We start from the raw sequence: 56,041 nt of genomic DNA, 5'->3' as shown, positions 1-56,041 counted from the left end.
AGCTGTGCTGCCTGACACCAGACGACCGGTGGCATCACGCGAAACAAACGGGATGCCCGGCACGCACAACCCTCAAGGGGGGAAGCGTGTCCAACTGGCGTGGCAGAGGTTCTCGATTTCTTCAGTACGGCACCCGGGGGTACGGCTCTACGGCCGCCCCGCAGGCCCGTCCGACCCCGCATGCCCGGTGTGCCCGGCGGCATGCCGGTGATCGCGCCCATGCCCGCAGCGCGGCCCGCCCGCATCCCGAACCAGCGCGACGACGCCGACGAAGCGGTGGCGGCCGGCACGACCGTCGACCACCTCACCGAGACCTACCGGGCCCACTACCGCTCGCTGCTCGGGCTCGCCGCCCTGCTCCTGGACGACACCGCCTCCTGCGAGGACGTCGTGCAGGAGGCCTTCATCCGGGTGCACTCGGCCCGCAAGCGTGTCCGTGACCCCGAGAAGACGCTCGCCTATCTGCGTCAGACGGTCGTCAATCTCTCCCGCTCCGCCCTGCGCCGCCGCATCCTCGGACTCAAGCTCCTGTCCAAGCCGATGCCCGACATGGCGAGCGCCGAGGAAGGCGCCTACGACCAGCTGGAGCGCGACTCCCTCATCAAGGCGATGAAGGGGCTGCAGCGCCGCCAGCGCGAGGTCCTGGTGCTGCGCTACTTCGCGGACATGACCGAGGCGCAGGTCGCCGACTCGCTGGGCATATCGCTCGGCTCGGTCAAGGCGTACGGCTCGCGCGGCATCGCGGCCCTCCGCATCGCGATGGAGGCGCCGGCATGAGCAAGGACGCCGGCACGAACAGGGACGCCGAAGGGTCGGATTCCCATGAACGTCACGAGCCCTACGCTTGGCACGAGCCGACGGCACCGCACGACCAGAACCACACGCAATCGCACGCTGGGAACGGAACTGTGAACCACGACGGCCCCGAGGACCCGAGCCCGGAAGGGCTGGACTCGGACGAGCTGACGCTGCGCACCCTGCTGCACCAGGCGGTGCAGACGGTCGAGCCGCGCGACGGCACGCTCGACCACCTGCGCAAGGCCGTTCCCGTCCGGCGGGCCCGCAAGCGACAGGCCGTCGTCGGCATGGCCGCCGCCGCCCTCTTCATCGGCACCGCCGTCCCCGCCCTGCTGCACGTCTCCAACTCCACCGGCTCCGGCGTCAACCCGTCCGCCGTGGGCCAGGCCTCACAGGCCCAGGGCGGGGCAGGCTCGGGAAAAGACGCAGACGGAAATGAGAGCACCGCCGGCGGCGCCTCGGGCAGGACCGAGGACAAGGGCCCCGGCGGCGCCAAGGGCGGCGACCAGGGCAAGGGCGCCGGGACGGCCCAGGGCGGCACCTCCGGCACCGGCCCCTCGGCGACCACCGCCGCCGCTCCTGTCTGTACGGCCGTCCAGCTCGGCAACGCCACCGGGACGTCGGCCGCCGCCGACGCCGCGGGCGCGGTCTACGGCACGTTCAGCGTCGTCAACCTCTCCACCGCCGCGTGCACCGTCGGCGGCCCCGGCACCGTGACCGCGCTCGCCCAGGGCGCGGCGGACCAGGGCAAGATCGGCACGGCCCGGCACCTGGCCGGTGACGCGGCGAGCGGCCTGCCCGACCCGTCCACCGAGACCACCGCACTGGTGCTCCAGCCCGGCTCCGCCTACGAGGTGAAGTTCGCCTGGGTGCCCTCGGAGACCTGCCCCACCACGGGGACGAGCGACGGCGGCAACACCGGCGAGCCCTCGCCCGACCCGAGCTCCACCGACTCCACGGGCACCTCCTCCGGCACCACGTCGGGCACCACCGACGGCACGACCTCCCAGCTCCTCACCGACGGCGGCACGGCCGACGGCAGTGTCGAGGTGTCGAACACGGCGGAGTCCGGGTCGCCGACGGTCTCGACGGTCGTGGGCAACGCGTGCGCGGGCACGGTGTTCTACACGGGAGTGCTGGCGCCCGGAGCGTGACAGCGGTTACGTGGCAGCGGCCGGGGGACAGCGGTCATACGGTGACGGGTTGCTCTTCCTCCGCCACCAACCCCATCTCGGCGTCCCGCACGAACTCCACCTCGCGGCGCAGCAGCCGGAACCACATGAACACCACGAACCCCGCGAAGACGAACCACTCCCCGGTGTAGCCCAGGTTCTGGAACGCCTTCAGGTCCAGGCCGGTGTTCTGCGGCGCGGTCGCCGGCACGGCCGTCATCCCCGAGTCGGCCTTGTCCAGCGTGACCCAGGCGTCGTACACCTTGTACGGCACGATGTTGATCAGGGACGCCGAGCTGATCGCCCCGGTCTGCCCGGCCGGCAGCCCGCCCTGGGCGCTCACCCCGTTGTCCCCCGGCGTCTCGGACGCCTGCAGCGCACCGGTGACGGTGACCTCACCGGTGGGCGCGGCGGGCGCCTCGGCCGCGTCGGCCTTCCCCGGCAGCCAGCCCCGCACCACCGGCAGCGCCTGGCCGCCGTCGGTGCGCAGCAGGGTCAGGACGTAGTAGCCGTCCTTGCCGTCCAGTTGGCGGTCCGGGACCAGCAACTGCTTGCCGTAGTGGCCGGTCACGGTGGCCTGCTCGCCGGACGTCGCCTGGTCCACGGGCAGCAGATCCCGCAGCGGGCGGGCCGTCCCGTGCGTGTCCGCCGCCTGCGCGTCCGCGATGCGGTGGCTGTCCACCCGGTCCTCGAAACGGCTCAGCTGCCAGGACCCCATGAAGATGCAGAAGGGGATGGCGAGCAGCACAAAGACGTTGATTCCCCACCAGCGGCGCGTCAGCAGAAACCGGTACACGCCTTCCACGGTACGGGGCTCCCGCGGAGGGCTTGGCTGCGGGGTTGGCGTACCTGTACGGGATGCGTGCCTGTACTGGACGTGTGCCTGTCCGGGGTCCGTACCGCTCAATAGCGCTCGCTGAGGTGTTCGCGGCCGGCCGGGGGCTCGTAGGGCTCGGGCCAGAACTCGGTTATGGACGTGATCCTGCCCTCTCCGGACTCTCCGGCTTCTCCGGTGAAGAACGTGATCGCGTACATCTCCTCCAGTCCCACCGTGAAGTGCGCCCAGGTGACCACCTGTCCGGGCTCGGCGACGATGCGCTCGGTCCGTAGGTGCCAGTCGCCCGGGTACTCCCGGTTGAACTCCACGTACCTCTCCCGCCCCGCGATGCGCTCGCGCGTCTGCGGCAGGGTGTAGACGACGTCCTCGGCGAGGGTCTCGGCGAACGCGGTCCAGTCCCGGGACTCGGCGGCGGCCCAGAACCTCTCGACTGTCTTGCGCAGATCGGTCATGTCGACGAGTCTGCACCCCGCCACTGACAATCGGTCCCGACCTGGGCATACGCCCTTTGCCGGGCGGCGCGGGACGCCGGAAGGGTAAGCGGCGGGTAGAAGTTATCCACAGCCTGCGGACCTGGCCAGTGAATTGTCTGTGAGGGCGGGCAGTATGGGGCCATGACTGAGAGCAACGGGTCCGCCTCGCCGGATCAGCAGGCACAGCGCGAGGTAATGCCGGACTGGGAGAAGCGCTTCCGGGCGCCGAGGGTGTCGCTGCCCGACTGGGCGGAGGACGCCCCGGACCGTTCCCTGTTCGTGTCGAACGCGACGGGGACGTACGAGCTGTACGCCTGGGACCGCGCGAGTGACGAGCAGCGCCAGGTCACCGACCGGCCGAACGGCACGACGGACGGCGTCCTGTCCCCGGACGGCGGCTGGATCTGGTGGTTCGACGACAAGGACGGCGACGAGTTCGGCGTCTGGCGCCGGCAGCCCTTCGGCGGCGGCGCGGACGACTTCGCCGCCCCGGGACTGGAGCCGTCGTACCCGGCGGGCCTGGCGCTGGGCCGGGACGGCCGCACGGCGGTGGTGGGCCGCTCGACCGACGAGGACGGTACGACGATCCATCTCGCGCGCGAGGGCGAGGCCCCCGTGCAGATCTACCTCCACCGTGAGTCGGCGGGCGTCGGCGACCTCTCCCACGACGGCACGCTGATCGCGATCGAGCACACCGAGCACGGCGACGCGATGCACTCCGCGCTGCGCGTCCTGCGCCCCGACGGCACGGCGGTCGCCGATCTCGACGACACCGAGGGGGGCACGAAGGAGCTGGGCCTGGAGGTCCTCGGCTTCGCGCCGGTGGACGGCGACACGCGCCTGCTCATCGGCCACCAGCGCCGGGGCCGTTGGGAGCCGCTGGTGTGGGACGTGGCGACGGGGGAGGAGACCGACCTCGCCCTTGACCTGCCCGGTGACGTGAGCGCCGAGTGGTACCCGGACGGCACGGGCCTGCTCGTCGCGCACAGCTTCGAGGCCCGCAGCGAGCTGTTCCGCTACGACCTGGCGACCCGTGAGCCGGAGCGGATCCCGACCCCGCCCGGCACGGTCTCCGGTGCGACGGCCCGCCCCGACGGCACGGTCGAGTACCTGTGGTCGTCGTCGGCCGAGCCGTCGGCGGTCCGCTCCACCAAGGGCGGGGTGGTCCTGGACCCGCCCGGCCTGAAGTCTCCCGGCTCGGTCCCGGTGGAGGACGTGTGGGTCGAGGGCCCGGGCGGCCGTATCCACGCCCTGGTCCAGAAGCCGGCCGGCACGACGGGCCCGCTCCCGACGGTCTTCGACATCCACGGCGGCCCCACCTGGCACGACAGCGACTCCTTCGCGGCCGGCCCCGCGGCCTGGGTCGACCACGGATACGCGGTGGTCCGGGTCAACTACCGCGGTTCCACGGGTTACGGCCGCGCCTGGACCGACGCCCTCAAGCACCGGGTCGGCCTGATCGAGCTGGAGGACATCGAGGCGGTCCGCGAGTGGGCGGTCACCTCCGGCCTCGCGGACCCCGCCCGCCTCATCCTCACCGGCGGTTCCTGGGGCGGCTACCTCACCCTCCTCGGCATCGGCGCCCAGCCGGACGCCTGGGCCCTGGGCATCGCGGCGGTCCCGGTCGCCGACTACGTCACGGCGTACCACGACGAGATGGAAGCCCTCAAGGCCATGGACCGCACGCTCCTGGGCGGCACCCCGGAGGAGGTCCCGGACCGCTTCGAGGCGTCCTCCCCCCTGACCTACGTCGACGAGGTCAAGGCCCCCGTCTACATCTCGGCAGGCGTCAACGACCCCCGCTGCCCCATCCGCCAGATCGAGAACTACGTGAAGCGCTTGGAGGCCCGAGAGGCCCCCCACGAGGTGTATCGCTATGACGCGGGCCACGGGTCATTGGTGGTGGACGAGCGAATCAAGCAGGTGAGGCTGGAGCTGGAGTTCGCGGAAAGGTACCTCCCCGCTTAACTGCGGGCAGTCGTGCAGGTGGGGCGGCGCCCGTCCCCAAGAGAGCGCCACCCCGCAAACGCGGGCGAGTGCACCCACCCGACCCCGCCCCGGCGCACGGCACCCATCAATCAAGCCCCGGTCCGCTCCCGCCGCCGACGCCCCAACAGCTCCGCCATGCCCCTCCGCGTGGCAGCCAGCACCACCCGATCCGAGTCCCGCAGGACATACGTGTCAGGGAGGTCCCACACCAACCCCGACCGCCGTGCGTCCTCATGCGCCCCACGAGCGGTGTCCAAGGCCAGCACCCGCCACGCCCCGGCGCGGAACGCCTCCGCGACCGTCCGCCCCGCCAACTGAGGATGCGATCCCACCTGCACGGCGGCGAACAGCAACACCCGCCGCTCAACAGGGATCGCCCCCAGAATCTGCCGCCCCATCATCGCCCCGGCAAAGGCGGGCGCGGCCAGATGGGAAACGCTCCGACTCCGAGTGGTCGCCAGAGGATGAGCGGCCCGCAGCGTCCGGTACACGGCCGTCGCGAAGTCGTCGTCGTACAACCGCAGCACCACCCGCAGCTCGGGCCGCACGGACCGGGCGTACAGCGCGGCCTCAAGATTCGTCGTGTCCGCGCTGGTCACCGAGAGCAGCGCGGTCGCGCGGTGGATCTTGGCGGCCTCCAGGACGCCCTCCTGGGTGACGTCGCCGAGCACCACCGGTACCCGCAGCCGGCGCGCGACCGCGAGCCCGCGGGCCTCGGGGTCGGACTCGACGCACACCACCGGGATGTGCAGTTCGCGCAACCGGATCAGCACGCGCGTGCCGATCTTGCCGAGCCCGAGCAGCACCACATGCCCGCCGAGCCCGCGCGGCGGCTTGCGCAGCCCGGACGTGGTGCGGAAGGTACCGAGCGCTTCTAGGACCGCGGCCAGCAGCACCGGCAGCAGCAGCAACCCGACGAGACCGGAGAGGAGTTGGAGGATCTGCCGTCCCAGGGAGGCACCGATCGCCGGATCGTCGATGGCGAAGAGATCGAGGAGCGTCAGATAGAACGCGCTCAGCGGATGCATCTGGGTCACCACCGACAGCGCGACCGCGAGCGCGACCACACACGCCACGAGCCCCGCCAGCGACCACCGCAGCCGCCGGGAGAACAGCGAGGCGAACGGCGGCACGACACTCCCGCGCGCGGGCGGCGACGAGGGCCCCGAGTACGCCACTTGTTCCAGCACGACGGTCCCGCGCCCGGTCGCGGCCCGTACCGTCGCCGCGTCCGGCAGCAGCCGCGGCCCCGAGTCCCCGTCGCGTTCGGAGCCGTCGGCGGGATCGCTGCCTGCCGTGGACAGCAGCGCCAGCGTGGCCAGCCCCGGATCGGCCTCCTGCCCGGGCTCCGGCGCCGGCCGCTCGACCGCGCGCAGCATCAGCCCGTCGGTCTGGACGACCTTGCTGGTGCCGGTCACGGCGGTGGCGGCCAGCGCCGGTGCGGCCGTATCGGCGTCGGACAGCACGGTCGTAGAGGCGTCGAAGCCGGAGCCGGTGCCGTCGGTCGTGCCGTCTCCGGCCGCCAACGCGGCTGCCTGGTCGAGGAGTTCCTCGATGTGCTGGCCCAACCGGCGGTTGTAGAGGCGCAGGACGAGGCGGAGGCGGGGGTTGAGGCGGCGGGCGGTGAGGGCGGCGCGGATGTTGGTCTCGTCGTCGTCGTACACGAGCGCCAGCGCGGCGGCCCGCTCCACGCCCGCCTCGGCGAGCGCGACCTCGGTCGCCTCGGCCGCTTCGACGACCCGTTCACCGCCGTTGACGGCGGTCGCGGCGGTCGCGCTCGAATCGGCGCCGCCCGCCGCCCGGTTGACGGTCGCGTTCACCACCCGGTCGAGCAGCGCCGCGGTCGTCGCCCGCGCCCTGCCGACCACCGGGGTCCGGACACCGCGCTCGGACGGTGGCACGATGAGCGTGACCTGCTCGCCGTACACCCCCCGGAGTTCGGCGGCCAGCCGGTGCGCCAGCCCGTCGTCGCCGCACACGACCATGTGTCCGGACAGGTCGCCTGTCACACCCTGCTGAGGAACGCTCGCCACGAGGGGAAAGACTGCCTTATGGGGAGGGGCGGTTCCAGAGTCAACTGAACGGCTGTTCCCTCTCCATCGTATGGATAGGGACGGAAACCAGCGCTTTCCGCACCACCGGAGGTACCTCGCCCGTGGCCATCACCAAACCAGCCCCCACTGGGGCGGACAGCCATGAGCCGGTACGGGGTGCTCCGGAGCCGGTACCGGGTACACCGGAGCCGGAGGCGCCGCCTGCTGCCCAGCAGTCCCGGTCCTCCCTGATCCTCATCCTCCTGCTGCTCGTCCTGGTGCTGCTGCAGGACCCCATCCGCGGTGCGCTGTCCGCGCCCGTGATGCAGAGCTGGATGACGGTGTTCGTCGCCGTGCTCGTCCAGGCGCTGCCCTTCCTGGTGCTCGGCGTGCTGCTCTCGGCGGCGATCGCGGTGTTCGTACCGCCGACGTTCTTCGCCCGCGCCCTGCCGAGCCGGCCCGCGCTCGCGGTGCCGGTGGCCGGGATGGCGGGCGCGGTGCTGCCGGGGTGCGAGTGCGCGTCCGTGCCGGTGGCGGGGGCGTTGGTGCGCCGGGGCGTCACCCCGGCCGCGGCGATCGCGTTCCTGCTCTCCGCGCCGGCGATCAACCCGATCGTGCTGACCGCGACCGCCGTGGCCTTCCCCCGCAACCCCGAGATGGTCCTCGCCCGCTTCGTCGGCAGCCTCCTCGTGGCCTGCTCGATGGGCTGGCTCTGGCAGCGACTTGGCCGCACGGACTGGCTGCGCATGCCGCACCGTTCGCACTACGAGGGGCAGAGCAAGGGCGCCGCGTTCTGGGGGTCGGTCCGGCACGACGTCATGCACGCGGGCGGCTTCCTGGTCGTCGGCGCGATGGCCGCGGCCACGCTGAAGGCGGTGGCACCGGCGAGCTGGCTGCGCACGGCCGCGGACAACCCGGTGGTCGCGATCCTCGCCCTGTCCCTGCTCGCCGTACTGCTGTCGATCTGCTCGGAGGCGGACGCGTTCGTGGCGGCCTCGCTGACCCAGTTCTCGCTCACCGCCAAGCTGGCGTTCCTGATCGTCGGCCCGATGATCGACCTGAAGCTGTTCGCGATGCAGGCGGGCACGTTCGGCCGGGGCTTCGCCCTGCGCTTCGGGCCCGCCACCTTCGCCGTGGCGATCGTGGGCGCGGTCCTGACCGGGGCGGTGCTGCTGTGAACCGGCAGGCACAGGCGGCGGTCCTCTTCCTCACCGGCGCGGCACTGCTGCACGCCGGGTTCACGGATCTGTATCTGCGGTACGTCAAGGCGGGGCTGCAGCCGCTGTTGCTGCTGGCCGGCGTGGTCCTGATCGCGGCGGCGCTGGCGACGGTCTGGTACGAGTGGCGGGGGCGGAAGCAGGGAGAACCGCAGGGCGCTGAGAAGGCGGACGGGGCCGCGCTTGCGGGGGACGGGCACGGGTCCGCCGACCTCGATGACGACGGTCACGACCACGTTCACCGCGAACCCCGTATCTCCTGGCTCCTGGTCCTCCCCCTCCTCGCCCTGATCCTGGTCGCCCCGCCCGCGCTCGGCTCGTACAGCGCGATGCGCACGGGGACGGCGCTCCAAAAGCCGTACGGCTACGACAACTTGCCCGCCGCCGGGCCGCTGCGCCTCTCCGTGGTCGACTACGCGAGCCGCGCGGTCTACCAGCACGGCCGCACCCTCGACGGCCGCCAGATCAAGGTCACCGGCTTCGTCGCACTGGACCACGCGGGTACGCCGTATCTGGTCCGGATGGCCCTCAACTGCTGTGCCGCGGACGCCCAGCCGGTGAAGATCGGCCTGACCGGCAAGGTCCCCCCGGTCCTGCAGCCCGACAAGTGGCTTGAGGTGACCGGGACTTACACCACCCGCGAGGTCAAGGACCCGGTGAACAACGGCCCCATCCCGTTCCTGCAGGTCAGCTCGGCGACACCGGTGGCGACGCCCGCGGATCCGTACGACGAGACGTGGAACAACTGAGGCGCGGTCTCTCCCCGGGGCGGCCGGCGGGGCCCGGAGTATCGTGAAAGGACCGAGGGTTCCTCGTGTGCCGGCTCTCACGCCCGTGCCGTTCTCGGCGATCGACGAGACCAGGTCGGCTGCGACGGCGCCCGGAACAGGTCCGCCTCATGACAGAGAACGCGCTCCGGCCGGCCTGGGAGTACCCCCGGGCGCGGGCCAGGCCCGGTCGGCAGTGCCCCTCACCCTGGGACGCCGAGCGGCTGCGCCCGCTGTCCCGGTTCCAGGTCATGGACCGGCTGCCGGAACTCGGCGAGATGTACGCCGCCAACTCCGGTGCCGAACCCTGGCAGTGGGACCGGCTGCGCCACACCTTCCTCAGCCGGCTGGCCGACGACATGCGCCGTCCCGGCTTCGCCCTGCTGGTCGCGGAGAACTCGACGATGACGGCGTTCGCCTACGGATTCCCGCTGCGCGCTGGGCTGTTCGCGATCCGCGAGATCGTCGTACGGCCCCAGGTGCGCCGGCAGTCCACGGACCGGGACTGGAATCTGGCCCGGCGGCTGCAGCGGCGCCTGCTCGGCGAGCACTCGGACGCCACCGGCGTCACCCTGGTCGCCCGCTTCGACGTACCGACGCTGGCCGCCCTGCGGGCCTGGGGCTGGCGGGACCTCCCGGCCGGCGAGCGCCGGACCCCGTCGGCCGATCCGCGCCGGGTCCTGCTGCTCGACCCGTGACCGTCACTCGTAGATCTCGGGGGGCTGGGCGTTCTCGGGGGCCGGGATGGTGGACGTGTCGACCGTGCCGTCGACGATCTGCCGGGCGAAGTCCGTCAGCCGCAGGTGATGGGCCCGGGCGTAGGCGCGGAACGCGGCGAAGGCCTCGTCGACCGAGGTGCCCCAGCGCTCGGCCAGCACCCCCTTGACCTGCTCCACCAGGATCCGGCTGGTCAGCGCGGAGTTCAACTGGGTGTTCTCCACATAGGACTTCTCAAGCGTGCGCTGCTGCAGGATCGTGATCGTGGCCACGTCCGCGAGCGCCTGGGCGAGGGCGATCTCGTCGTCGTCGAGCCGGTGCACGGAGGTCTGGAAGAGGTTCAGGGCGCCCACCACCCGGTCCCGCAGCCGCAGCGGGATGGCGTGCGTGGCGACGAACCCGAGCTCGCGCGCCTTCGGGGTGAAGCGGGGCCAGGCGGCGGCCGCCTCGGGGCGCCCTAGGTCGATGTTCGTACGGGCCGACCCGGTGCGGAAGCACTCCACGCAGGGCCCCTGGTCGTGCTGCCGGGCGAGCAGCTCCAGCAGCCGGGTGTGCTCGTCCGAGGCGGCGATGACCTGCAGCTCGCCACGGGGGTCGGCGAGCAGGATGCCGGCCGCCGAGACCTCCAGCAGCTCCACGCAGCGCGCGGAGAGCCGCTGGAGCAGGTCGAGGACGTCGAAGTCGTCGATGAGTGAGTCCGCGATCTCGACGAACACCTCCGCGAGGCGTTGTTCTCGAGTCATGCCGATCATCCCTCTCCACCGACGGGCACACGCGGCCCGCTTCCATCGTCGTCGAATCGCAGTCGTCGGGCCACGACGTCTTCCGCCACGTCGCCGATCAGGCGTTCACTGCCGTAGGCGAAGGCGCGCAGCCGCACCAGGGCCTCGGTCAGGGGGATGGCGAGCTGGACGCTGATCATGCCGGTCGCCTGGTGCACCACGGCCCGGTGCAGCCCGTCGGCCGGCCACGGCAGGCCGTCGTCGTCCTTGCGGTCGGCCGGTCGCCGTCCGTCCAGCAGGGTCACGGTCAGGGCGGCGGCCAGCGTGTTCGCGTCCGCGAGCTGCCGGCCGTCGAGACCGCCCCTGCCGTCGCACAGCAGGGTGAACATGCCCAGCCGGACGGCGCCCAGGCCGAGCGGGAAGCAGCAGACCCCGTCGACCCCGAGTTGCCGGACCGCCGGCAGCAGCACGGGCCAGCGGTCCGGGCGCACCCGGTCGAGATCCGGTTCCAGTACGGCGATTCCTACGCGGGCGGCATCGGGGCCGGGGCCCTCGCCGAGCGTGAACTGCAGTTCCTCGAAGCGCAGGCTCAGCTCGGGGTACCACCAGAGCGGTTCGGGTGCGCGAGTGCCGTTCGTGTCCGCGGACGGCATCGGGAAGACGGACACCGCGACGCCCGCGACGCCAAGCGCCCGTGCGCCGGTCTCCGCGGGATCGGCGCCGCTGCCGGGACGTAGCGACCGCAGCGCCTCGGCCATCCCGTCGCGGGTCACCGGTCTCCGTTCCGCCGGGGGCTCAGTGGCCCCATCGGTTCACCAGCCGAGCGTTTCCTGGTCGGTGGCCGGGGTCCGGGTCTGGGCGGGCTGGGGGGCGTCGTGGCAGACGAAGCCGAGCCGGGTCAGCGCACGGCGCATCTCGCCGGTGGTGAAGTCGCGGCGGTTCTGCCGGGTGATCACTTCGCCGACCTGCAGGACGGGGTAGACCTGCTGGCCGATGGTGACGGAGACACCGGTGACGGTTTCGGGCGTGATGCCGTCCATCGACTGCTCGACCTCGTTCTTGCGCAGGTCGAAGGGGAATCGGGCGATGACACAGCGCATGAATGCCTCCAACAGGAAGGGGAGTTGAACCGAGGGGAAGGCAGGGGAGCAGAGCGGGAGAAGCGATACCGAGGAGCGGTCAGGACGCGCGGGTGGGCGTCCTGACCGCGGGGAGCGAACCCCAGCGTCTTGACTAGCGCGGGTTCCTGGTCGGGGCACGGCGCACGCGGGAGCCACCGGCCCGTCCGCCCCGGCCGCGACCGGGGGCACCGGAACGCTCGCGTCGGTCCGCGGCCGGCGCGAGCGCCGTCACGACGACGGGTACGCCGGAGGGGGTGCGGGCACCGGTGATGCGCTGCAGCTCGGCCTCGCCGGGGCTGACCCGGGTGCTGCTGCTCGGGGTGATCCCGGCGTCCAGCATCAGCCGGTCCATCGAGCGCCGCTGGTGCGGCAGCACCAGGGTGACGACGGTGCCGGACTCGCCGGCGCGGGCGGTACGGCCGCCGCGGTGCAGGTAGTCCTTGTGGTCGCCCGGCGGGTCGACGTTCACGACCAGGTCGAGGTTGTCGACGTGGATTCCGCGCGCGGCGACGTTGGTGGCGACCAGGGCGGTGAGGTGGCCGTCCTTGAACTGGGCGAGCGTCCGGTTGCGCTGCGACTGGGACTTGCCGCCGTGCAGCGCCGAGGCCCGCACACCGACGGACAGCAGGTGCTTGGTCAGCTTGTCCACCGCGTGCTTGGTGTCCAGGAAGAGGATCACGCGCCCGTCGCGGGCGGCGATCTCGGTCGCCGTGGAGTGCTTCTCGGTGTCCCGCACGTGCAGCAGGTGGTGCTCCATGGTGGCGACACCGCCCGCGGTCGGGTCGACCGAGTGCACGACCGGGTCGTGCAGGTAGCGGCGGACCAGCAGGTCGATGTTGCGGTCCAGGGTCGCCGAGAACAGCAGCCGCTGACCGCCGGGTCGGACCTGGTCGAGCAGCGCGGTGACCTGGGGCATGAAGCCCATGTCGGCCATCTGGTCGGCCTCGTCCAGGACCGTGATGCCGACCTGGTCGAGCTTGCAGTCGCCCCGCTCGATGAGGTCCTTGAGGCGGCCGGGGGTGGCTACGACGACTTCGGCGCCGCCGCGCAGGCTGCTGGCCTGGCGGCCGATCGACATGCCGCCCACCACGGTGGTGGTCCGCAGCCGCAGGGCGCGGGCATAGGGGGCGAGCGCGTCGGTGACCTGCTGGGCCAGTTCCCGGGTGGGCACGAGGACAAGGGCGAGCGGCTGCCGGGGCTGAGCCCGCCGGCCGTTCAGCCGGGCCAGCAGGGCCAGCCCGAAGGCGAGCGTCTTGCCCGAACCGGTGCGCCCGCGGCCCAGGACGTCCCGGCCGGCCAGCGCGTTCGGCAGCGTGGCCGCCTGGATCGGGAAGGGCACGGTGACGCCCTCGACGCCGAGTGCGGCCAACAGGCCCTCGGGCATGTCGAGTTCGGCGAACGACTCGACAGCCGGGAGCGGTTCGGTGATCGTGGTGGGGAGCGCGAACTCCTGCTGCGGGCCGGCCGAGCGCGGGCCCTGGCCGCTCTTACCCGCGCCGGTCGGACGCGAGGTCCGACGGGGCTCGTGGGAACGGAAGCGGCTGCCGTATGCGGAGCCCGTTCCGCCCGTGGACTTCCTGTCCGTGCGGACGCGGCCCGAACTGGCGCTGCTGCTGCGACGGTCGCGGTTCATGATGGAACCCTCCTCGATACGGCACGTATCGAGGAATTCCGTCCAGCGGCGAATAGCCGCATGAGGATTCACAAGAATGAGCCGTGAAAATAGCGAAAAGCCGCGCCTTGCGGTTGGTGAACCGGAGTGAACCGGTGGGTGAACCGAGGCGGTCCCTCATGCGGGAATCAGCTTTGGACTGGCTGGAAGCAGCCCGAATCAGCTGAGAGCGGCTGGGAACAAGCGAAAAGTGAACGAGCTGAGGCCCGCACCCCATAGAGTGCGGGCCCCAGCTACTGTCATGCGTCAAGCAATCAGGCGGGAACGATGTTCTCGGCCTGGGGGCCCTTCTGGCCCTGCGTGACGTCGAAAGTAACCTTCTGGCCTTCCTGAAGCTCGCGGAAGCCGGAGGCGGCGATGTTCGAGTAGTGGGCGAAGACGTCAGCGCCGCCGCCGTCCTGCTCGATGAAGCCGAAGCCCTTTTCCGCGTTGAACCACTTCACGGTGCCAGATGCCATATTGAATCTCCCTTGGGGGGCAGTGCCGGGATCTGCACTTTGCCGATCCCGAGTCGCCGCGATGATCACCCCTCCGGAAAGATCCGGAAAGCTCTGCAAAGAAACTGGCTGTGAAACAAGTCTCTGGTAACCAAAACTGCAACTGGTATCACGCTAACACAGGTCGGCCGGAAACCCCATGCTGATCTGGAGTTCGATCACGAATTCTCCTCCCGCCGAACACCCGGTTTCTGTACCCGCCGCACTAGATATTCGCGCCACGCTCGGCCAGCAGCTTGCGCATTTCGTCGTTCAGGCGGAGGGCGTCCTCCAGCTGGTCCTCCAGCGAGACGATGCGGCACGCGGCCTCGATCGGCGTGCCCTGGTCGACGAGTTCGCGGGCCCGGGCGGCGACGCGCAGCTGACGGCGTGAATAGCGGCGGTGACCGCCCTCCGAACGCAGCGGGGTGATCAGCTCGGCCTCGCCGACGGCCCGGAGGAAGGCCGGCGTGATGCCGAGAACGTCGGCGGCCCGACCCATGGTGTAGGCCGGGTAGTCGTCATCGTCGAGGTTGTCGGTGACGGGGTCGATCTCAGCGGGCATGGCACCTTCGTTTCGGGGCGAGGCGAGCGGTCCGGCCGGGTCCGGGACCCGTCCTCCGTGAGGATCCGGCACCGTATTCGCCCTCCTGCGCCAACCCTAACGCCGCCGGGCGCACGGATGTGGCCCGGCCGTGACAGATTTCCCCCCTTCGCCTGGGCAGTATCGCGGACCGCCCTGGAAGGCCCGCAGGTCGGCTCCCTCCGCGATCTTCTGGCGCGGAGTGCTGCGTCACAGGGCCGTGTCACCGTGTTGCGTCACGTTGCCGCGCCCGGATCGCGTCGAAGATCCCCTCGGAGGTCCCGTCGCAGGTGGGGCTCAGCGCGCGGGATCGGTCCGATCGAGGTCCGAGCGCCCCTCGACCACGTCACGGGCCACGTCCCGTACCGATCGCTGATGTGCGCGGGCGTACTTGCGCAGGAGGTCGAAGGCTCCGTCCGGGGTCACCGCCCGGCGGGTGGCGAGGATGCCCTTGGCCTGCTCTATGACCACGCGGCCGGTCAGCGCCTGTTCCAGCTGGGCGGTGAGCGTCCGGCTGCGGTCGGCCTCCCGGGCGCGCTCCAGGATGACGGCGGTGAAGTCCGCGAGCGACCGGCCGAGCCCCAGGGTCGCCGGGGAGAAGGCCCGCTCCGCGCCGGACAGCAGCACGAGCGCACCGCTCGTGCCGGTGTGTTCGCGCAGCGGGAGGGCCACGACCTGGGTGTAGCCCAGCCGCAGGGCCTTCGGCGCGTAGTGCGGCCACCGCTGCCGGACGGGCCCGCTGTCGAGGGCGGCCTGGGCCCAGGGCACTCCCGCGCCGGTCCGGCGGCACTCGTGGCCGGGGCCCTCGCGCCGCCCGGCGGCCTCGTGTTCCAGGTGGAACACCTGCGGATCGGAGCCCACCACCAGCGCCGTGTCGTGGCCCGCGGGCGCGAACTGCACGGCCGCGGCACGGGTACCGAGCAGGACCGGCGCGCGGTGCGCCAGGACGGTGAGGGTTTCGGGCACGTCCAACGGGCCGTCCGCCGTGCTGCCGGCCAGGGCGACGAACGCGTCGGCCAGCCGCTGTTCGGGCGTCATGGGGCCTCTTCCTCAGGTGAGTTTCCGGTCGCCGTCCACGATCTGCCGGGCGACGGTGTCGAGGGAGACCTCCTCGGCGAACGCCCGGGCCTTGATGAGTGCCAGTGCGTCGTCGACCGAGCAGCCGATCCGTACCGAGAGCGCGCCGGCCGCCTGGTGCACGACGGCCCGGACGTCGGTCCCGCCGTACAGGTCCGGGTCGGCCTCGGGGTCGAGCAGCACGATGCCGGTGAGGGCCGCGGCGACCTCGGTGAGCCGGTCGTACCCCGTGGTCCGCGGGTCGAAGACGGTCAGCGATCCGACGCAGCTGTCCCGGGTCCGCAGCGGTACGGCGGCCACCGCGGCGATGCCCAGGGCGGCGAGGGCGGGTCCGTACTCCGGCCAGCGGGTCCCGATGTCCGGGCCGGTCACGTGCACCGGCCGGCGTCCGGTCGCCGCGTCCTGGCCCGGGCCCTCGCCGAGGACATACTCCAACTCCTGGGCGGCGGCGGAGCGTTCGTCGGACACGGCGACCGCGAGCTGGTTCTGTCCGGAGTCGAGCAGGGCCATCGCCGCGCCACCGGTGCCGCAGGCCTCGGCGACCACCGCCATGAACCGCGGCCGGGCCCCCTGCCCCCCGGCCCAGGCCGTCGCACGGAGAGCGAAGCTGTCCTGGAGACGGGCCGAGGCACGGTGACATTCGGCGGTTCTACGGTGAGTTTGCGCGACCTGGGCGTGGAACTCCCGCCCCGGCTGCGCCGCCAGCAGCTCGTGCCGCTCGGCCGCCGCCTCCGCCCGCTCCGCGCGCTCGCGGGCCAGCGCCGCACGACGGCGGGCCATCGCTGCCAGACCGAAGTCCTCCACGCGCCCTTGCGGGTCCATGACGTCGAGGCTACGCCGGGCGGTCAGTCGAAGGTGTCGCTTCGGCTCTCTTCCATCATCAGCACGACACCGCCGTGCGGCCCGCCGAACGGGGAGAAGAACACGTCACAGGTGATGGGCCGGCCGATCCGGCTCAGCGCCTCCACGGGGATCGGACCCGAGCGCTTACGGGTCTCCAGGCACCGCTGGACGACCGGCCGCAGCTCGTCGGTGGGCAGCCCGAAGTCCAGCTCGAAGAAGGCCTCGCCGACCACCTCGTCCGCGCGCAGCCCCCACAGGTCGACCGCGCCCCGGTTCCAGCTCTTGACCTTCAGATCCTTGCCCAGCACCACCACACCCGCCGCGATGCTGGTCAGCACCGCTTCCAGAAACGCCCTGGCCTCGTCCAGTTCGTCCGTGCGGATGCGCATCTCCTCGTTCATCGTCTCCAGTTCCTCGTTGCCGGACTGGAGTTCTTCGTTGGTGGTCTCCAACTCTTCGTTGGTGGACTGCAGTTCCTCGTTCGTCGTCTCCAGTTCCTCGATGCTGGACTGGAGTTCTTCGTTGGTGGTCTCCAACTCTTCGTTGGTGGACTGCAGCTCCTCGTACGCCGTCTCCAGCTCCTCCCTGACGCGCTTCACTTCGGCCTTCAGGTGCGTGGCTACGGTCACGTCGGTGAAGGAGATCCCGGTGGCGATGTGCAGGCCGCCGGGTCCGGCGAGCGGCTGGATGAGGATGTCGAAGTACTGGAGGTCCTCGCCCGCCCGGCGCTCGACCCGGTTGACCCGCAGGGTCCGGCGCTCGTGGGTGGACTGGTCGATCAGGGAACGGAGTTCGACCGGCCGGTAGGAGACCTCCAGGTCCTGGAAGGGGCGGCCGATGTCGCCGGTGGTCAGGCCGAGCTGGATCCGTGCCTGGCTGTTGATCACCACGACGGTCCCGTCGCCGTCGAGCGCGATCGCCGGGGTCGGTCCGGCGTCGAGCACCAGGTCGCGCAACTGGCGGGCGCGGGCCACCGAGTGCATCTCGCCGCCGGTGCCGGTCCTGATCTTCAGGGGGGCCGGATGGTAGGTCAGCCCGTTGCTGCCGGCCCGGCGCCGGAAGACGCGCTGCCGCATGTTCACGACCTCGAACCGCTCGCTGTCGTTCAGCAGCATCTCGGCCTTGCCGAGGAAGAGGAAGCCGGTGGGGCGCAGGGCGAAGTGGAAGCGGTCCACGATCTGCGTCTGGGCCTCGACGTTGAAGTACATCAGCGTGTTGCGGCACACCAGCAGGTCGAGCCGGGAGATCGGGGCGTCCCGGGTGATGTCGTGCCGCCCGAAGATCACCCGCCGCCGCAGGTCGGGGCGGAAGCTGAACTGCGCGCTGTTCTGCTCGAAGTACTTCTCCCGCAGCTCCACGGGCAGCGACTCCAGCGACTTCGGCGTGTACAGCCCCGACCGGGCCTCGCGCAGCGCCTCCTCGTCGACGTCGGTGGCGTAGATCTTGACCCGGCGCAGGCACTCCTCGATGCCGAGGGCCTCGGCGAACATCATGACCAGTGAGTACGCCTCCTCGCCGCTGGAGCAGCCCGCGCTCCACACCCTGATCTCCTGGTCCGGATCGAGCGCCGAGAGCAGGTCGGGCACGACCTCGTGCTGGAGGAGGGTCCAGGCCTCCGGGTCGCGGAAGAAGGAGGTGACGTTGATCAGGATGGTGTTGAAAAGCGTGCCGAACTCGTCCGCGTTGGTTTCCAGCAGATCCTGGTAGTCGATGTACGAGCGGTTGCCGACGTCCGTCATCCGCTTGTGGATGCGCCGGGCCAGCGTGGAGCGCTTGTATCCCGTGAAGTCGAAACCGCGGGCCTCCCGGATGAAGGTGAGCAACTCCTCCAGCGATTGGTTGCCCTCGGCGTCCAGCGGTTCGCCCATCACTGCCTCTTGGCCTCGACAAGTCCCCGCACGGCGGCGGCGATCTCCCCAAGAGGTAGCACGAAGTCCACCGCCCCCGTGTCCACCGCCGACTGCGGCATCCCCGAGAACTCCGCGGTCCGCGGATCCTGGACGATCACGGTCCCGCCCCGTGATTTCACCGTGTCGACCCCCTCGGCCCCGTCCCGGCCGGTCCCGGTGATCACACAGGCGATCGCCTCCGGCCCGTAGGCGCCGGCGACCGATTCGAAGAGGAGGTCGGCGGAGGGGCGTACGAAGTGCACGAGCGCGGTGTCGGACAGGCTCAGCACACCGTCGGAGTCGACGAGGAGGTGCCGGTCGGGCGGGGCGAGATAGACGGTGCCGGGCAGTGCGAGCTCCTGCGCCTCCGCGAGTTTGACCCGCAGCTCGGTCCGGCGGGCGAGCACCTCGGCGAGCACGGTCCGGTGGCGCGGGTCGAGGTGCTGGACCACCAGCACCGGCACCGGCAGATCGGGCCCCAGCGCGCCGAGCAGCGTGCTCAGCCCTTGGATGCCGCCCGCGGACGACGCGACGGCGACGATGCTGTACCGATCCCTGGGTGGCTGCTCGCGCGTCACACCACGAGCCTAGACCGCTCCGCTTGAAAGCACCCTGCGCTCGCTCCATCAAGGGGATCCGAGAAATTACACCCGAAGGATGGAACCCCCTGCCAGACGAACCGTTTCTGTTCGAGGACCCGCCCACTGCCGAGACGCATCGGCCTAAAGTCACCCTTGTCGTCACCCGTGCTCCCGGTGGCTGTGTACATCCCTTGCCGCGAAACCGACGGAGATGGCGCGATGCCCCGGGAGCCAGCTGCTTCAGCCGTAACGGCCGTGACTGTCGTTCCTGCTGTTCCCCCTGCCTCTGACCAGCAGATCCGCGTCTACGAGACGGCGGGACGGACCGTCGTCCAACTGCTCGGCGAGATCGACATAGCCGTGGTCCTGCGCATCACCGCCGCGATGGACGCGGCGACCGGCCGCCCGCATGCCGATGTGGTGATCGACCTCGGCCCGGTCGACTTCCTGGACTGCTCCGGGCTCGGCCTGCTGTGCCGAGCCCGTCGCCGCGTCGAGGAACGAGGCGGACGCCTGACCCTCGCCTGCCCCCACCCCACCATCCGCAGAATGCTCCGGATCGTGGACCTCAGCCGGATCTTCGCCCTGACGGCGACGCTGGACGAGGCGCTCAGAGCTCGTCGTGCGGGTTCGGGTCGCTCCCCTGGTTGAGGGCCGTGAGCAGCAACTTGGCTGCCGCGGCAGCGGTGTTGATGGTGCCGAAGCTGGTCGTGGACGTGCTCGCCGTCGAGTTCGGGTGGTTCACGTGGTCGACGAGGACGTTGCTGATGTTGGACCAGTTGCGGACCAGCTCGGTGCCCGTGTTGGTGACCGTGAAGTCCTGGCCGTTGTTGAGGGCGTTGTAGAGCCCGCCGGAGATCCACGAGTAACGCGACCCCTCCGACACGGCGAAGATCATGCGCAGCAGCGCGCGGGCCACGCCCTGGGTACCGGCCGACTCGGGGTTCCGCAGGTCGTGGACGGCCTGGCAGAGGGAGTGGTGGCCGATCTGCAGGCTGGCCAGGCTGATGTTGCCGAGGTTCGAGAGCCGGTCGTAGTTCTCCGCGCCCATCCACTCGGAGTGCGGCTCGGCGCCGGGGCGGGTGGGGGCGTTCTCCGAGGCCAGCGGCCAGTAGTGCTCCTTCTCGGCCTCGTAGTACCACCCGGTGACGTAGAGGTCGCTCAGCCGGATCAGCAGGTGGACGGTGTTGCCGCCGGAGGTCACGACGATGTCGGCGAAGCTGTTGACCGCCGTGTTGTCGACGATGATCACCTGCCGGCTCGAACTGCCCACCGGGACCTTGACCTTCTTCCCCTTGGTGTAACTGAGCTGAAGGCCGGCGGAGCAGCGGACTCACCGGAGTGGGCTGAAAAGATTTGACTGGGGCACTCGGTTGTCCACGGCACCGACAGATGCCGCTCCCTGAAGGAAAGAGAAACCCGTGTACATAGGTCTCGGTACCGTCGTCCTCATCATTGTCATCATCGCTGTCGTCATGATGCTGCGCCGCCGCTGAACTCTCCGGCGCGCAAACAAGGCCGGAACGCACCCGCATGCAATACGGAAAAGCGGGAAGCGCGGCCTTCTGGAAAGGGGATCGACGTGGGCGTGTTGATTCTTGTGAACGGTGGGCACTCGACCCGCCGAGGGACGCCCACCGGAACAATCGGACGGGCCTCCTTGGAATTCACGCACTACAGGGGAGGTTTTGCATGACGGACAACATGTGGGGTTACCAGGCCGAGGCCGGTCACCAGACGGGGATGGACCTGACCGGGTTCAAGGTCGAGGCGAGCGACGGTTCGATCGGCAAGGTCGACAAGCACTCCGAGGACGTCGGAGCCGCGTACATCGTCGTCGACACCGGAGTGTGGATCTTCGGCAAGCAGGTTCTGCTCCCTGCCGGTGTCATCTCGTCCATCGACGTCGCCGAGCGGACGATCCGCGTCGGCCGTACGAAGGAAGAAATCAAGAACTCTCCCGAGTTCGACAAGGACAAGCACGCCGGTGACGCCGGTTATCACGAGCAGGTCGGTGGCTATTACGGAGACCGCCGAGTCTGACCGTCATTCCGCGGCGAAAAGGGGCGGGCACCGGCGTTCTGCCGGTGCCCGCTTTCCGTGCGACGCGGCCCGGATCAAATGTCCGGAATCATCACCGGCCACGTGGGTACTCGCAGGTGGGTCCGTACGCCGACACCATTGCCCAGTCCTATCCAAGGAGAGTGCCCCCGATGGCCACCGTGTCCCTCACCGGAGCGTCCCAGGAGGATGCCGCCACCGTCTTCGGCGTCCTGCGGACCGCGTTCCCCACCGACCGTCCTTCCGGCGACGTGCCCCAGGAACAGCCGGGCGACCGATCCGCCGTGTGGAGCGCGGAGTTCGAGCCGACGCAGGAGTGGATCCCGACCGATCCGACCCCACTGGAGGGTCAGGTCTCCGTCACCCTGCAGGGCGGCTACGTCGCCGTGGACCAGCTGTTCGAGGCCCTGAACGCCGCGTTCGCCGTAGACCAGTGGGGCACGGCCTCGGGAGACCAGGAGAAGGAGGTCGACCTGCGGCTCACGACGAAGCGGTGACGAGACGGGAGGTCGCACCCCCGAAGCCGACCCACGAGGAGATGAGCGACATGGTGCAGATCGGATACACGATGATGACCGAGCAGACCGGCCCGCGAGAACTCGTCGGCCATGTGGTCGGCGCCGAGCGCGCCGGCTTCGACTTCTCGGTCACGTCCGACCACTACTTCCCCTGGCTGGAGTCCCAAGGCCACGCCTCGTACGCGTGGAGCGTGCTCGGTGCCGCCGCGCAGGCCACCGAACGCATCCCCCTCATGACGTACGTGACCTGCCCCACGACCCGCTACCACCCGGCGGTCGTCGCCCAGAAGGCCGCCACGCTCCAACTCCTGTCCCAGGGACGGTTCCGCCTCGGGCTCGGCTCCGGGGAGAACCTCAACGAGCATGTGGTGGGCGGCGGTTGGCCCGCCGCGCACGTCCGGCTGGAGAAGCTGGAAGAGGCCGTGGAGATCATCCGCGCACTCTTCGCCGGGAAGAACGTCAACCACCACGGCGCCCACTTCGACGTCGAGAACGCCAAGTTGTGGGACCTGCCCGACGCGCCCCCGCCGATCGGCGTCGCCGTCTCGGGCGACCACTCGTGCGAACTCGCGGGCCGACTGGCCGACTTGGTGATCGCCACCGAGCCCAGGCCGGAACTGATCTCCGCGTTCGACCGCCACGGCGGCGCGGGCAAGCCCAAGGTCGGCCAACTGCCCATCTGTTACGACACCGACCGCGACGCGGCGATCGCCCGCGCGCACGACCAGTTCCGCTGGTTCGGCAGCGGCTGGCCGGTCAACTCCGAACTCCCGGGCCCCGCCGCGTTCGAGGGCGCCAACCAGTTCGTACGGCCCGAGGACGTCGCCGGCTCCATCCCCTGCGGCGACGACGTGGAGGCGGTCGTCGAGGCCGTACGCCCGTACGCCGACGCGGGGTTCACCGAGGTCGCGCTCATCCAGATCGGCGGCGACCACCAGGAGCCGTACCTGGAATGGGCCGAACAGAAGCTGCTGCCCGCCCTCCGCGGCCTGTGAGCGTGTGATGACCACGAGACGCGCCGCGATCTTCGACGTGGACGGAACCCTCGTCGACACCAACCATCTGCACGTCGTCACCTGGTGGGAGGCGTTCAGACAGGGCGGTCACCGCGTTCCCATGCGGGACATCCACCGGGCCGTGGGCCTCGGCGGCGGCGACCTGATCGAGTACCTGCTCGGGAAGGACCGCGATCCCGAGGACGACGAGCGGTTCGTCGCGGCCCACCACGCCCTCTACGCCACGTACTTCGACCGGCTGCCGGCGCTGGACGCGGCGGGCGACCTGCTGCGGGCGCTCGCCGGCCGGGGCTGGACGATCGTCCTGGCGACCTCGGCGAGCGGCGCGGAACTGTCCGCGCTGCGCCGTGCCATCGACGCGGACGACGTCATCCTCGGCGCGGCCAGCGCGGACGACGTCACCGTCGGCAAACCCGCCCCCGACCCCGTCCGCCAGGCCAGGGAACTCGCGGACGTCCCGAGCGAACGCGCCGTGTTCGTCGGCGACACCGTCTGGGACATGAAGGCCGCCGTACGGGACGGAGTGCTCCCGGTGGCGGTACTGTCCGGCGGAATCCCGAGCGAGGACCTGAAGACGGCCGGCGCCCAAGGGGTGTACCGGGACCCGGCCGACCTCCTGGCCGGCCTGGACACGAGCGTGTTCGCCGATCGGGAGTGAGTCGGGTGTGGCCTCTTGAACGGGGGAGCGGGGAGCGGAGAGATGGGAACTGGGAGCCGAGCGATGGGAACGGGGAGTCGAGCAACGTGACCGATCTCGATCCGTTCACCGACCTGCTCGACGGTCCGATGTACGTCGTGACCGCCGAGGCCGCCGGTGAGCGAGCCGGCTGTCTCGTCGGGTTCGGCTCACAGTGCTCGATCCGACCCGCCCGTTTCATGGTCTGGCTGTCCAAGGCGAACCGGACGTTCCGGGTGGCCGAACACGCCGAGCGACTCACGGTCCACCTGCTCCGCCGTGACCAGCACGGGTTGGCCCGCCTCTTCGGCGGCGAGACCGGCGACCGCATCGACAAGTTCACCGGTATCCCATGGCACCCGGGGCCGGGCGGATCTCCCGTCCTCGACGAGGCCCCGGCCTGGTTCGTCGGCCGCGTGGAGAACCGGATCGACGGCGGCGACCACGTGGGTTTCCTTCTGGCTCCGGAAGCGGTGGAGAACCTCGCGGGCGATGACGGAACCGCTCCGCTGTCCCTGACCGACGCGCTCGACCTCGACATCACCCCGGGACACCCCGTGAACTGACCGCCGGGAGTCGCGATCTCGCGACGCGGACGGCGGTCCGGCTTTGGCTACCCCGGCGGCAGCGCGACGGAGCCCGGCCCCGGCCCGCGCTGCGAACGGCGTCGACGGTAGGCGGCGGCGTTGGCCCGCCCGCCGCAGGTCAGCTTGTCGCACCAGCGCCGGCTTCCGGACCGGGAGTGATCGACGAACAACCGGGTGCACTGCGAGTCCGCGCACGCCCGAATACGTCGGTGGTCGGGGCCGCCGAGCAGGACGCACGCCTGGTGGGCGACGGTGGCCAGTACCTGGTCGACGGTGCCGCGCCACACCGCGCGGCCCAGCCCCTCCAACACCGGCGTGACCTGCTCGCCGGCCGCCGTCCTGCTGATGAGGCGCAGGTCCCCGGCGCGGGGCCGCTGCTCCAGCAGATCCGCGGACGCCGTGCGATAGACGGCCTCGCGCAACTCCCGCGTCCGCTCGACATCGGCGTCACCTACACGCCCGGCCACGTCCGCCAGGCCCGCCTGCTCGATCCACGCGGACAGGTCTCGCGGACCGGCCAGCAACTCGACCGGGTAACTGCTGCGCCAGGTCAGCGTCGCGGCCAGGTCCAAGGCCGGATGACCACTGACGAAAGTGAACTCCACCCAAGCAGTGTCGCTCGACCGGGCATACATCGACAAGATCGTGGAATCAGACCCTTAACAGATGACGCTCGTGGACATCGGGACCGGCACCGCACCACGTCCCTCACCGCGCCACGGCCCCCTGATGACGGGCAGGACTTCATGGCCACCCCCGCCTCATCCGCCCCCACGCCAAGCCCCCTCACGGGCCCTGTCGTCGTGCCCACGGCCTGCTATCTCGGCGTTGCCGTACCGGCGCGTCTGGCCGACGAGGGAGCGCGCGTCGCACTCGTTCTGCTGGCCCTGGCGCGGGAGCACAGCGCAAGCCTCGGCGGTCTCCTGGTCGCCGCGCTGATGGTGCCCCACGTGGTCGCGGCTCCCGTGGCAGGCGCCCTCGCCGACCGGGTCCGCCACCGCAGGCTCTTCCACGGCCTGGGCCTGGCGGCTTACGGCACCGGCCTGGCCGCGACCGCTTGGGCGTTGGGCCGTCTCCCCACCGCCCTCGTCCTGCTCCTCGTCCTCGGGGCCGGCTGCTGCGCCCCCTTGGTCACCGGGGGACTCACCAGCCTGCTGGCCGAGTTGCTCCCCGAACGGGCCCTCACCCGCGCCTTCAGCATCGACTCCACCACCTACAACCTCGCGGGCATCCTCGGCCCCGCCCTGGCAGCGATGCTGGCGGCCACGATCGGACCGGGCGCGGCGCTCTTCGTCCTCGGCGCGGCCGCACTGGCGGGTGCTTCTGCCGTGGCCCTGCTGCGCCTGCCGGCCCGCCCTCCCACCAAGCACGGAAGGCGCGCGCTGCGACCCGCCGTCCTCGTGGCCGGCGCCCGCGAAATCGTGAGCAACCCGCCCCTGCGGTCGGTGACCTGGGCCAGCAGCGTCGGTCAGATCGGCATCGGAGCCCTGCCCGTCGTCACCGCCTTGCTGGCCACCGAACGCCACGCCGACTGGGCGGCGGGCGGCCTGATGACGGCCTTCGCCGCCGGAGCGATGGCGGGCTCCCTCACCTACGCCGTCAAACCATGGACCCGTACCCGCCCCGAACGAGTAGTGCTCCTGTGCCTGCCCCTCACCGCGCTCCCCCTGGCCCTGGCCGCATGCGTTTCCGGTACGACACTGACCACAGCACTGTTCGCCATGGCGGGCTGGGCAACCGGCCCTCTGTTCAGCGCCCTGCTCACCGCGCGCGAACGGTACGCTCCCCAACCGCTGCGCACCCAGATCTTCACCCTCGGCGCCGGCCTGAAGAGCACGGCCGCAGCGGCGGGAGCAGCCGGTATCGGCGCCCTGGGCGGACTGGGAGCCGCACCTCTACTGTGCATGGCGGCCACCGCGCAGATCGTGGCGGCCGCCCTTGGCGTCGCCCAGCTGACGCACTCGCCGAGGAGCGCCGGGCGAGCGGGTGGAGGATCTGGCGGCGGCGTCCGAGACGCACAAGATCTTCTCCCGGACTCCTCCCAAGAGGTCTCCAGGAACGACTCAGGGGCCTGATCCACTTTCGCGAATCAAGCCCCTGGCTTGGTACTTCACTGTCGGGGTGGCGGGATTTGAACCCACGACCTCTTCGTCCCGAACGAAGCGCGCTGCCAAGCTGCGCTACACCCCGATGTCGCTGCTGTGCTGCTGGTAGCGGCGACGTCGTTTACTTTAGCCCACCGGTGGCCCGAGACGAAATCCGGTTTTGGTGCGGTGGCGGATGAGGTTCGGGCGGGCGTGGTCGAGGGCGATCAGGACGATGGCGACGGCGTAGATGGCGAGGCCGAGGAGGAGGGCGTTGCCCAGGACGCTCTTGTAGCCGTGGAGGTCGACGTCCAGGAACGGGTAGAGGTAGCGCCCCGGCGTGCCCGGGACGATCAGTTCGCCGCGGCCGAGTGAGAAGGCCAGGTATGCCAGGGGGTACAGCAGCCACGCCGCCGCTTGCCGGAGGTGCAGGCGGCCGGGGGAGGTCATCAGCAGCCAGTCCAGGGCCGCGGCGATCGGCGTCACCGTGTGCAGGATCTGGTTGGTGATCGTCTGCCAGCCGGTCAGGGAACCGCTCGTCATCGAGAACGGGGTCGCCGCGTGCGCCAGGAGCAGGTGGTACACGAGGCCGGTGATGGCGACGTAGAGGAGGGTCGCGCCGGTCAGGGCCGAGGGGAGGGGGCGGCGGGCCGACCAGGCTCGGCGGGCCGAGAGGACGAGGACCAGGGCGAGAAGGATGTTGCTCTGGATCGCGAAGTGGCTCAGGACGCGGACCGGGCTGCCGATCAGCAGGTCCACGGTCACCGCCCCCGCCGCGACCAGGGCGACCAGGAGTCGGTAGACGGCGGTGAGCGGGCGGCGTACAGGGGTCACCACCGCGGTGGCGGGGACGGGGGAGGGCAGCAGCGCGGGTACACCCGGGATCGCGGGGAGGTTCGGGATGTCCCTGGGTATCGGGGCGGTCATGCCCTCACGCTAAGCAGGAGGGACGAAAGGGGCGATACGGGCGGGCTGTGTGGGTTACTTCGTCGGTCGGGACCACGGTCGCAGCCGGAGTCGCGTCGCGGTCATCGGCGTATGCATCCCGCCGTCTCCTGCCCCGCTACCTCAACCCCACCTCCACCCCTATCCCCCCACCTCCATCCCCCTACCTCCGCCCCCGCACCCCCCGCCCCTCGTCCCGCCCCACCAACGTCAACAACGTCACCTCAGGCGGGCACGCGAACCGCACCGGCGTGTACCGGTTCGTGCCGCAGCCCGCAGACACGTGGAGATACGACGTGCGGCCCTCCGCGCGGTGGGTCGACAGGCCCTTGACGCGGTCCGCGTCCAGGTCGCAGTTGGTGACGAGGGCGCCGTAGAAGGGGATGCAGATCTGGCCGCCGTGGGTGTGGCCGGCGAGGATCAGGGGGTAGTCGTCGGCGGTGAAGGAGTCCAGTACGCGGAGATACGGCGCGTGCACCACGCCCATCGAGAAGTCCGCAGTACCGGACGGGCCGCCGGCCACCTCGGCGTAGCGGTCGCGCTTGATGTGCGGGTCGTCCAGGCCGGTCAGCTCGACGGACACGCCCTCGATCTTCAACCGCCCGCGGGTGTTGGTCAGGTTCTGCCAGCCGGCCGCGTCGAAGCCGTCCCGCAGGTCCTCCCACTGGATGTGGATCGCGCCGACGACCGGCGGGTTGCCGTTGAGACCGTGCTGGCCGTTGACCTTCTCCAGCAAGTAGCGGGCGGGGTTGCGGGGTTTGGGGCCGTAGTAGTCGTTGGAGCCGAAGACGTACGCGCCCGGGAACTCCATCAGCGGGCCCAGCGCGTCCAGGACCTCGGGGATGCCCTCCGGGTCGGACAGGTTGTCGCCCGTGTTGATCACGAAGTCGGGGCGCAGGCCGGCCAGGGAGCGCAGCCAGCGCTGTTTCTTGCGCTGGCCGCCGACCATGTGGATGTCGGAGACCTGCAGTACGCGCAGCGGGCGCATCCCGGGCGGCAGGACGGGGACCGTCACCCGTCGCAGTCGGTAGGAGCGGGCCTCGAAGCCCGCCGCGTAGGCCACTCCGGCGGCGCCGGCCGCCACGATTCCCAGGGGTACTCCGTAACGTGCGCGCATACCGCCATCGTGTCAGACCGCACGGACACCGCGTGCCCACGGCCCCTCGACCCCGTGACTCCCCGACTCCGCGACCTCGCTCAAGTCGGCGGGCCCTCCCGCCCCTTGAGCCCCCGCACCCCACCGCCCCTCCAAATCAACGGGCGTCCAGCTCCCCGTACCTGCGACAATCGACGACATGACCACGTCGCTCAAGTCGAAGCTGCAGGAAGACCTCACCGCCGCCGTCAAGGAGCGAGACGAGCTGCGCTCCTCGACGCTCCGGCTGACGCTCGCCGCGATCACCAAGGAGGAGGTTGCGGGCAAGACGAAGCGCGAGCTCTCCGACGACGAGGTGCAGAAGGTGATCGCCAAGGAGGCGAAGAAGCGCCGGGAGGCGGCCGACGCCTTCGCGCAGGGTGGTCGGGCCGAGAGCGCCGAGCGGGAGAAGGCGGAGGGTGTGGTGCTCGCCGAGTACCTGCCCAAGCAGCTCGGCGACGAGGAGCTGGAGCAGATCGTCGCCCAGGCCGTCCAGGAGGCGAAGGCGGCCGGCGCCGAGGGGCCGCGGGCGATGGGCGCCGTCATGAAGATCGTGAACCCGAAGGTGGCGGGCCTGGCCGAGGGCGGCCGCGTCGCCGCGGTGGTCAAGAAGCTGCTCGCCGGCTGAGAGGCCCGCACCACCCGTACGACGAACGGCCCCTTTCCTCGGTACGGAGGAAAGGGGCCGTTCGTCGTACGGATCAGGAACGTCGGTGGACCGTGGCACGGCGCCTAACGGCGCCCCCCGTTCCCGTTCCCGTTGTCGCCCCCGTCCTGCCCCTGGATGAAGCCCTCCGGGATGGAGAAGGACGGCGTCGGGGTGGTGGTGTTGCCCCCGTCGGTGCCGCCGTCGGTCTGGCCGCCGTTGTCGTTGCCCTGGTTGTCGCCGTTGTCACCGTCGTCGTTGCCGTTCCCGTCGCCCCGCTCCTTGGGCGGGTCCGGGATGTTGACGAGGTTGAACTGCTCCACCGGCTTGCCCTCCAGTGCGCCGTTCATCATGTCGCGCCAGATCGGACCGGGCACCTCACCGCCGTACACCTTGTCGTGCGGCACGCCGCCGATGGTGATGCTGGTCATCTTGCGCTTGTGGGCCGGGTCGCCGACCCAGACCGCGGCCGCCATGTTCGGGGTGTAGCCGACGAACCAGGCCGCGTAACGGCTGTCCGTCGTACCGGTCTTACCGGCGCTCGGCCGGCTGCTGAGGCCCGCCTGGGTGCCCGTACCGTCCTCGACCACGCCCTTCAGGAGCGTGCTGACGGTGTCCGCGGTGGTCTCCGACATCGCCCGCGAGCAGGTCGACTTGGGCACCTGGAGCGACTTCTTCTGGTCGCCGACGGTCTGCGTGATCGACTCGATGGCTACCGGCGTGCAGTACATGCCGCGTGAGGCGAAGGTCGCGTAGGCGTTCGCCATCGTCAGCGGGGACATCTCCTGGGTGCCGAGCGCGATGGACGGGGCCTGGTCGATCTTGCCGCCGTTCGCCCGGGCGACGCCCATCTTCTTGGCCATGTCGATGACCGGGCAGATGCCGATGTCGCTGATCAGCTGGACGTAGTAGGTGTTGACCGACTTCGCGGTCGCTTCCTTCATCGAGTACGGGCCGTGCTCCGACTCGTCCTCGTTGGTCAGCTTGGCCGGGTTGTTCGGGTCGGTCTTCCAGGTCTTGTCGTTGCAGATCGAGACCGGGCTCGGGTAGTTCATCTCGTACGGCGACGAGTACTGCTGGGTCGCCGGGGTGCCGCCCTCTATGGCGGCGGCGGCCACGATCGGCTTGAACGTCGAACCGGGCTGGTAGCCGGCGCCGCCGCCCATGCTCTGGTTCACCGAGAGGTTGATCGTGGTCTGGTGGTCCTTGGTGTCGATGCCGTACGGCCGTGACTGGCCCATCGCCAGGATCTTGCCGGTGCCGGGCTGGACGATGGTGGCCGCGGTGGCCACGTCGTCCATCCGGTACACGTGCTCCTTGATGGACGCCTGGGCCGCTTGCTGCGACTGCGGGTCCATCGTCGTACGGATCGTCAGACCGCCCTGGTTCCAGATCTTCGCGCGGGCTTCGCTGGTCTTGCCGAAGACCGGGTCGTTGAGGAAGACCTCGCGCACGTAGTCGCAGAAGAAGCCGGCGCCCTTGACGGCGGTGATGCAGCCGTTCTTGGGCTGGCTGACCTTCAGGCCCAGCGGCGCCTTCTTGGCCTTGTCGGCCTCCGCCTTGGAGACGTCGCCGACCTCGGCCATGCGCTGCAGCACGGTGTTGCGGCGCTTGGTGGCCTCCGCCTCGTCGTTCACCGGGTCGTAGCGGGTGGGCGACTGGACGATGCCGGCCAGCAGCGCTGACTCCTGGAGGTTCAGGTCCTTGGCGTGCTTGGAGAAGTAGCGCTGGGCGGCGGCGTCGACGCCGTAGGCCTGCTCGCCGAAGAACGTGATGTTCAGGTAGTTCTCGAGGATCTTCTTCTTGCCCAGTTCCTCTTCGACCTGGATCGCGTACTTCAGTTCCTTGATCTTGCGGCCGAGGGTCTGCTGGGTGGCCTGCGCGACCTTCGTCGGGTCGTCGCCGGCCTCCTCCACGAAGACGTTCTTCACGTACTGCTGGGTGAGCGTGGAGGCGCCCTCGGCGACCCCGCTGCTCTGCACGTTCTTGTTGAGGGCGCGGAGGACGCCCTTCAGGTCGACCGCGCCGTGCTGGTAGAAGCGCGAGTCCTCGATCGCGACGATCGCCTTCTGCATGTACGGCGACACGCTCTTGAGGTCCACCACCGTGCGGTCACGGGAGTAGACGGTCGCGATCTGGCCGCCGTCGGCGTCGAGGATCGTCGTGCGCTGGCTCAGCGGCGGGGTCTTCAGATTGGCCGGGAGCTCGTCGAAGCTCTCCACCGAACCCTTCGCCGCGAGTCCGAGCGCACCGAAGGCAGGCAGCGCGATGCCGGCCAGGACGGCTCCCGCGAGGACACTGACACCGAGGAACTTGGCGGCCTGCTGTGTTGGGGACAGACCACCGCCCGAGCGCTTCTTTGGCATGGGGGCAGCCTACGTTCTCATTCGCCGGACACGCGTATATGCCTTGGCCTAAGCTGCTCTCAACTGTCACAGCAGTAGGTCCACGTATCAATACGTCCGGCGACCCCGAATCGTTCCGGATGTTCCCCAACTTTCTGGTGGGGGCGTGTCCGAATCCGCCTCGTGTGTCACCAGGTGCCCGTTGTGACTCAGCTGAACTGTCCCGGTTTGCCGGGAAGGTCACGCATGTCGCCAGCTCACTCCCCCGGGTGATCTGCCGCTTACGCATAGTCCGTTCGGGCCATTCAAGATTGGGCCCGAAGGGGGTGTTGCGCTGTGCCCACCTTCCGTAACGTCCTCAACTGGCAGCGGTGAATATGCCGCTGCCGCCGTGGGGGAGCCTCGATTCGGGAGAGGACGGCGCCGGTATGGGCTGGGTAACCGACTGGAGTGCGCAGGCCGCCTGCCGCACTACCGATCCGGATGAACTGTTTGTCCAAGGAGCAGCGCAGAACAGGGCCAAGGCGGTGTGCACCGGATGTCCGGTACGCACCGAGTGCCTGGCCGATGCGCTCGACAACCGCGTCGAGTTCGGCGTGTGGGGAGGCATGACGGAGCGGGAACGCCGCGCACTGCTGCGCCGGCGGCCGACCGTCACCTCGTGGCGCAGGCTGCTGGAGACGGCTCGTATCGAGTACGAGCGCGGCGTCGGCATCCTGCCGCTCGACGACGATGAGATCTACGAGAACTACGCGGCGGTGAGCTGAGGCGACCCCTCGGCACCTCGTCGTAAGGGCACCACGCCTCAACAGCCGCTACCGTCGGCTCAGTTGCCGTCGGTCTCGGGCAGCTCCGGCCGGTTGGCCGCGAGCCGGTCACCGATGTCCCGCAGACCCACGAGGTCGTGCACGTCGCCGGGCAGCGCGGCCACCTCCGTCACCGCCACCTCGGGGTGGCGAGCCGTGAAGCGGTCACGTGTGCGCTGCTCGCGGGAGAGCACGTGCATACGATCGGCGTGCAGCCTCAACAGGCCCGCGGTGAGCCGGTCGACGCTCTGGTCCTCCTGATCCGGACCGGGGGAGCCGGGCTCGGACGCGGTGGACCCGTCAGGTGCGCCGTCGGCGGTGTCACGGGCCGTGGATGCGAGAGATTCTGAACTGCCGTACGTGTCGGGAGAGTTACGAAGACCAGCTTTCCCGCCGTGCTGATCGACAATGCGGGGCTCCACAAGATTTTCCGCGGCGCCGAGCGCGCGCTCGGCCGACAGCCGGTCGGCGCCGCTGCCGTGGACCCGGTTGAGCACCAGACCGGCCAGCGGCATGTCCTCGGCCGCCAGCCGCTCCACGAAGTACGCGGCCTCGCGCAGCGCGTCCCGCTCGGGCGCCGCGACCACCAGGAACGCCGTCCCGGGCGCCTGCAGCAACTTGTACGTGGCGTCCGCGCGCGTGCGGAAGCCGCCGAACATCGAGTCCATCGCCGCCACGAACGTCTGCACGTCCTTGAGCAGTTGCCCGCCTAGCAGCTTGCCCAGGGCGCCGGTCATCATCGACATGCCGACGTTGAGGAACTTCATCCCCGCGCGCCCGCCCACCTTGGCGGGCGCGAGCAGCAGACGGATCAACTTGCCGTCCAGGAAGGAGCCGAGCCGCTTGGGGGCGTCCAGGAAGTCGAGCGCCGAGCGGGAGGGCGGGGTGTCGACGACGATCAGGTCCCACTCCTCCTTCGCCCGCAGCTGCCCGAGCTTCTCCATCGCCATGTACTCCTGCGTGCCCGCGAAGCCCGCCGAGAGCGACTGGTAGAAGGGGTTCGACAGGATCGCGGCGGCCCGCTCGGGATCCGCGTGCGCCTCGACGATCTCGTCGAAGGTGCGCTTCATGTCCAGCATCATCGCGTGCAGTTCGCCGCCGCCGCCGGAGTCCTCGAGGCCCTTCACCCGGCGCGGGATGTTGTCCAGCGAGTCGATGCCCATGGACTGGGCGAGGCGGCGTGCCGGGTCGATGGTCAGGACGACGACCTTGCGCCCGCGCTCGGCGGCCCGCAGCCCCAGCGCCGCCGCGGTGGTGGTCTTCCCCACCCCGCCCGAGCCGCAGCACACCATGATCCGCGTCTTCGGGTCGTCGAGCAGCGGGTCGATGTCGAGCACGCGCGCGGGGGAGAGGCGGTGGCGCGCGCTCTCCTGGGCGTTGGCCTTGGCCGCCTCCGGGCTCATGACATCCCCTGCTTCCCCTGGTTCAGCTGCTTCCGACTCGTGCTCCGGCCCACGCACCGACTCCTGCCCTGGCCCGTGTGCCCACTCGTGTTCCGGCTCATGACAGGCCCTGCCGGCGCAGCTCCCTGGCCAGCCCGTACAGCCCGCCGAGGTCCATGCCCTCGGCGAGCAGCGGCAGTTCGTGCAGCGGCAGGCCCAACTCGGCCAGGACCGACCGCTGTTCCTCCTCCAGCGCGTACCGCTCGGCGTACTCCTCCGCCTCCGCGAGCAGCGGGTCCACCAGCTTCTCCGCGTTCCCCCCGCGTCGCGCCCCGCCGAGGCCGGCGGCGGACAGGGACTTCGCGAGGGCGGTACGGGGCGTGCTGCGGACGAGTTCCAGATCTGCCGCGTCCAACACCTCAGGGCGCACCATGTTCACCATGATCCGGCCCACCGGCAGCCGCGCGGCGCGCAGTTCGGAGATTCCGTCGGCGGTCTCCTGGACGGGCATCTCCTCCAGGAGCGTCACCAGGTGCACGGCCGTCTCCTTGGACTTCAGCACCCGCATCACGGCCTGCGCCTGATTGTGTATCGGGCCGATCTTCGCGAGGCCCGCGACCTCGTCGTTGACGTTCAGGAAGCGGGTGATGCGGCCGGTGGGCGGCGCGTCCATGACGACGTAGTCGTACGCGAAGCGCCCGCTCTTGTCCTTGCGCCGCACCGCCTCGCACGCCTTGCCGGTCAGCAGGACGTCCCTGAGACCGGGCGCGATGGTGGTCGCGAAGTCGATCGCGCCGAGCTTCTTCAGGGCCCGTCCGGCGCCCCCGAGTTTGTAGAACATCTGGAGGTAGTCCAGAAGGGCCAGCTCGGGGTCGATGGCGAGCGCGTACACCTCCCCGCCACCCGGAGCGACCGCGATCTTCCGCTCCTCATAGGGCAGCGCATCGGTCTCGAAGAGCTGCGCGATGCCCTGGCGGCCCTCGACCTCGACGAGAAGCGTCCGCTTCCCCTCGGTCGCGAGGGCCAGCGCGAGTGCGGCGGCGACCGTCGTCTTGCCGGTCCCGCCCTTGCCGCTGACGACCTGGAGCCTGCTCACGTCTTCGAGCCTAACCAGTCTGTGCGCAAGCTACGCGGCAGCCTGTGGACAACGTGGCGACGGTCGGCCCCTGAGCCGTCCGGACCAGCGGCTAAAGTCGGCCACATGACCAAGTGGGAATACGCAACCGTGCCGCTGCTCGTCCACGCCACGAAGCAGATCCTGGACACCTGGGGCGAGGACGGCTGGGAGCTCGTCCAGGTCGTGCCCGGGCCCAACAACCCCGAGCAGCTGGTGGCCTACCTGAAGCGGGAGAAGGCATGAGTGCCGTCGAGGCGAAGCTGGCCGAACTCGGTCTGACCCTGCCGGAGGTCGTCCCGCCGCTGGCCGCCTACCAGCCCGCCGTGCTGTCGGGCGTCTACGTCTACACCGCGGGCCAGCTCCCGATGGTGGAGGGCAAGCTGCCCGTCACCGGCAAGGTCGGCGCCGAGGTCACGCCGGAGGAGGCCAAGGACCTGGCCCGCACCTGCGCGCTGAACGCGCTGGCCGCCGTGAAGTCCGTGGCCGGCGACCTGGACCGCATCGCGCGCGTGGTGAAGGTCGTGGGCTTCGTCGCCTCGGCGCCCGACTTCACCGGCCAGCCGGCCGTCGTCAACGGCGCCAGTGAGCTGCTCGCCGCCGCCCTCGGAGACAAGGGCGTGCACGCGCGCAGCGCGGTCGGCGTGGCGGTGCTGCCGCTGGACGCTCCGGTGGAGGTCGAGATCCAGGTGGAGCTCGTTCCGTAGCCGTCGTTCGGTAGCCGTCGTTCGGTCGCCGGGGCCCTGACCTCGGACACCTCTCGAACATTCGCGCACCAAGGGATAGCCTCCGCCCATGGCGAATGGGCAGTGGTTTCCCCAGGACTGGCCGGAACGCATCCGCGCGCTGGCGGACGGCACGCTCACCCCGGTCACCCCGAAGCGCGCGGCCACCGTCATGCTCCTCAAGGACACCGACGGCGGCCCCGCCGTCCACATGCTGCGCAGACGCGCCTCCATGGCCTTCGCCGGGGGCGCGTACGCTTATCCGGGCGGCGGCGTAGATCCCCGTGACGACGAACGCCACATCCGCTGGGCGGGCCCCACGCGCGCGTGGTGGGCGGAGCGGTTCGGCGTCGACGAGACGGAGGCCCAGGCGATCGTCTGCGCGGCCGTCCGGGAGACGTACGAGGAGGCGGGCGTCCTGCTCGCCGGTGAGACCCCCGACTCAGTGGTCGGCGACACCACCGGACCTCAGTGGGAGGCGGACCGGGCGGCCCTGGTCGACCGGGAGCTGTCCTTCGCCGAGTTCCTGGACCGCCGCGGCCTGGTCCTGCGCTCCGACCTGCTGGGCGCCTGGACCCGCTGGATCACCCCGGAGTTCGAGACCCGCCGCTACGACACCTGGTTCTTCGTGGCCGCCCTGCCGCACGGCCAGCGCACCCGCAACGCCTCCACCGAGGCCGACCGCACGGTGTGGATCCGGCCCGAGGAGGCGGCGGTCGCGTACGACAAGGGCGAGCTGTTGATGATGCCGCCCACCATCGCGACCCTGCGCCAGCTGCTGCCGTACGGCACGGCGGCGGAGGCGCTCGCCGCGGCTCCGGACCGGGACCTGACCGCCGTCCTCGCCCGCGCCCGGCTGGCGGACGGCGAGATCGTGCTGTCCTGGCCGGGCCACGACGAGTTCACCAAGCACATCCCGACCGACCTCTCGACCGGTGGAGCCACGGCATGACGGACGCAGCAGCCCTTCCCGGTCAGCCCAGAGGCGGGGTCCTCTCCGGCCCCGCCACCGCACGGGCCGTCAACGTCCTGGCGCCCAACGCCTCGGCGATGACCCTCGACGGCACCAACACCTGGATCCTCGCCGAGCCCGACTCGGAGCTGGCCGTCGTCGTCGACCCGGGCCCCCTGGACGACGGACACCTGCGCAGCGTCGTCGACACCGCCGAGAAGGCCGGCAAGCGGATCGCGCTCACCCTGCTGACCCACGGCCACCCGGACCACGCCGAGGGCGCCGCCCGCTTCGCCGAGCTGACCGGCACGAAGGTGCGGGCGCTGGACCCGGCACTGCGGCTGGGCGACGAGGGGCTGGGCGCCGGGGACGTCGTGCGGGTCGGCGGCCTGGAGTTGCTGGTCGTGCCCACTCCGGGGCACACCTCGGACTCCCTGTGCTTCCATCTCCCGGCCGATCAGGCCGTCCTGACCGGGGACACCGTCCTGGGGCGCGGTACGACGGTCGTGGCGCACCCCGACGGCCGCCTCGGCGACTACCTGGACTCCCTGCGCCGCCTCAGATCCCTCGCGGTCGACGACGGCGTCCACACGGTGCTCCCGGGCCACGGTCCCGTCCTGGACGACGCCCAGGGCGTCGTCGAGTTCTACCTCGCCCACCGCGCCCACCGGCTCGCCCAGGTCGAGACAGCCGTCGAGAACGGCCACCGCACCCCGACCGAGGTCGTCACCCACGTGTACGCGGACGTGGACCGCTCCCTGTGGCCGGCGGCCGAACTGTCGGTACGGGCCCAGCTGGACTACCTCAAGGAACACGGGCTGATCTAGGCGCTCGCCGAGGTCGCACGAGTCGGCCCGGTCACGAAAACGGGGCCCACCTCTTAAAGAAGTGGGCCCCGAAGTCGTACCGCCAAGACCGGCGTCAGCGCGAGCGCTTGGCCAGCCGCTCGACGTCCAGCAGGATCACGGCGCGCGCCTCCAGGCGGAGCCACCCGCGCTGGGCGAAGTCGGCGAGCGCCTTGTTCACGGTCTCGCGGGAGGCGCCGACCAGTTGGGCCAGCTCCTCCTGCGTGAGGTCGTGGACGACGTGGATGCCCTCCTCGGACTGCACGCCGAAGCGGCGGGAGAGGTCCAGCAGGGCGCGGGCGACGCGGCCGGGGACGTCGGAGAAGACGAGGTCGGACATCGCGTCGTTGGTCTTGCGCAGTCGGCGGGCGACGGCGCGCAGCAGGGCGCCGGCCACCTCGGGGCGGGCGCTCAGCCAGGGCTGGAGGTCGCCGTGGCCGAGGCCGAGGAGCTTGACCTCGGTGAGCGCGGTGGCGGTCGCGGTGCGGGGGCCCGGGTCGAACAGCGACAGTTCGCCGATCAACTCGCCGGGGCCCACGACGGCGAGCATGTTCTCGCGGCCGTCGGGGGAGGTGCGGTGCAGCTTGACCTTGCCCTCGGTGACCACGTAGAGCCGGTCTCCGGGGTCGCCCTCGTGGAAGAGCGAGTCTCCGCGCGCGAGGGTCACCTCGCTCATGGAGGCGCGAAGCTCCGTGGCCTGCTCGTCGTCGAGCGCCGCGAAAAGCGGGTTCCGCCGCAGAACGTCGTCCACGAGTTCTCTCCTTGTCGACCTGCTCAGGGGATCTTGCGCCCCCTTGGTACCAGGGGACCGTGCTCCCCATCTTGCCGGACGGTCCAAACAGTGTGATCTGTCACAAGGATGCCGCACTGGTGTCCCGAGGTAAGCGGCAGGGGTCCAATTGGGGGCTGATCTCCTGGGTCCGGGGCGGATGTCAGTGTCGGGCTCTAGGCTGGCCGGGTGTCCAAATCGCCGGTGAGAGCACAGGCCAAGGGGGCTGGGCGGGTGGCTGTACGTCGTGATTCCGCTGTGGGCGAACAGGACCCTGGTGGCGGAAAGAAACCGGCAAAAGTGACAAAGAAGGCTGCGGTGAAGAAGGCGACTCCGGCGAAGAAGACGACGGCCACGACGAAGGTCACGGCCGCGAAGAAGACGGCGCCCGAAAAGAAGGTCACGGCCGCGAAGAAGGCCGCACCTGTGAAGAAGGCGGCCGTCGCCAAGCCGGCCAAGGCCGAGTCGCACACCGCCCTCGTGCGCCGGGCCCGCCGGATCGACCGCGAGCTCGCCGAGGTCTTTCCGTACGCCCACCCCGAGCTGGACTTCGAGAACCCCTTCCAACTGGTGGTGGCCACGGTCCTGTCGGCCCAGACCACCGACCTCAGGGTCAACCAGACGACGCCCGCGCTCTTCGCCAAGTACCCGACCCCCGAGGACCTGGCCGCCGCCAACCCCGAGGAGGTCGAGGAGATCCTCCGCCCGACCGGCTTCTTCCGGGCCAAGACCAAGTCGGTCATAGGGCTGTCCAAGGGGCTGGTGGAGCAGTTCGGCGGCGAGGTCCCCGGCCGTCTCGAAGACCTCGTCAAACTGCCCGGCGTGGGCCGCAAGACCGCCTTCGTGGTGCTGGGGAACGCCTTCGGGCGGCCCGGCATCACCGTGGACACCCACTTCCAGCGGCTGGTGCGGCGCTGGCAGTGGACCGATCAGACCGACCCGGACAAGATCGAGGCCGCCGTGGGAGCGCTCTTCCCCAAGAGCGACTGGACGGACCTCTCGCATCACGTGATCTGGCACGGCCGCCGCATCTGCCACGCCCGCAAGCCCGCCTGCGGCGCCTGCCCCATCGCCCCGCTCTGCCCGGCGTACGGCGAGGGCGAGACGGACCCGGAGAAGGCGAAGAAACTGCTCAAGTACGAGAAGGGCGGCTTCCCCGGCCAGCGCCTCAACCCCCCGCAGGCCTACCTGGACGCGGGCGGCAGGCCGGCGCCGCCGCTGGGGGCGGCCGGATGACGCATCGCCCGCCGGGCTCGCCGAGGACGGCGTACGGCCCGCCGGGGACCCGGACGCCGTCTCAGGGATCTTCTCGGGGGCGATCTCAGGGTCACCGACAGGAACGATCAAAGGAGCGGCGGGCGTTGGAACCAGCAGGACTTCGGGGGTGGCGATGACGCGTGCGAGCAATACACGGGGCGGTCCGGTGACGCTCAGCAAGGAAGGCCTGCCCGACTGGCTGGAGCCGGTGGTGCGGGCGGTGGAGACGGTGCAGCCGCTCCAGCTGAGCCGCTTCCTGCCGCCCGAGGACGGGGCGGGCCGGCAGTCGGCCGTCCTCGTCCTGTTCGGCGAGGGCGAGCGCGGGCCCGAGCTGCTGCTCATGGAGCGGGCCAGTTCGCTGCGCTCGCACGCCGGACAGCCGTCCTTCCCCGGCGGCGCCCTCGACCCCGAGGACGGCGACCCGCACACCGACGGGCCGCTGCGGGCCGCCCTGCGCGAGGCCGAGGAGGAGACCGGGCTCGACCCCTCCGGCGTCCAGCTCTTCGGCGTGCTGCCCCGGCTGTACATCCCGGTCAGCGGCTTCGTCGTGACCCCCGTGCTGGGCTGGTGGCGCGTGCCGACCCCGGTCGGCGTGGTCGACCCGAACGAGACGGCGCGGGTCTTCACGGTCCCCGTGGCGGATCTCACGGACCCGGCCAACCGCGCGACGGCCGTGCACCCCCGCGGCCACCGAGGTCCGGCATTTCTGGTCGAATCGGCCCTGGTGTGGGGTTTCACGGCCGGAATCATCGACCGACTGTTCCACTACGCCGGCTGGGAGCGCCCCTGGGACCGGGAGAAGCAGGTCCCCCTCGACTGGAGGTCATGACAGGGTGTCTGCCGTGAACGTGCTGGACATCCTGTTGCTGGTCGCCGCCGTGTGGTTCGCGATCGTCGGTTATCGCCAGGGCTTCGTCGTCGGCATCCTGTCGGTGATCGGCTTCCTGGGCGGCGGTCTCGTGGCGGTGTACGTGCTGCCCGTCATCTGGGACGCGCTGACCGACAACGCGGAGGTGAGCACGACCGCCGCCGTCGTCGCGGTCGTCGTCGTCATCGTCTGCGCCTCCGTCGGCCAGGCCCTGACCACCCACCTGGGCAACAGGCTGCGCCGGTTCATCACCTGGTCCCCGGCCCGCGCCCTGGACGCGACCGGCGGCGCCCTCGTCAACGTCCTGGCGATGCTCCTGGTCGCCTGGCTGATCGGCTCCGCCCTGGCGCAGACCACGATGCCGACGGTCGGCAAGGAGGTCCGCAGCTCCAAGGTGCTCCTCGGCGTCTCCGAGGTGCTGCCCACCCAGGCCGACACCTGGTTCAAGGACTTCACCTCGGTCCTCGCGCAGAACGGCTTCCCGCAGGTCTTCAGCCCGTTCTCCAACGAGCCGATCAAAGAGGTCCAGCCGCCCGACCCCGCGCTCGCCAACAGCGCGGTCGCCACCGGGGCCAAGCGCTCCATCGTCAAGGTCATGGGCACCGCCCAGAGCTGCGGCAAGGTCCTGGAGGGCTCCGGCTTCGTCTTCGGCGACCGCCGCGTCATGACCAACGCGCACGTGGTCGGCGGCGTCGACGAGCCCACCGTCCAGGTAGGCGGCGAGGGCAGGAAGTACGACGCGACGGTCGTCCTGTACGACTGGAAGCGCGACATCGCCGTGCTCGACGTACCCGATCTGAAGGCGCCCGCGCTGAAGTTCACGGCCACGGACGCGAAGAGCGGTGACGACGCGATCGTCGCGGGCTTCCCGGAGAACGGGTCGTACGACGTCCGGCCCGCACGCTTGCGCGGGCGGCTGCCGGCCAGTGGCCCGGACATCTACCACCGCGGCACCGTCCGCCGTGACGTCTACTCGCTGTACGCGACCGTCCGTCAGGGCAACTCCGGCGGCCCGCTGCTCACGCCGGAAGGCAAGGTGTACGGCGTGGTGTTCGCCAAGTCCCTCGACGACGCCGACACCGGATACGCCCTCACCGCGGACGAGATCCAGGAGGACATCGTCAAGGGGCGTACCGCCAACCAGCAGGTGGACAGCGACAGCTGCGCGCTGTAGACCGCCGTACCGGAAAAAAGAAGGCGCTCAGCCTCGGGGATGGCGCAGGCGCACCGAGACCCAGCGGGCCCGGCGGCGCAGGATGCGCGGAATTCCCACGCGGAGATCCGTGCCCGCCATCTGCGGGGCGCTGCCTCGCTGGTGGGGACTCAGGCCGCCCACCGAGCGGCGACTGCGTGCTGTGTCACTGTAGTCGTGCGTCCAGCCCATACCCCGACGTCTGCCCCTGCCCCAAGGTCGATAACCGCCCCAGGGGCCCCCAATCGGCCTATGCGTCAGGCAAGTGGCTGTTCGTAGGACAGGTGTTCAGATCCGGATACCGGGCGCATCGGATCGGTCACCGATCGGGTTCGGGATCCTTCAGCCAGTTGACCAGTTCTGTGGTGAAAGCGACCGGATCCTCCTCGTGCGGGAAATGCCCGAGGCCGTCGAACAGCCGCCAGCGGTACGGCGCTTCGACGTACTCGCCGGAACCGGCCGCGCTGCGGGTGCGCATCACGGGGTCCAGCGAGCCGTGGAGGTGGAGGGTCGGCACGCGCAGCGGGCGCTTCATGCGCCGGTTGAACTGGATGCCGTCCGGGCGGGCGATCGACCGGACCATCCAGCGGTACGGCTCGATCGCGCAGTGCGCCGTCGAGGGGATGAGCATCGCGCGTCGGTAGGTGTCCACGGCCTTGTCGTCCGGCGCGTTCGGCCCGGACCACTCGCGGATCAGTTCGGCGACCAGCGCGCCGTCGTCGGCGGTCAGCTGCCGCTCCGGCAGCCAGGGGCGCTGGAACCCCCAGATGTAGGAACCGGCGCGGGTCTGCTTCACGTCGGAGAGCATCGCCGAGCGCCAGCGCCGGGGATGCGGCATCGACGAGACCACGAGCCGCCGCACCAGCTTGGGCCGCATCACGGCCGCCGTCCACGCCAGATAGCCGCCGAGGTCATGGCCGACCAGCGCGGCGTCGGGCTCGCCGAGGGAGCGGATCACGCCGGTGATGTCGAGCGCGAGGTTGGCGGGGTCGTAGCCGCGCGGGGTGCGGTCGCTGCCGCCGACGCCCCGCAGGTCCATGGCGACGGCCCGGAAGCCGGCGTCGGCGAGGGCCGTCATCTGGTGGCGCCAGGTCCACCAGAACTGGGGGAAGCCGTGCACCATCATGACCAGCGGCCCGTCGCCGATCTCCGCGATGTGGAAACGTGCGCCGTTTGCGGCGACGTCCCGGTGCGTCCAGGGGCCGTCGACTCGTACGACCGACGTCGGTTGCGCCGAAGGTGTGGCGGGGTCCGTCATGAGGACGAGCGTGCCACAGCCTCGAGGGCCGCGGGCGCACGGTCCTCCAGAGCCGGGGCCTCCGGACGCGTGTGCGGCTTCGCGTTCTGCAGCACGCCGGCCGTCTCCTTCACCGACGCGGCCACCTTCTGCGGGCCCTTGCCCTTGGCGGCCTTCTTCGCGAAGAACACGCCGACCAGCACGAGGACGACCGCGACGAGCACGTTCGCCGCGAAGGACAGCAGGAAGCAGAGCGCCAGGTTCCAGTCGCTCCAGGTGCGGATTCCGTACGCCAGCGCGAAGTTGAGCATCGGCAGGGAGAACACCAGTACTCCGGCGGCCACCGTGAACGCGCCGCCGCTCATCGCACCGCGGATCACGTCCTGCTTGAGCTGCGCCTTGGCCAGCGCGATCTCGTCGTGCACCAGCGCAGACATCTCGGTCGTCGCCGAGGCGAACAACTGGCCGATGCTGCGTTCGGCGCCGACCGGGCTGCCGTCGGGTGCGCTCATCGCCGTCTCCCTCGTAAGTCTTTTGTACCGTCCCGTCAGATCATGCCGGACGGTGGTCCTCGACGCCTGCCCCGCCCGCCACTTCGGCAAGCCCGCGTCGTCCGCGCTGCCTAGGGCCTCGGCCTCCCCGCGCGCCTCGGCCTCCTTCAGGGCGGCGATCCGGCGGTGCTCGGCGGCCTTGCGGTCGAAGATCTCGGCCATCCGCAGGTGGTACGCCGGGTCGTCCTGCTCGTAGATGTCCGGGATCCCGTCGAGGTCCTCGTCGCGCTCCTCGTCCTCGCACATCCTGCGGTACTTGGCGTTGCGGACCTTCAGCAACACGGTCGCGAGGACGGCCGCGATCAGCGAGGCGGTCAGTACGGCCGCTTTCACCTCGTCGGTCAGTACGGCATCGCCGTCGAAGGCCAGTTCGCCGATGAGCAGCGACACGGTGAAGCCGATGCCGGCCAGCGTCGCCACCGCGAACACGTCGGCCCAGGCGAGTTCGTCGCTGAGCGAGGCCCTGGTGAAACGTGCCGTCAGCCACGTACCGCCGAAGATGCCGACCGCCTTGCCGACGACCAGACCCAGGACCACGCCGAGCGTCTCGGGCCGGGTGAACACATCGCCCAGCGCGCCGCCCGACACGGTGACGCCGGCGCTGAAGAGCGCGAACAGGGGGACGGCGAGGCCCGCCGACAGGGGGCGCACGAGGTGCTCGACGCGCTCGCCGGGGGCCCGTGCCTCGCCCTCGTGGCGGTGGCAGCGCAGCATCAGGCCCATGGCGACACCGGCGATGGTGGCGTGGACGCCGCTGTTGTACATCAGCGCCCAGACGACGAGCGCGAGCGGGACGTACACGTACCAGCCGCGTACGCCCCTGCGCAGCAGCAGCCAGAAGACGACGAGGCCCGCGACGGCGCCGCCGAGCGCGGCGAGGTCGATGTCGCTGGTGAAGAAGACCGCGATGATCAGGATCGCGAAGAGGTCGTCGACGACGGCGAGCGTGAGCAGGAAGGCGCGCAGGGCGCTCGGCAGCGAGGTGCCGATGACGGCGAGCACGGCCAGTGCGAAGGCGATGTCGGTGGCGGTGGGCACCGCCCAGCCCTGCAGGGAGCCGCCGCCGGTGAGGTTGGTGAGGGTGTAGACGAGCGCGGGTACGGCCATGCCGCACAGGGCCGCCACGACCGGGAGCGCGGCCGCCTTGGGGTCGCGCAGGTCACCGGCGACCAGCTCGCGCTTGAGCTCGATACCGGCGACGAAGAAGAAGACCGCGAGGAGGCCGTCGGCGGCCCAGTGCGCGACGGACAGGTTCAGGCCCAGGGCCCCGGGGCCGAAGTGGAAGTGGCTGACGCTCTCGTAACTGCCGTGCAGCGCCGGGATGTTGGTCCAGATCAGCGCCGTGACCGCGGCCACGAGCAGCAGCACGCCGCCGACCGTCTCGGCGCGCAGCGCGTCCGTGACGAAGGTCCGCTCGGGCAGCGACAGCCGTCCGAGGACCTTGCGGGCGGGGGTGGTGCGGGGCGCGCTCACGAGAGGCCTCCGGGTGGTGGGCAGGGCTGAACCGTTCGCCGACCAGACTTCCCGGCACACCTTGAGGGTCACACTCTTTTGCTTAGTTTACCTAAGAGGGGTGCCCGGCGCTCTTCGCGCCGGGCACCCCTCTCACGGTCGTACGACTGCTCAGTCCTCGCTGGGCGCCGCCGGCAGCTTGGCCTGGATGAGGTCCATGACCGTCGAGTCCGTCAGCGTCGTCACGTCACCGAGCTGGCGGTTCTCGGCCACGTCGCGCAGCAGGCGGCGCATGATCTTGCCGGAACGGGTCTTCGGCAGCTCCGCCACCGGCAGGACCCGCTTGGGCTTGGCGATCGGGCCGAGGACGCTGCCGACGTGGTTGCGCAGGTCGTTCACCAGGTTCTCGTCCTCGGCGTTCGCCGTGCCGCGCAGGATCACGAAGGCGACGATCGCCTGCCCGGTCGTCTCGTCGGCGGCACCGACGACGGCCGCCTCGGCGACCGAGGGGTGCGAGACGAGCGCCGACTCGACCTCCGTGGTGGAGATGTTGTGGCCGGACACGAGCATCACGTCGTCGACCCGGCCGAGCAGCCAGATGTCGCCGTCGTCGTCCTTCTTCGCACCGTCGCCGGCGAAGTACTTGCCCTCGAAGCGCGACCAGTACGTGTCGAGGAAGCGCTGGTCGTCGCCCCAGATGGTGCGCAGCATCGACGGCCACGGCTCGGTCAGGACCAGGTAGCCACCGCCGCCGTTGGGCACCTCGTTGGCGTCGTCGTCCACGACCGTCGCGGAGATGCCGGGCAGCGGGGTCTGCGCGGAACCGGGCTTGGTCGCCGTGACACCGGGCAGCGGGGAGATCATCATGGCGCCGGTCTCGGTCTGCCACCAGGTGTCGACGATCGGGGCCTTGTCGCCGCCGATGTGCTTGCGGTACCACATCCACGCCTCGGGGTTGATCGGCTCGCCCACCGAGCCCAGCACCCGCAGGCTGCTGAGGTCGAACTTGGCGGGGATGTCGTCGCCCCACTTCATGAACGTACGGATCGCGGTCGGCGCCGTGTACAGGATCGTCACCCCGTACTTCTGCACGATCTCCCAGAAACGGCCCTGGTGCGGGGTGTCCGGGGTGCCCTCGTACATGACCTGGGTGGCGCCGTTGGCCAGCGGCCCGTAGACGATGTACGAGTGGCCGGTGACCCAGCCGACGTCGGCCGTGCACCAGTACACGTCCGTCTCCGGCTTGAGGTCGAAGACGGCGTGGTGGGTGTACGACGCCTGGGTGAGGTAGCCGCCGGAGGTGTGCAGGATGCCCTTGGGCTTACCCGTCGTACCGGACGTGTACAGGATGAAGAGCGGGTGCTCGGCGTCGAAGGCCTCGGGGGTGTGCTCGGCCGACTGCCGCTCGACGATCTCGTGCCACCACACGTCCCGCTCGCCGTCCCAGGCGACCTCCTGGCCGGTACGGCGGACCACGAGCACGTGCTCCACGTTGTCGACCTTGGTGACCGCCTCGTCGACGGCCGGCTTGAGCGCGGACGGCTTGCCGCGCCGGTAGCCGCCGTCGGTGGTGATGACGACCTTGGCGTCGGCGTCCTGGATGCGGGTCGCGAGCGCGTCCGCCGAGAAGCCGCCGAAGACCACCGAGTGGGCGGCGCCGATCCGGGCGCACGCGAGCATCGCGACCGCCGTCTCCGGGATCATCGGCATGTATACGGCGACCCGGTCGCCCTTGCGGACACCCAGCTCCAGCAGGGCGTTGGCCGCCTTGGAGACCTCGTCCTTGAGCTCGGCGTAGGTGATGGCGCGGCTGTCGCCGGGCTCGCCCTCGAAGTGGATGGCGACCCGGTCGCCGAGTCCGGCCTCCACATGGCGGTCCACGCAGTTGTAGGCCACGTTGAGAGTGCCGTCCTTGAACCACTTGGCGAACGGCGGGTTTGACCAGTCCAGCGTCTCGGCCGGTTCCTTGGCCCAGGTCAGCCGGCGGGCCTGCGCGGCCCAGAAGCCGAGCCGGTCAGCCTTGGCCTGTTCATACGCCTCCGCCGTGACATTGGCGTTCGCCGCCAGGTCCGCGGGGGGTGCGAACCTGCGTTCTTCCTTGAGCAGGTTGGCCAGGCTTTCGTTGCTCACGGCATCTGCCTTTCCCAGGGTGTCCGTTGTGTCCCGGGCCAGCTCATCAGACCCGGGGGTCCGATGACAAGGGTCGACCGAAAATTGGTTTAGACCTGTCATCGGACCCTGTGGCCGGGGTCTTTCATAGCCACGGACGCCAGGTGAACGAGGTTCAGGCGCAGGCTCAGGCGGAGAGGTTCACCGCACTCACGTGGTCGAACAGCTCGTCCTCGTTCTCCCCGCTCCTCTCGGTCAGCAGATACGCCTGCGTCTCACCCACATGGAAGTACATCCCGTGCAGCTCCAACGCCCCGTTCCGCAGCGCCCGCGCCACCGAGTCATGCGCCCGCAGATGCTCCAACTGCTGGACCACATTGGTGAGGCAGAGCTGCTCTACGGCGTCGGCGGGCGCCCTTCCGGCAAGCCGCGCCCAGGGTCTGCCGTCGTCGGCCATCCGCTCCAGGCTCGGCAGCCCGTGCCGCAGCCACCGCTTGAGCGGCGTCCGCGCGCCCCCCGGCTCCGAGTTGAGCAGCGCCTGCATGGCCCCGCACCCGGAGTGCCCGCACACCGTGATGGACCGCACCTTCAGCACGTCCACCGCGTACTCGATCGCGGCCGCCACCGAGTCGTCGCCGCCCTCCTCGCCGGGCAACGGGACGAGGTTGCCCACATTGCGCACCACGAACAGGTCACCCGGACCACTGGAGGTGATCATCGAGGTCACCAGCCGCGAGTCGGCACAGGTGAGAAAGAGCTGCGAGGGCCGCTGCCCTTCTCTTGCCAGGCGAGCCAGCTCACCCCGAACGAGGGGTGCGGTGTTGCGCTGGAACGCGCTGATGCCTCGGGCGAGTTGGGCTCCGCCGGATTCGCGGTAAGGGTCGGATTCGGGGTGCGGGTCGGATTCGGCGGCGTGGGCGGAGTCGCGGGGGTGATCGGATTGGGAGTTGGCAGGACCGTTGGATTTGCCAGGGGAAGTGGGGGTGGCGGGAGCGCCAGGGCCGCCGGAAGTGCCGGATCCGCCGGAAGTGTTGGAGGCACCGGAGGTGGCGGGACCGCCGGATTCGTAGAGCGCACCCGGAGCGCCGGTTCCGTCTGGTCCGTCGACGAGACGTCCGGCACGGTACAGACCGCTCGTCCCGCCGGAACCGAGCGGGCCCTCGGCCTCGCCGATCCGGCCGACCCGGTCGACGTGACCCTCGACCGTTCCGGCCGGCGGCAGTTGCTCGCACTGATGGTTGCGCCAAGGCGTCCAGGGGCGGCAGCGGCAGCCGGGGGATGTCGTCGGCTCACCGATCGGGGTTGCTTCGCCCCCGGCGTGACCGGTCCCGCTGATGCGCGTGCCCGTGAGGCGACCGGTCAGCTCGGCGGAGCCGCCCTGTGCGGTGTGCGTGCTCTGCCAGTCGTGCAGGGACTCGTACGCCGCGTGGTCCATGAACGAGCCGTCCAACTCCACGACGGCGTGCGCGCCTTGGGGTACGAGATGCAGGGCTCGGCTGAGCCTCGGCACCGCGAGGAACGTCAACTGGCCGCGGACCTGGACGTGATGGACTCCCTCCTTCTCCTCGTGTGTGATGCGGGTGCGGGCGAGGCGCTGCATGGCGACCCCGACGGCGACGGCGATCCCCAGCGTGACGCCTTCCAGGACGCCGAGGCAGACCACGCCGAGGGTGGTGACGGCGTAGACCAGCACTTCTCGGTGGCGGGTCACCGTGCGGATGTGGTGCAGGGACACCATCTGGATGCCGACGGCCATCACCAGGGCGGCGAGCGAGGCGAGCGGGATGAACTCCAGGATCGGGACCATCAGCAGCGCGGCGATCACTACGAGAACGCCGTGCAGCAGCGTGGAGTTCCGGCTCACGGCACCCGCGTTGACATTCGCCGAACTGCGCACGGCCACCCCGGCGACCGGCAGTCCGCCGAGAGCGCCGGAGACGATGTTGGCGGCGCCCTGCCCGAGTAGCTCGCGGTCCAGTTTGGAGCGGCCGACGCGGACGGTGAGGCCGGGCCGGGAGGCCATCATCTTGTCCACGGCGACCGCGCCGAGCAGCGACTGCACGCTGCACACCAGCGTGGTGGTGAGCACGGCGGCGGCGATGCCGAGCACCGGGCCCTCGGGGAGTCCGGCCAGGGCGTGGCTGCTCCAGGACGGCAGGTCGACCTTGGGCAGGCTGAGGCCGGTGAGGGAGGCGGCCGTGGTGGCGCCGGCGACCGCGACGAGCGCGGCGGGGATCTTGCGCAGCAGGTGTCCGGCCCGGCCCGGGATCCGCGGCCAGAGCAGCAGCAGGGCCAGCGTCAGCACGCTCACCGACACGGCGGCCGGCTGCAGCCGCGCCAACTGGGCGGGCAGGGCGCGGAGGTTGGCGAGGACGGAGCTCTGCGGGGTGCCGCCCAGGACGATGTGCAGCTGGGCGACGGCGATGGTGACGCCGATGCCGGCGAGCATGCCGTGCACGATGGCGGGGCTGACGGCGAGCGCGGTGCGGGCCACGCGCAGGCAGCCGAGGCCCAGTTGGGCGAGACCGGCGAGGACGGTGATGGCACAGGTCGTGCGCCAGCCGTAGCGCTGGATGAGGTCGGCGGTGACCACCGTGAGCCCGGCGGCGGGGCCGCTGACCTGGAGCGGGCAGCCGCCGATCCAGCCGGCGACCAGGCCGCCGACCGCGGCGGCGACGAGGCCCGCCTGGAGCGGGGCGCCGGTGGCGAGGGCGATGCCCAGGGAGAGCGGAAGGGCGATCAGGAAGACCGCGATGGAGGCCGACACATCGGCGCCCGCGAGCCCGAAGCGGCGGGGCGGGGTCGGCGGCGGGCTGTGGGGCCGGTGGGTGCGCTCGGTGCGGGTCGAGTGGGGGTCGGTGGCGCGAGTACGTACGCAGGCTGACATGTTTCCCGTCTCCTCCGGGGCAGCGCGGTCGCGGAACAGGGGTCCCCGTCGGTGGCGGGGTCGGGTCGCGGCCGTGGGTCACGGCGTGCAGCGGCGGGATAAATCAACGTTCGGTAAATGGATCGTAATGCAGAGTAAAGGCTAGGCATGGACTTTCCTGGCAAATAGCCCTATAAGTCACCCGGAAGAGCGAAGCAATTATTTGATCGGCTTGTCGTACTAATTCCTTCTCGGCCCCGTGCAACCTTGGCGGCGCTGTCGGGCCTTCCCGGCACATCGTCAGAAAACGCCCTCAGCGGCGTTGGCCTGAGAGAAGGAAGAAGGTGGGCGGACATGGCCGCCACCCAGAGGATCGCCGCGGGCGCCGTGGTCGCCGCGCTCTGTGCCGCTTCGCTCGCCGGTTGCGGGATCGGCTCCGACGGTGCCAAGACAGGTGCTCCCGGTCCGCAGAAGGCGAAGCCGGCCCAGCCGCCGAAGAGCGTGGTCCGGCTGATCGGCGACGGCTCCACCTCGTACACCGGGGCGCAGCCGCATCTGCCGAGGCCGGAGCGGCTCAAGCCGGGCCAGAAGCCCCCGCAGTTCGTCGTCTTCTCCTGGGACGGCGCCGGCGAGGACAGCCAGCAGCTGTTCTCCCACTTCCGCAAGGTCGCCAAGGCCAATCACGCAACGATGACGTACTTCCTGAGCGGCGTGTACATGCTGCCGGAGGACAAGCGCGACGAGTACAAGCCGCCGCAGCACTCCCCGGGCCGCTCCGACATCGGCTTCAACGACGCGAAGGGCATCGCCGACACCGTCAAGCAGCTGCGCCTGGCGTGGCTGGAGGGCAACGAGATCGGCACCCACTTCAACGGCCACTTCTGCGGCAAGGGCGGTGGCGTCGGCGAGTGGTCGGTCGCGGACTGGAAGGACGAGATCGCCCAGGCGAAGCAGTTCGTCAAGTCCTGGAAGACCAACACCGGCATGAAGAAGGCGGCCGCGCTGCCCTTCGACTACGACAAGGAACTCGTCGGGGCCCGCACGCCGTGTCTCGAAGGCCAGCAGAACTTCATGAAGGCCGCCCGCGAGCTGGGCTTCCGCTACGACACCAGCGGCGTCAACGACCAGCTCTGGCCGAAGAAGAAGGAAGGCCTGTGGGATCTGTCGATGCAGCTCGTGCCCTTCCCCGGGCACTCCTACGAGCAGCTCACCATGGACTACAACTTCATGGTCAACCAGTCCGGTACACAGACCCAGGGTGACCCCGCCAAGTACCAGTACTGGGGCGACCAGATGCGCGACGGCCTGCTCAAGGGCTTCCACCGCGCCTACGACGGCAACCGCGCGCCCCTCGTCATGGGCAACCACTTCGAGTCCTGGAACGGCGGCACCTACATGCGTGCCGTCGACGAGGTCGTCGAGAACGTCTGCAACAAGCCCGACGTGCGCTGTGTGTCCTTGCGGCAGCTGGCCGACTGGCTGGACGCCCAGGACCCGCAGACCCTGGAGAAGCTGCACGGTCTGAACGTCGGCGAGGCCCCGAAGCAGGGCTGGGCATCCTTCCTGTCGGGCCGGCCGGCCCCGGCCCCGAAGGGCGTGCCCGGAGCGCCGGCGGCCAAGCAGTAGCCGTCGTCGGCCGCGATCGGCTGTCGTCGCGCGCGAGCGTCACACGACGGCGGTGATCCCCTCGCCGAGCACGAAACCGGGGTCGACCTGCGCCGCCAGGTCGACCCCGGTGCGCTCGTTGCCCCAAGAAGTGGCGTTCTTCAGATGGAAGTGCACGGTCTGGCGCGTGTAGCGCTCCCAGTCGCGCAGGTCGTACGTCGCGTCGGCGGCGACCTGAAGGGTGCGCAGGGCACGGCGGTTGGCGTCCTCCAGGAGCTCGAACCGGGGCGGGCGGCCCTTCTCCATGGCGCGCACCCAGTCCGAGTGCCCGACGGTCACCAACAGGTCGTCCCCGACCTCGGCGCGGAGGAAGTCGAGGTCGTCCTGACCCTGCACCTTGTTGCCGACGACTTTCAGTACGACGCCGAAGTCACGGGCGTACTCCTTGTACTGGCGATAGACGGAGACCCCCTTCCGGGTCGGCTCGGCGACGAGGAACGTGATGTCGAAGCGGGTGAACATGCCGGAGGCGAAGGAGTCCGAGCCCGCCGTCATGTCCACCACGACGTACTCGCCCTGCCCGTCCACCAGGTGGTTCAGGCACAGCTCCACCGCTCCCGTCTTGGAGTGGTAGCAGGCGACCCCCAGGTCGGCGTCCGTGAAGGGGCCGGTGACCATCAAACGGACGGTGCCGCCGTCGAGTTCCACCGACCGGGCACAGGCCTCGTACACCGGGTTGTCCCCGCCCACGCGCAGCAGCCGGGAGCCCTCGCCGGGCGGGGTCGTCTTGATCATCGTCTCGGCGGAGGCGATACGCGGGTTGGAGCCGCGCAGGTAGTCCTTGATCAGCGACAGCCGCTCGCCCATCGCGGGCAGCCCGGCCGCCTCGGCCTCGTCCAGTCCCAGCGCGGCGCCCAGGTGCTGGTTGATGTCGGCGTCGACCGCGACGACCGGGGCGCCGGCCGCCGCGAGATGGCGGATGAACAGGGAGGACAGGGTCGTCTTGCCGCTGCCGCCCTTCCCGACGAAAGCAATTTTCATGTTCACGAAGGGTAGTCGGGTGATAGCCGTGGGTGTCAGGCGTACGTGAAGAAGACCACTCCTTCGTGGGGTCGATGCCCGGGGTGCGTAGGGTCGTACTCATGAGTACGACAGGCGCGACCGCTGATCCGCTCGCGGCCCTGGGCGCACTGCCCGGCGTGGCCGAGTCCGTGGAGTCCGTGCGCAAGTCCGTGGACCGGGTCTACGGGCACCGGATCATGCGGCGCCGCAGCAACGAGATCACCTCCGAGGCCGCGCTGCGCGGCGCGCGCGGTTCAGCGGCGCTGTCCGGCGCGGACTGGGCGCTCGAAGAGGTGCGCAGGCGTACCGACTTCAGCGGCGACGCGGACGCGCGCGTGGTGGGCGCCGCCCTGCGGCTGACCGCCGAGGCGGGCCAACTGCTGTCCATCTGGCGGCAGTCGCCGCTGCGGGTGCTGGCCCGGCTGCACCTGGTGGCCGCCGCGAGCTCCGACGAGACGGTCGGACGGCCGCGGCAGCAGGGGGAGCCGGCCGACGAGCCGCTCGTCGAACTGCCGCTGCCGGACGCGGCCGAAGTGCACGGGCGGCTGGAGGGCCTCTCCGAGCTGATCATCCAGGGCAGTTCGGCGCCGGCCCTGGTGACGGCCGCGATCGTGCACGGCGAACTGCTCGCGCTGCGCCCCTTCTCCTCGCACAACGGCCTGATCGCGCGCACCGCGGAACGCATCGTCCTGGTGGGCAGCGGCCTCGACCCGAAGTCCGTGTGCCCCGCGGAGGTCGGCCACGCCGAACAGGGCCGCGCGGCCTATCTGGCGGCGCTCGACGGATACGTCTCCGGTACCCCGGAGGGGATGGGCGCCTGGATCGCCCACTGCGGAAGGGCGACGGAACTCGGTGCGCGCGAGTCGACGGCGGTGTGCGAGGCGTTGCAGCGCGGGGCGGCGTAGAAGGCCTGGCGTTTCCCGGAGCCTTCGGGGTCCGCGGAGTTCCCGGACAAGAGTTGCGGCGGTACGAGGATTCGTACCGCCGCTGGCATGTTCACCGGGTTACCAAGCGTCCTCGTAATGTTGCCCATCAGGTCGGGAACTTCGCCCGTCGCCTGGTGCGGCTGGCCCGTAATCGACGGGTCGACGTCGCGTGGGTGCCCTGTGTTCATGCGCGGTCCGTGGGGCCAAATGCGATTAGTGAAGGTGATCCTCTCGGATGTCCTTGGCTTCGCGGGCCGTTAATCCCTTTGTACTCCAGGACCGAAGCAAGCGGAACCCCTGGCCGTACTTCTTTACTTTTAGTCTCAATCAGGTGCAAAAAGGGCGACGTGATCAGGCAGTTGCCGCCCGACGTCGGCTGGCGTACCAGACGAGGCCCGCGGTGGCCGCCGCGGCACCGATCGCCGCGGCGGCGACGAGCGCCGGACGGGGCGGTACGGAGAGCGTCGGAATGCGCTGCTTGAGTCGCACCGGGCGGTGGAAATCGAGGATCGGCCAGCCACGCGCGAGTGCCTCACGCCGCAGCGTCCGGTCCGGGTTGACGGCGTGCGGATGGCCGACCGCCTGCAGCATCGGCAGATCGGTCGCCGAGTCGCTGTAGGCGTAGCAGCGTTCGAGGTCGTATCCCTCGGACGCGGCCAGCTCCTTGATGGCCTCGGCCTTCGTCGGGCCGTACGCGTAGTACGCCACCTCTCCGGTGAAGCAGCCGTCCTCGCCGACGACCATGCGGGTCGCCACCACCCGGTCCGCGCCGAGCAGTTCACCGATGGGCTCGACCACCTCGGCACCCGACGTCGACACGATGACGACATCGCGGCCGGCGGTGTGGTGCTCCTCGATGAGCGAGGCGGCCTCGTCGTAGATGATCGGGTCGATCAGATCGTGCAGCGTCTCGGCGACGATCTCCTTGACCTGTTGGACGTTCCAGCCGCGAACCAGTCCGGACAAGTACTCGCGTGTGCGCTCCATCTGGTCGTGGTCCATACCGCCGACGAGGAAGACGAACTGGGCATAGGCGCTCCGCACGGCGTCCCTGCGGTTGATCAGGCCGCCTTGGTAGAACGACTTGCTGAACGTGAGCGTGCTCGACTTCGCAATGACCGTCTTGTCCAGGTCAAAGAAGGCGGCTGTGCGGGGCAACGAGTGGTTTTCCACGACCCCGAGCATAGGCGCAGCCCATTCGGCGTAAGGTGTGGCGCGTGGGTTTGCCTGAGAGGGCTCTCGGGTACACCATGGAAGTCACGGATCGTTCGCGACCGTGCTAACGCGGTCCGGCTCCTCCCCCCCCGAGTCGGCCGTGAAGGCGACCCCCACTCTCCCCCCCGGTGGGGGTCGTCGCATGTCCGGGTGGGTTTTTCCCTTACTGCAGGCGACCGTTCGGCCGTGTGGAGGCGGCTTCGGTCGCCTCTTTCGTATGCCCACGATCCATCACTGTGCGTAGCCGTCGGGATGCTCTGCGGAGGTTTTCCCGGGCGGTCCGAGGGCGGTAGGGGCCGCGGTACAGGGATTGGTACAGGCCTCACCGGTATGGGTGACGGCGATATTCACAGGCATCAAGTTGTCCACAGTTTTCGACCAAGATCCACAAGATTTTCAGGATCGCTGCACCGTGATTCAAACGCGTCCCGCCAGTACCGAGTTCGTGACCGGAACCGGTTTGTCGGGCGGGTTTGGCCGGTTCCTATCGGCCGTTCATATGGAGGGCCGCTCGCCGGTTCCTCACGCGTTTGGGAATCGCGTGGCCGCAGGGGCTGCGCGAGAGATGTAGCGAAGGGGGACGGAGACCGTGGCCGGAGCCGTCACACACGAACCACCGCCCGCCGCCTCGGGGCGGCAGGCCGGACCGTTGATCGTCACGGAGGACGCGGGTCTGCTCGACGACCTGCTGCGCCTGTGCGCCGCGGCCGGCGCGACACCGGAGGTGCACCACTCGGTGCCGGAGCGCGCCGGCGGCTGGGAGGCCGCACCGCTCGTGCTGGTCGGCGACGACGCCGCGCGGCGGGTGCGCGGGGCCGCGCGCAGACGCGGAGTGGTGCTGGTCGGGCGCGATCAGGACGACTCGGGGGTCTGGCGCCGGGCCGTCGAGATCGGCGCCGACCACGTCCTGATGCTGCCCGACGGGGAGCAGTGGCTGGTCGACCGCATCGCCGACGTGGCCGAGGGCGTCGGGCGGCCCGCCCTCACCGTCGGCGTCATCGGCGGCCGCGGCGGAGCGGGAGCGTCCACGCTCGCGTGCGCCCTCGCCGTCACCTCCGCGCGTGAGGGACTGCGCACCCTCCTCGTGGACGCCGATCCGCTGGGCGGCGGACTCGACGTACTCCTCGGCGGCGAGACCGCGGAAGGGCTGCGCTGGCCCGCCTTCGCCGCCTCGCGCGGGAGGGTAGGCGGCGGCGCCCTGGAGGAGTCGCTCCCCGAACTCCACTCCCTGCGGGTGCTCAGCTGGGACCGCGGCGACTGCGTCGCCATCCCGCCGCAGGCCGTGCGGGCGGTGCTCGCCGCCGCCAGACGCCGGGGCGGCACGGTCGTCGTCGATCTGCCGCGCCGCGTCGACGACGGCGTCGCCGAGGCCCTCGCCCAGCTCGACCTCGGGCTCCTCGTCGTCCCCGGCGAACTGCGTGCCGTCGCGGCGGCCGGCCGAGTGGCATCCGCGGTGGGCATGGTCCTGCGCGATCTGCGGGTCGCGGTACGGGGGCCGTACGCACCCGGGCTCGACGACCGCGAGGTGGCCCGGCTGCTGGGCCTGCCCCTGGCGGGCGAGGTGCCCGTCGAGTCGGGACTGCTGCGCGCGGGCGAGGCCAAGGCGCCGCCGGGTGGGGCCGGACGCGGTCCGCTGGCCCGGTTCTGCAAGGAGTTCTGGGAGCGGGCGTTGATGGAGGTGGGGAGCGCGTGAGGACGTATTCAGGGGCCGGGGCCGGGTTCGGGTCCAGCTCCGATTCCGGACCTGGGGCTGAGCGGGTGGTGGTGGGCGGGTCGGCGGTTGCTTCGGGGCGGGCGTCTTCGGGCGCGCCTGTGGGGGTGCCGGCGCGAGTGCCTTCAGGAGTGCGGGCGGGGGTGCGGTCGTGGGTGTCCTCCAGTGACCTTTTCCAGGGGCCTACGGGGGCAGTTGCAGGGGCGTCTTCGGGGTCGCCGTGGGGATCGGGTGGCGGCGGGTCCGGATCTGGGGTGGCGGCGCCTGAGATGCCTACCGGGCTGCTTGACGGGGTGCGGCAGTGGCTGGTCGAGAGTGGGGCCGAACCGACTCCCGCGCGGGTGGCGCAGGCGTTGCGTGAGCAGGGGCGGGTCCTTGGGGACGCCGAAGTCCTCGGGGCGGCCGAGCAGTTGCGG

The 56,041-nt window shown here is 70.5% G+C and carries 53 protein-coding genes, 1 tRNA gene and 1 pseudogene (1 of these 55 running past the window's edge); 26 read left to right on the top strand and 29 right to left on the bottom strand.

The features are described from left to right. Nucleotides 1–201 precede the first annotated feature (201 nt). Nucleotides 202–777, top strand: a complete 576-nt coding sequence (locus M2283_RS09995) for a SigE family RNA polymerase sigma factor (RefSeq protein ID WP_280876248.1) — start codon at nt 202–204, stop codon at nt 775–777. Nucleotides 778–908: 131 nt separating this feature from the next. Continuing rightward, nucleotides 909–1,952, top strand: coding sequence for a hypothetical protein (locus M2283_RS09990; protein WP_348538902.1), 1,044 nt, complete (start codon nt 909–911; stop codon nt 1,950–1,952). Between the two features lie 34 nt (nt 1,953–1,986). Here M2283_RS09990 and M2283_RS09985 read toward each other — a convergent pair whose 3' ends face one another. Beyond that, nucleotides 1,987–2,766 (bottom strand): SURF1 family protein, encoded by a 780-nt coding sequence (locus tag M2283_RS09985; protein WP_280875768.1) that lies wholly within the window; start codon nt 2,764–2,766, stop codon nt 1,987–1,989. A gap of 107 nt (nt 2,767–2,873) precedes the next feature. Then, nucleotides 2,874–3,260 carry a nuclear transport factor 2 family protein gene (locus M2283_RS09980; protein WP_280875767.1) on the bottom strand — a complete coding sequence of 129 codons (387 nt, stop codon included), beginning with the start codon at nt 3,258–3,260 and terminating at the stop codon, nt 2,874–2,876. Nucleotides 3,261–3,422: 162 nt separating this feature from the next. Here M2283_RS09980 and M2283_RS09975 point away from each other — a divergent pair, with 162 nt between their 5' ends. Beyond that, nucleotides 3,423–5,249 (top strand): S9 family peptidase, encoded by a 1,827-nt coding sequence (locus tag M2283_RS09975; RefSeq protein ID WP_280875766.1) that lies wholly within the window; start codon nt 3,423–3,425, stop codon nt 5,247–5,249. Between the two features lie 110 nt (nt 5,250–5,359). On the opposite strand, the gene M2283_RS09970 is transcribed toward M2283_RS09975, so the two are convergent. Continuing rightward, complete coding sequence (locus M2283_RS09970; protein ID WP_280876247.1) at nt 5,360–7,255, bottom strand: NAD-binding protein; 1,896 nt, start codon at nt 7,253–7,255, stop codon at nt 5,360–5,362. 170 nt (nt 7,256–7,425) lie between these two features. On the opposite strand from M2283_RS09970, the gene M2283_RS09965 reads away from it, so the two are divergent. The 3 genes from M2283_RS09965 (at nt 7,426) to M2283_RS09955 (ending at nt 9,985) form a co-directional block, all read left to right on the top strand. Continuing rightward, complete coding sequence (locus M2283_RS09965; RefSeq protein ID WP_280875765.1) at nt 7,426–8,481, top strand: permease; 1,056 nt, start codon at nt 7,426–7,428, stop codon at nt 8,479–8,481. Further along, complete coding sequence (locus M2283_RS09960; protein ID WP_280875764.1) at nt 8,478–9,269, top strand: TIGR03943 family putative permease subunit; 792 nt, start codon at nt 8,478–8,480, stop codon at nt 9,267–9,269. The genes M2283_RS09965 and M2283_RS09960 overlap by 4 nt, the downstream gene beginning before the upstream one ends. 149 nt (nt 9,270–9,418) lie before the next feature. After that, nucleotides 9,419–9,985 carry a hypothetical protein gene (locus tag M2283_RS09955; RefSeq protein ID WP_280875763.1) on the top strand — a complete coding sequence of 189 codons (567 nt, stop codon included), beginning with the start codon at nt 9,419–9,421 and terminating at the stop codon, nt 9,983–9,985. A gap of 3 nt (nt 9,986–9,988) precedes the next feature. On the opposite strand, the gene M2283_RS09950 is transcribed toward M2283_RS09955, so the two are convergent. The 10 genes from M2283_RS09950 to M2283_RS09905 form a co-directional block, all read right to left on the bottom strand. After that, a complete protein-coding gene (locus M2283_RS09950) occupies nt 9,989–10,756 on the bottom strand; it encodes a GAF and ANTAR domain-containing protein (protein ID WP_280875762.1) in 768 nt (255 codons plus the stop codon). Then, nucleotides 10,753–11,499, bottom strand: coding sequence for an ANTAR domain-containing protein (locus M2283_RS09945; protein ID WP_280875761.1), 747 nt, complete (start codon nt 11,497–11,499; stop codon nt 10,753–10,755). The genes M2283_RS09950 and M2283_RS09945 overlap by 4 nt, the downstream gene beginning before the upstream one ends. 39 nt (nt 11,500–11,538) lie before the next feature. After that, nucleotides 11,539–11,826, bottom strand: coding sequence for an SCO5918 family protein (locus tag M2283_RS09940; RefSeq protein ID WP_280875760.1), 288 nt, complete (start codon nt 11,824–11,826; stop codon nt 11,539–11,541). Nucleotides 11,827–11,959: 133 nt separating this feature from the next. Then, the gene (locus M2283_RS09935; RefSeq protein WP_280875759.1) at nt 11,960–13,480 is read right to left on the bottom strand and encodes a DEAD/DEAH box helicase; all 1,521 of its coding nucleotides are present in this window, start codon (nt 13,478–13,480) and stop codon (nt 11,960–11,962) included. Nucleotides 13,481–13,773: 293 nt separating this feature from the next. Beyond that, on the bottom strand, nt 13,774–13,977 hold the full coding sequence (locus tag M2283_RS09930) for a cold-shock protein (protein ID WP_055489522.1): 204 nt from the start codon (nt 13,975–13,977) through the stop codon (nt 13,774–13,776). A 244-nt stretch (nt 13,978–14,221) separates the two neighbouring features. Beyond that, a complete protein-coding gene (locus M2283_RS09925) occupies nt 14,222–14,560 on the bottom strand; it encodes a MerR family transcriptional regulator (protein WP_280875758.1) in 339 nt (112 codons plus the stop codon). A gap of 315 nt (nt 14,561–14,875) precedes the next feature. Then, nucleotides 14,876–15,616 carry an ANTAR domain-containing response regulator gene (locus M2283_RS09920; protein ID WP_280875757.1) on the bottom strand — a complete coding sequence of 247 codons (741 nt, stop codon included), beginning with the start codon at nt 15,614–15,616 and terminating at the stop codon, nt 14,876–14,878. 12 nt (nt 15,617–15,628) lie between these two features. After that, a complete protein-coding gene (locus M2283_RS09915; RefSeq protein ID WP_280875756.1) occupies nt 15,629–16,477 on the bottom strand; it encodes an ANTAR domain-containing protein in 849 nt (282 codons plus the stop codon). Nucleotides 16,478–16,500: 23 nt separating this feature from the next. Beyond that, nucleotides 16,501–18,366, bottom strand: coding sequence for a CheR family methyltransferase (locus M2283_RS09910; protein WP_280875755.1), 1,866 nt, complete (start codon nt 18,364–18,366; stop codon nt 16,501–16,503). Beyond that, entirely contained in the window at nt 18,366–18,965 is a 600-nt protein-coding gene (locus M2283_RS09905; protein ID WP_280875754.1) for a chemotaxis protein CheB, read from the bottom strand. The genes M2283_RS09910 and M2283_RS09905 overlap by 1 nt, the downstream gene beginning before the upstream one ends. 258 nt (nt 18,966–19,223) lie before the next feature. Between M2283_RS09905 and M2283_RS09900 the strand changes: the two genes are divergently transcribed. Next, nucleotides 19,224–19,619 carry an STAS domain-containing protein gene (locus M2283_RS09900; protein ID WP_280875753.1) on the top strand — a complete coding sequence of 132 codons (396 nt, stop codon included), beginning with the start codon at nt 19,224–19,226 and terminating at the stop codon, nt 19,617–19,619. Here M2283_RS09900 and M2283_RS09895 read toward each other — a convergent pair. Then, the gene (locus tag M2283_RS09895) at nt 19,579–20,241 is read right to left on the bottom strand and encodes a ribosome-inactivating family protein (protein WP_280875752.1); all 663 of its coding nucleotides are present in this window, start codon (nt 20,239–20,241) and stop codon (nt 19,579–19,581) included. The genes M2283_RS09900 and M2283_RS09895 overlap by 41 nt on opposite strands. A gap of 419 nt (nt 20,242–20,660) precedes the next feature. On the opposite strand from M2283_RS09895, the gene M2283_RS09890 reads away from it, so the two are divergent. The 5 genes from M2283_RS09890 (at nt 20,661) to M2283_RS09870 (ending at nt 23,805) form a co-directional block, all read left to right on the top strand. Beyond that, nucleotides 20,661–21,011, top strand: a complete 351-nt coding sequence (locus M2283_RS09890) for a PRC-barrel domain containing protein (RefSeq protein ID WP_280875751.1) — start codon at nt 20,661–20,663, stop codon at nt 21,009–21,011. 170 nt (nt 21,012–21,181) lie between these two features. Beyond that, nucleotides 21,182–21,526: a hypothetical protein gene (locus M2283_RS09885; RefSeq protein ID WP_280875750.1), complete on the top strand. Its 345-nt coding sequence runs from the start codon at nt 21,182–21,184 to the stop codon at nt 21,524–21,526. Nucleotides 21,527–21,576: 50 nt separating this feature from the next. Continuing rightward, on the top strand, nt 21,577–22,542 hold the full coding sequence (locus tag M2283_RS09880; protein ID WP_280876246.1) for an LLM class F420-dependent oxidoreductase: 966 nt from the start codon (nt 21,577–21,579) through the stop codon (nt 22,540–22,542). A 7-nt stretch (nt 22,543–22,549) separates the two neighbouring features. Continuing rightward, nucleotides 22,550–23,221, top strand: a complete 672-nt coding sequence (locus tag M2283_RS09875; RefSeq protein WP_280875749.1) for an HAD family hydrolase — start codon at nt 22,550–22,552, stop codon at nt 23,219–23,221. Between the two features lie 86 nt (nt 23,222–23,307). Next, entirely contained in the window at nt 23,308–23,805 is a 498-nt protein-coding gene (locus M2283_RS09870; protein ID WP_280875748.1) for a flavin reductase family protein, read from the top strand. 47 nt (nt 23,806–23,852) lie between these two features. Here the strand turns inward: M2283_RS09870 and M2283_RS09865 are convergent, their stop codons facing one another. Then, nucleotides 23,853–24,431 (bottom strand): CGNR zinc finger domain-containing protein, encoded by a 579-nt coding sequence (locus tag M2283_RS09865; RefSeq protein ID WP_280875747.1) that lies wholly within the window; start codon nt 24,429–24,431, stop codon nt 23,853–23,855. A gap of 198 nt (nt 24,432–24,629) precedes the next feature. On the opposite strand from M2283_RS09865, the gene M2283_RS09860 reads away from it, so the two are divergent. Then, nucleotides 24,630–25,901 carry an MFS transporter gene (locus tag M2283_RS09860; protein WP_280875746.1) on the top strand — a complete coding sequence of 424 codons (1,272 nt, stop codon included), beginning with the start codon at nt 24,630–24,632 and terminating at the stop codon, nt 25,899–25,901. Between the two features lie 41 nt (nt 25,902–25,942). Here M2283_RS09860 and M2283_RS09855 read toward each other — a convergent pair. From M2283_RS09855 to M2283_RS09845, 3 genes are all read right to left on the bottom strand, one after another. Further along, nucleotides 25,943–26,016, bottom strand: a tRNA-Pro gene (locus tag M2283_RS09855). Nucleotides 26,017–26,057: 41 nt separating this feature from the next. Then, nucleotides 26,058–26,837, bottom strand: coding sequence for a Pr6Pr family membrane protein (locus M2283_RS09850; protein ID WP_280875745.1), 780 nt, complete (start codon nt 26,835–26,837; stop codon nt 26,058–26,060). A 181-nt stretch (nt 26,838–27,018) separates the two neighbouring features. Further along, nucleotides 27,019–27,972: a metallophosphoesterase gene (locus M2283_RS09845; RefSeq protein WP_280875744.1), complete on the bottom strand. Its 954-nt coding sequence runs from the start codon at nt 27,970–27,972 to the stop codon at nt 27,019–27,021. 178 nt (nt 27,973–28,150) lie between these two features. On the opposite strand from M2283_RS09845, the gene M2283_RS09840 reads away from it, so the two are divergent. Continuing rightward, complete coding sequence (locus M2283_RS09840; RefSeq protein WP_280875742.1) at nt 28,151–28,618, top strand: GatB/YqeY domain-containing protein; 468 nt, start codon at nt 28,151–28,153, stop codon at nt 28,616–28,618. A 104-nt stretch (nt 28,619–28,722) separates the two neighbouring features. Here M2283_RS09840 and M2283_RS09835 read toward each other — a convergent pair whose 3' ends face one another. Next, nucleotides 28,723–31,002, bottom strand: a complete 2,280-nt coding sequence (locus tag M2283_RS09835; RefSeq protein ID WP_280875741.1) for a transglycosylase domain-containing protein — start codon at nt 31,000–31,002, stop codon at nt 28,723–28,725. Between the two features lie 407 nt (nt 31,003–31,409). Between M2283_RS09835 and wblA the strand changes: the two genes are divergently transcribed. Then, entirely contained in the window at nt 31,410–31,748 is a 339-nt protein-coding gene (wblA, locus tag M2283_RS09830) for a transcriptional regulator WblA (RefSeq protein ID WP_185146089.1), read from the top strand. Nucleotides 31,749–31,807: 59 nt separating this feature from the next. Here the strand turns inward: wblA and M2283_RS09825 are convergent, their stop codons facing one another. Both M2283_RS09825 and M2283_RS09820 read right to left on the bottom strand, forming a co-directional pair. Continuing rightward, nucleotides 31,808–33,190, bottom strand: a complete 1,383-nt coding sequence (locus M2283_RS09825) for an ArsA family ATPase (RefSeq protein ID WP_280875740.1) — start codon at nt 33,188–33,190, stop codon at nt 31,808–31,810. Nucleotides 33,191–33,287: 97 nt separating this feature from the next. After that, nucleotides 33,288–34,265, bottom strand: coding sequence for an ArsA-related P-loop ATPase (locus tag M2283_RS09820; RefSeq protein WP_280875739.1), 978 nt, complete (start codon nt 34,263–34,265; stop codon nt 33,288–33,290). Between the two features lie 105 nt (nt 34,266–34,370). On the opposite strand from M2283_RS09820, the gene M2283_RS09815 reads away from it, so the two are divergent. From M2283_RS09815 to M2283_RS09800, 4 genes are all read left to right on the top strand, one after another. Further along, nucleotides 34,371–34,529 carry a DUF4177 domain-containing protein gene (locus M2283_RS09815; RefSeq protein ID WP_003967454.1) on the top strand — a complete coding sequence of 53 codons (159 nt, stop codon included), beginning with the start codon at nt 34,371–34,373 and terminating at the stop codon, nt 34,527–34,529. Then, the gene (locus tag M2283_RS09810; RefSeq protein ID WP_280875738.1) at nt 34,526–34,990 is read left to right on the top strand and encodes a RidA family protein; all 465 of its coding nucleotides are present in this window, start codon (nt 34,526–34,528) and stop codon (nt 34,988–34,990) included. Before M2283_RS09815 ends, M2283_RS09810 begins: the two co-directional genes overlap by 4 nt. An 88-nt stretch (nt 34,991–35,078) precedes the next feature. Next, nucleotides 35,079–35,960, top strand: a complete 882-nt coding sequence (locus tag M2283_RS09805) for an NUDIX hydrolase (protein ID WP_280875737.1) — start codon at nt 35,079–35,081, stop codon at nt 35,958–35,960. Beyond that, on the top strand, nt 35,957–36,787 hold the full coding sequence (locus M2283_RS09800; RefSeq protein ID WP_280875736.1) for an MBL fold metallo-hydrolase: 831 nt from the start codon (nt 35,957–35,959) through the stop codon (nt 36,785–36,787). The genes M2283_RS09805 and M2283_RS09800 overlap by 4 nt, the downstream gene beginning before the upstream one ends. Before the next feature lie 94 nt (nt 36,788–36,881). On the opposite strand, the gene M2283_RS09795 is transcribed toward M2283_RS09800, so the two are convergent. Beyond that, nucleotides 36,882–37,556, bottom strand: coding sequence for a Crp/Fnr family transcriptional regulator (locus M2283_RS09795; RefSeq protein ID WP_123998683.1), 675 nt, complete (start codon nt 37,554–37,556; stop codon nt 36,882–36,884). A 318-nt stretch (nt 37,557–37,874) separates the two neighbouring features. On the opposite strand from M2283_RS09795, the gene nth reads away from it, so the two are divergent. The 3 genes from nth (at nt 37,875) to M2283_RS09780 (ending at nt 40,873) form a co-directional block, all read left to right on the top strand. Continuing rightward, a complete protein-coding gene (nth, locus tag M2283_RS09790) occupies nt 37,875–38,810 on the top strand; it encodes an endonuclease III (protein WP_432423045.1) in 936 nt (311 codons plus the stop codon). A 154-nt stretch (nt 38,811–38,964) separates the two neighbouring features. Continuing rightward, entirely contained in the window at nt 38,965–39,660 is a 696-nt protein-coding gene (locus M2283_RS09785; RefSeq protein WP_280876245.1) for an NUDIX hydrolase, read from the top strand. Nucleotides 39,661–39,673: 13 nt separating this feature from the next. Then, nucleotides 39,674–40,873 carry a MarP family serine protease gene (locus M2283_RS09780; protein WP_280875734.1) on the top strand — a complete coding sequence of 400 codons (1,200 nt, stop codon included), beginning with the start codon at nt 39,674–39,676 and terminating at the stop codon, nt 40,871–40,873. Between the two features lie 27 nt (nt 40,874–40,900). Here M2283_RS09780 and M2283_RS09775 read toward each other — a convergent pair whose 3' ends face one another. The 5 genes from M2283_RS09775 to M2283_RS09750 form a co-directional block, all read right to left on the bottom strand. Then, nucleotides 40,901–41,083, bottom strand: a complete 183-nt coding sequence (locus M2283_RS09775) for a hypothetical protein (RefSeq protein WP_123998680.1) — start codon at nt 41,081–41,083, stop codon at nt 40,901–40,903. A gap of 127 nt (nt 41,084–41,210) precedes the next feature. Continuing rightward, a complete protein-coding gene (locus M2283_RS09770) occupies nt 41,211–42,149 on the bottom strand; it encodes an alpha/beta fold hydrolase (protein WP_280875733.1) in 939 nt (312 codons plus the stop codon). Beyond that, nucleotides 42,146–44,152, bottom strand: a complete 2,007-nt coding sequence (nhaA, locus tag M2283_RS09760; protein WP_432423044.1) for a Na+/H+ antiporter NhaA — start codon at nt 44,150–44,152, stop codon at nt 42,146–42,148. The genes M2283_RS09770 and nhaA overlap by 4 nt, the downstream gene beginning before the upstream one ends. 150 nt (nt 44,153–44,302) lie before the next feature. Next, nucleotides 44,303–46,261 carry an acetate--CoA ligase gene (gene acs, locus M2283_RS09755; RefSeq protein ID WP_280875731.1) on the bottom strand — a complete coding sequence of 653 codons (1,959 nt, stop codon included), beginning with the start codon at nt 46,259–46,261 and terminating at the stop codon, nt 44,303–44,305. A 166-nt stretch (nt 46,262–46,427) separates the two neighbouring features. Further along, nucleotides 46,428–49,127, bottom strand: a complete 2,700-nt coding sequence (locus tag M2283_RS09750) for a bifunctional SulP family inorganic anion transporter/carbonic anhydrase (RefSeq protein WP_280875730.1) — start codon at nt 49,125–49,127, stop codon at nt 46,428–46,430. 333 nt (nt 49,128–49,460) lie between these two features. On the opposite strand from M2283_RS09750, the gene M2283_RS09745 reads away from it, so the two are divergent. Further along, a complete protein-coding gene (locus tag M2283_RS09745) occupies nt 49,461–50,732 on the top strand; it encodes a hypothetical protein (protein ID WP_280875729.1) in 1,272 nt (423 codons plus the stop codon). A 39-nt stretch (nt 50,733–50,771) separates the two neighbouring features. On the opposite strand, the gene M2283_RS09740 is transcribed toward M2283_RS09745, so the two are convergent. After that, the gene (locus M2283_RS09740) at nt 50,772–51,752 is read right to left on the bottom strand and encodes an ATP-binding protein (RefSeq protein WP_280875728.1); all 981 of its coding nucleotides are present in this window, start codon (nt 51,750–51,752) and stop codon (nt 50,772–50,774) included. A gap of 101 nt (nt 51,753–51,853) precedes the next feature. On the opposite strand from M2283_RS09740, the gene M2283_RS09735 reads away from it, so the two are divergent. After that, entirely contained in the window at nt 51,854–52,678 is an 825-nt protein-coding gene (locus M2283_RS09735; protein ID WP_280875727.1) for a Fic family protein, read from the top strand. Between the two features lie 372 nt (nt 52,679–53,050). On the opposite strand, the gene M2283_RS09730 is transcribed toward M2283_RS09735, so the two are convergent. Beyond that, entirely contained in the window at nt 53,051–53,884 is an 834-nt protein-coding gene (locus M2283_RS09730; protein WP_280875726.1) for an HAD family hydrolase, read from the bottom strand. Between the two features lie 619 nt (nt 53,885–54,503). On the opposite strand from M2283_RS09730, the gene ssd reads away from it, so the two are divergent. Then, entirely contained in the window at nt 54,504–55,607 is a 1,104-nt protein-coding gene (gene ssd, locus M2283_RS09725; RefSeq protein ID WP_280875725.1) for a septum site-determining protein Ssd, read from the top strand. Nucleotides 55,608–55,894: 287 nt separating this feature from the next. After that, a pseudogene (locus M2283_RS09720) lies at nt 55,895–56,041 on the top strand (TadA family conjugal transfer-associated ATPase); its annotated part runs 708 nt beyond the window's last position; the annotation flags it as partial.

Source organism: Streptomyces pseudovenezuelae (assembly GCF_029892565.1).
GTDB lineage: Bacteria > Actinomycetota > Actinomycetes > Streptomycetales > Streptomycetaceae > Streptomyces > Streptomyces pseudovenezuelae_A.
Note: the sequence above shows the minus strand (reverse complement) of the source record. Positions and strands in the feature narration are given on the sequence as shown.

Coding starts and splice junctions, on each gene's coding strand:
- M2283_RS09980 (WP_280875767.1), bottom strand. CDS start 3,260: ATGACCGATCTGCGCAAGACAGTCGAGAGGTTCTGGGCCGCCGCCGAG.
- M2283_RS09975 (WP_280875766.1), top strand. CDS start 3,423: ATGACTGAGAGCAACGGGTCCGCCTCGCCGGATCAGCAGGCACAGCGC.
- M2283_RS09735 (WP_280875727.1), top strand. CDS start 51,854: ATGAGTACGACAGGCGCGACCGCTGATCCGCTCGCGGCCCTGGGCGCA.
- M2283_RS09880 (WP_280876246.1), top strand. CDS start 21,577: ATGGTGCAGATCGGATACACGATGATGACCGAGCAGACCGGCCCGCGA.
- M2283_RS09885 (WP_280875750.1), top strand. CDS start 21,182: ATGGCCACCGTGTCCCTCACCGGAGCGTCCCAGGAGGATGCCGCCACC.
- M2283_RS09935 (WP_280875759.1), bottom strand. CDS start 13,480: ATGAACCGCGACCGTCGCAGCAGCAGCGCCAGTTCGGGCCGCGTCCGC.
- M2283_RS09745 (WP_280875729.1), top strand. CDS start 49,461: ATGGCCGCCACCCAGAGGATCGCCGCGGGCGCCGTGGTCGCCGCGCTC.
- M2283_RS09915 (WP_280875756.1), bottom strand. CDS start 16,477: ATGGACCCGCAAGGGCGCGTGGAGGACTTCGGTCTGGCAGCGATGGCC.
- M2283_RS09770 (WP_280875733.1), bottom strand. CDS start 42,149: ATGACGGACCCCGCCACACCTTCGGCGCAACCGACGTCGGTCGTACGA.
- M2283_RS09815 (WP_003967454.1), top strand. CDS start 34,371: ATGACCAAGTGGGAATACGCAACCGTGCCGCTGCTCGTCCACGCCACG.
- M2283_RS09740 (WP_280875728.1), bottom strand. CDS start 51,752: ATGAAAATTGCTTTCGTCGGGAAGGGCGGCAGCGGCAAGACGACCCTG.
- M2283_RS09785 (WP_280876245.1), top strand. CDS start 38,965: ATGACGCGTGCGAGCAATACACGGGGCGGTCCGGTGACGCTCAGCAAG.
- M2283_RS09810 (WP_280875738.1), top strand. CDS start 34,526: ATGAGTGCCGTCGAGGCGAAGCTGGCCGAACTCGGTCTGACCCTGCCG.
- M2283_RS09930 (WP_055489522.1), bottom strand. CDS start 13,977: ATGGCATCTGGCACCGTGAAGTGGTTCAACGCGGAAAAGGGCTTCGGC.
- M2283_RS09840 (WP_280875742.1), top strand. CDS start 28,151: ATGACCACGTCGCTCAAGTCGAAGCTGCAGGAAGACCTCACCGCCGCC.
- M2283_RS09850 (WP_280875745.1), bottom strand. CDS start 26,837: ATGACCGCCCCGATACCCAGGGACATCCCGAACCTCCCCGCGATCCCG.
- M2283_RS09940 (WP_280875760.1), bottom strand. CDS start 11,826: ATGCGCTGTGTCATCGCCCGATTCCCCTTCGACCTGCGCAAGAACGAG.
- M2283_RS09775 (WP_123998680.1), bottom strand. CDS start 41,083: ATGGGCTGGACGCACGACTACAGTGACACAGCACGCAGTCGCCGCTCG.
- M2283_RS09920 (WP_280875757.1), bottom strand. CDS start 15,616: ATGACGCCCGAACAGCGGCTGGCCGACGCGTTCGTCGCCCTGGCCGGC.
- M2283_RS09835 (WP_280875741.1), bottom strand. CDS start 31,002: ATGCCAAAGAAGCGCTCGGGCGGTGGTCTGTCCCCAACACAGCAGGCC.
- M2283_RS09845 (WP_280875744.1), bottom strand. CDS start 27,972: ATGCGCGCACGTTACGGAGTACCCCTGGGAATCGTGGCGGCCGGCGCC.
- M2283_RS09890 (WP_280875751.1), top strand. CDS start 20,661: ATGACGGACAACATGTGGGGTTACCAGGCCGAGGCCGGTCACCAGACG.
- M2283_RS09805 (WP_280875737.1), top strand. CDS start 35,079: ATGGCGAATGGGCAGTGGTTTCCCCAGGACTGGCCGGAACGCATCCGC.
- M2283_RS09730 (WP_280875726.1), bottom strand. CDS start 53,884: ATGCTCGGGGTCGTGGAAAACCACTCGTTGCCCCGCACAGCCGCCTTC.
- M2283_RS09950 (WP_280875762.1), bottom strand. CDS start 10,756: ATGATCGGCATGACTCGAGAACAACGCCTCGCGGAGGTGTTCGTCGAG.
- M2283_RS09955 (WP_280875763.1), top strand. CDS start 9,419: ATGACAGAGAACGCGCTCCGGCCGGCCTGGGAGTACCCCCGGGCGCGG.
- M2283_RS09910 (WP_280875755.1), bottom strand. CDS start 18,366: ATGGGCGAACCGCTGGACGCCGAGGGCAACCAATCGCTGGAGGAGTTG.
- M2283_RS09875 (WP_280875749.1), top strand. CDS start 22,550: ATGACCACGAGACGCGCCGCGATCTTCGACGTGGACGGAACCCTCGTC.
- M2283_RS09750 (WP_280875730.1), bottom strand. CDS start 49,127: ATGTCAGCCTGCGTACGTACTCGCGCCACCGACCCCCACTCGACCCGC.
- M2283_RS09800 (WP_280875736.1), top strand. CDS start 35,957: ATGACGGACGCAGCAGCCCTTCCCGGTCAGCCCAGAGGCGGGGTCCTC.
- wblA (WP_185146089.1), top strand. CDS start 31,410: ATGGGCTGGGTAACCGACTGGAGTGCGCAGGCCGCCTGCCGCACTACC.
- M2283_RS09925 (WP_280875758.1), bottom strand. CDS start 14,560: ATGCCCGCTGAGATCGACCCCGTCACCGACAACCTCGACGATGACGAC.
- M2283_RS09825 (WP_280875740.1), bottom strand. CDS start 33,190: ATGAGCCCGGAGGCGGCCAAGGCCAACGCCCAGGAGAGCGCGCGCCAC.
- M2283_RS09970 (WP_280876247.1), bottom strand. CDS start 7,255: ATGGTCGTGTGCGGCGACGACGGGCTGGCGCACCGGCTGGCCGCCGAA.
- M2283_RS09995 (WP_280876248.1), top strand. CDS start 202: ATGCCGGTGATCGCGCCCATGCCCGCAGCGCGGCCCGCCCGCATCCCG.